The organism is Azospirillum palustre (assembly GCF_002573965.1).
In the GTDB taxonomy this organism is placed as follows: Bacteria; Pseudomonadota; Alphaproteobacteria; order Azospirillales; family Azospirillaceae; genus Azospirillum; species Azospirillum palustre.
On sequence record NZ_PDKW01000043.1, the window covers coordinates 1,932,658 to 1,988,548 of the forward strand.

The 55,891-nt window shown below is 68.1% G+C and carries 55 protein-coding genes and 1 pseudogene (2 of these 56 running past the window's edge); 28 read left to right on the forward strand and 28 right to left on the reverse strand.

The genetic code is table 11. The annotated features are described in order from the left end of the window. The 6 genes in view from nifE to fdxB are tightly spaced (at most 56 nt apart) and all read left to right on the forward strand, a layout consistent with a single transcriptional unit that may run on beyond the window. Positions 1-290, forward strand: partial view of a nitrogenase iron-molybdenum cofactor biosynthesis protein NifE gene (gene nifE, locus CRT60_RS31400; protein ID WP_098740343.1) — the end only. It extends 1,129 nt beyond the left edge of the window; 290 of the gene's 1,419 nt are visible here — the last part of the coding sequence; its start codon lies beyond the left edge, outside the window; it ends in the stop codon at positions 288-290. A 5-nt stretch (positions 291-295) separates the two neighbouring features. Next, positions 296-1,678, forward strand: coding sequence for a nitrogenase iron-molybdenum cofactor biosynthesis protein NifN (nifN, locus tag CRT60_RS31405; RefSeq protein WP_098740344.1), 1,383 nt, complete (start codon positions 296-298; stop codon positions 1,676-1,678). Positions 1,679-1,716: 38 nt separating this feature from the next. Further along, positions 1,717-2,115, forward strand: a complete 399-nt coding sequence (gene nifX / locus CRT60_RS31410) for a nitrogen fixation protein NifX (RefSeq protein ID WP_098740345.1) — start codon at positions 1,717-1,719, stop codon at positions 2,113-2,115. Between the two features lie 2 nt (positions 2,116-2,117). Then, positions 2,118-2,573 carry a NifX-associated nitrogen fixation protein gene (locus CRT60_RS31415; RefSeq protein ID WP_098740346.1) on the forward strand — a complete coding sequence of 152 codons (456 nt, stop codon included), beginning with the start codon at positions 2,118-2,120 and terminating at the stop codon, positions 2,571-2,573. A gap of 33 nt (positions 2,574-2,606) precedes the next feature. Continuing rightward, positions 2,607-2,807, forward strand: a complete 201-nt coding sequence (locus CRT60_RS31420; RefSeq protein ID WP_098740347.1) for a CCE_0567 family metalloprotein — start codon at positions 2,607-2,609, stop codon at positions 2,805-2,807. 56 nt (positions 2,808-2,863) lie between these two features. Next, on the forward strand, positions 2,864-3,157 hold the full coding sequence (gene fdxB / locus CRT60_RS31425; RefSeq protein WP_012973385.1) for a ferredoxin III, nif-specific: 294 nt from the start codon (positions 2,864-2,866) through the stop codon (positions 3,155-3,157). 39 nt (positions 3,158-3,196) lie between these two features. Here fdxB and CRT60_RS31430 read toward each other — a convergent pair whose 3' ends face one another. The 3 genes from CRT60_RS31430 to CRT60_RS31440 all read right to left on the reverse strand — a co-directional run bounded on the left by CRT60_RS31430 (position 3,197) and on the right by CRT60_RS31440 (position 5,950). After that, positions 3,197-4,561, reverse strand: a complete 1,365-nt coding sequence (locus CRT60_RS31430; RefSeq protein WP_098740348.1) for a glutamate--cysteine ligase — start codon at positions 4,559-4,561, stop codon at positions 3,197-3,199. 48 nt (positions 4,562-4,609) lie between these two features. Continuing rightward, the gene (locus tag CRT60_RS31435; protein WP_098740349.1) at positions 4,610-5,389 is read right to left on the reverse strand and encodes a 16S rRNA (uracil(1498)-N(3))-methyltransferase; all 780 of its coding nucleotides are present in this window, start codon (positions 5,387-5,389) and stop codon (positions 4,610-4,612) included. Between the two features lie 177 nt (positions 5,390-5,566). After that, a complete protein-coding gene (locus CRT60_RS31440) occupies positions 5,567-5,950 on the reverse strand; it encodes a response regulator (RefSeq protein WP_244592860.1) in 384 nt (127 codons plus the stop codon). A 220-nt stretch (positions 5,951-6,170) separates the two neighbouring features. On the opposite strand from CRT60_RS31440, the gene ubiA reads away from it, so the two are divergent. Then, positions 6,171-7,118 carry a 4-hydroxybenzoate octaprenyltransferase gene (gene ubiA, locus CRT60_RS31445; protein WP_098740351.1) on the forward strand — a complete coding sequence of 316 codons (948 nt, stop codon included), beginning with the start codon at positions 6,171-6,173 and terminating at the stop codon, positions 7,116-7,118. Between the two features lie 76 nt (positions 7,119-7,194). Here ubiA and CRT60_RS31450 read toward each other — a convergent pair whose 3' ends face one another. Beyond that, positions 7,195-7,974: a CHAP domain-containing protein gene (locus CRT60_RS31450; protein WP_244592861.1), complete on the reverse strand. Its 780-nt coding sequence runs from the start codon at positions 7,972-7,974 to the stop codon at positions 7,195-7,197. A gap of 208 nt (positions 7,975-8,182) precedes the next feature. Between CRT60_RS31450 and CRT60_RS31455 the strand changes: the two genes are divergently transcribed. After that, entirely contained in the window at positions 8,183-8,842 is a 660-nt protein-coding gene (locus tag CRT60_RS31455; RefSeq protein ID WP_098740353.1) for a class I SAM-dependent methyltransferase, read from the forward strand. Positions 8,843-8,852: 10 nt separating this feature from the next. On the opposite strand, the gene CRT60_RS31460 is transcribed toward CRT60_RS31455, so the two are convergent. Then, the gene (locus CRT60_RS31460; protein WP_098740354.1) at positions 8,853-9,458 is read right to left on the reverse strand and encodes a uracil-DNA glycosylase; all 606 of its coding nucleotides are present in this window, start codon (positions 9,456-9,458) and stop codon (positions 8,853-8,855) included. Between the two features lie 156 nt (positions 9,459-9,614). On the opposite strand from CRT60_RS31460, the gene CRT60_RS31465 reads away from it, so the two are divergent. Further along, on the forward strand, positions 9,615-10,025 hold the full coding sequence (locus tag CRT60_RS31465; protein WP_098740355.1) for a 4a-hydroxytetrahydrobiopterin dehydratase: 411 nt from the start codon (positions 9,615-9,617) through the stop codon (positions 10,023-10,025). Positions 10,026-10,053: 28 nt separating this feature from the next. On the opposite strand, the gene dgcA is transcribed toward CRT60_RS31465, so the two are convergent. From dgcA to minC, 8 genes are all read right to left on the reverse strand, one after another. Further along, complete coding sequence (gene dgcA / locus CRT60_RS31470; protein ID WP_193548471.1) at positions 10,054-11,046, reverse strand: N-acetyl-D-Glu racemase DgcA; 993 nt, start codon at positions 11,044-11,046, stop codon at positions 10,054-10,056. A gap of 90 nt (positions 11,047-11,136) precedes the next feature. Continuing rightward, positions 11,137-12,183: a methyl-accepting chemotaxis protein gene (locus CRT60_RS31475; RefSeq protein ID WP_098740357.1), complete on the reverse strand. Its 1,047-nt coding sequence runs from the start codon at positions 12,181-12,183 to the stop codon at positions 11,137-11,139. A 379-nt stretch (positions 12,184-12,562) separates the two neighbouring features. After that, positions 12,563-13,918: a methyl-accepting chemotaxis protein gene (locus tag CRT60_RS31480; protein WP_098740358.1), complete on the reverse strand. Its 1,356-nt coding sequence runs from the start codon at positions 13,916-13,918 to the stop codon at positions 12,563-12,565. Beyond that, the gene (locus tag CRT60_RS31485; protein WP_098740359.1) at positions 13,893-14,417 is read right to left on the reverse strand and encodes a PAS domain-containing protein; all 525 of its coding nucleotides are present in this window, start codon (positions 14,415-14,417) and stop codon (positions 13,893-13,895) included. Before CRT60_RS31485 ends, CRT60_RS31480 begins: the two co-directional genes overlap by 26 nt. Before the next feature lie 230 nt (positions 14,418-14,647). Further along, positions 14,648-16,033 (reverse strand): CRTAC1 family protein, encoded by a 1,386-nt coding sequence (locus CRT60_RS31490; RefSeq protein ID WP_098740360.1) that lies wholly within the window; start codon positions 16,031-16,033, stop codon positions 14,648-14,650. A 277-nt stretch (positions 16,034-16,310) separates the two neighbouring features. Beyond that, entirely contained in the window at positions 16,311-16,682 is a 372-nt protein-coding gene (minE, locus tag CRT60_RS31495) for a cell division topological specificity factor MinE (RefSeq protein ID WP_098740361.1), read from the reverse strand. After that, positions 16,679-17,494 (reverse strand): septum site-determining protein MinD, encoded by an 816-nt coding sequence (gene minD / locus CRT60_RS31500; RefSeq protein WP_014247062.1) that lies wholly within the window; start codon positions 17,492-17,494, stop codon positions 16,679-16,681. The genes minE and minD overlap by 4 nt, the downstream gene beginning before the upstream one ends. Positions 17,495-17,588: 94 nt before the next feature. Further along, a complete protein-coding gene (gene minC, locus CRT60_RS31505; RefSeq protein ID WP_098740362.1) occupies positions 17,589-18,356 on the reverse strand; it encodes a septum site-determining protein MinC in 768 nt (255 codons plus the stop codon). Positions 18,357-19,176: 820 nt separating this feature from the next. On the opposite strand from minC, the gene CRT60_RS31510 reads away from it, so the two are divergent. The 10 genes from CRT60_RS31510 to CRT60_RS31555 all read left to right on the forward strand — a co-directional run bounded on the left by CRT60_RS31510 (position 19,177) and on the right by CRT60_RS31555 (position 29,141). After that, on the forward strand, positions 19,177-19,932 hold the full coding sequence (locus CRT60_RS31510) for a PhoH family protein (protein WP_098740363.1): 756 nt from the start codon (positions 19,177-19,179) through the stop codon (positions 19,930-19,932). 228 nt (positions 19,933-20,160) lie between these two features. After that, positions 20,161-22,383 carry a bacteriohemerythrin gene (locus CRT60_RS31515; protein WP_098741123.1) on the forward strand — a complete coding sequence of 741 codons (2,223 nt, stop codon included), beginning with the start codon at positions 20,161-20,163 and terminating at the stop codon, positions 22,381-22,383. A gap of 75 nt (positions 22,384-22,458) precedes the next feature. After that, a complete protein-coding gene (locus CRT60_RS31520) occupies positions 22,459-23,073 on the forward strand; it encodes an SCO family protein (protein WP_098740364.1) in 615 nt (204 codons plus the stop codon). Positions 23,074-23,325: 252 nt separating this feature from the next. Continuing rightward, positions 23,326-23,694, forward strand: coding sequence for an AtpZ/AtpI family protein (locus CRT60_RS31525; protein ID WP_098740365.1), 369 nt, complete (start codon positions 23,326-23,328; stop codon positions 23,692-23,694). A 12-nt stretch (positions 23,695-23,706) separates the two neighbouring features. After that, positions 23,707-24,450 (forward strand): F0F1 ATP synthase subunit A, encoded by a 744-nt coding sequence (locus CRT60_RS31530; protein ID WP_098740366.1) that lies wholly within the window; start codon positions 23,707-23,709, stop codon positions 24,448-24,450. 78 nt (positions 24,451-24,528) lie between these two features. Further along, entirely contained in the window at positions 24,529-24,753 is a 225-nt protein-coding gene (locus CRT60_RS31535) for an ATP synthase subunit C family protein (RefSeq protein WP_012973363.1), read from the forward strand. 92 nt (positions 24,754-24,845) lie between these two features. Continuing rightward, positions 24,846-25,496: a F0F1 ATP synthase subunit B family protein gene (locus tag CRT60_RS31540; RefSeq protein ID WP_098740367.1), complete on the forward strand. Its 651-nt coding sequence runs from the start codon at positions 24,846-24,848 to the stop codon at positions 25,494-25,496. Continuing rightward, positions 25,493-25,972 (forward strand): F0F1 ATP synthase subunit B family protein, encoded by a 480-nt coding sequence (locus CRT60_RS31545; protein ID WP_098740368.1) that lies wholly within the window; start codon positions 25,493-25,495, stop codon positions 25,970-25,972. Before CRT60_RS31540 ends, CRT60_RS31545 begins: the two co-directional genes overlap by 4 nt. Before the next feature lie 163 nt (positions 25,973-26,135). Continuing rightward, positions 26,136-26,939 carry a DODA-type extradiol aromatic ring-opening family dioxygenase gene (locus CRT60_RS31550; protein WP_098740369.1) on the forward strand — a complete coding sequence of 268 codons (804 nt, stop codon included), beginning with the start codon at positions 26,136-26,138 and terminating at the stop codon, positions 26,937-26,939. A 198-nt stretch (positions 26,940-27,137) separates the two neighbouring features. Further along, a complete protein-coding gene (locus CRT60_RS31555) occupies positions 27,138-29,141 on the forward strand; it encodes a sensor histidine kinase (RefSeq protein WP_244592862.1) in 2,004 nt (667 codons plus the stop codon). Positions 29,142-29,164: 23 nt separating this feature from the next. Here the strand turns inward: CRT60_RS31555 and CRT60_RS31560 are convergent, their stop codons facing one another. From CRT60_RS31560 to fdhD, 11 genes are all read right to left on the reverse strand, one after another. Next, positions 29,165-29,854, reverse strand: a complete 690-nt coding sequence (locus tag CRT60_RS31560; protein WP_098740371.1) for a class II aldolase/adducin family protein — start codon at positions 29,852-29,854, stop codon at positions 29,165-29,167. 104 nt (positions 29,855-29,958) lie between these two features. Then, positions 29,959-31,002: a formate dehydrogenase subunit gamma gene (locus CRT60_RS31565; RefSeq protein WP_167421841.1), complete on the reverse strand. Its 1,044-nt coding sequence runs from the start codon at positions 31,000-31,002 to the stop codon at positions 29,959-29,961. Positions 31,003-31,027: 25 nt separating this feature from the next. Next, on the reverse strand, positions 31,028-31,210 hold the full coding sequence (locus CRT60_RS35940; protein ID WP_143273429.1) for a lipoprotein: 183 nt from the start codon (positions 31,208-31,210) through the stop codon (positions 31,028-31,030). 2 nt (positions 31,211-31,212) lie between these two features. Further along, positions 31,213-31,890, reverse strand: coding sequence for a formate dehydrogenase FDH3 subunit beta (gene fdh3B, locus CRT60_RS31570; protein WP_098740373.1), 678 nt, complete (start codon positions 31,888-31,890; stop codon positions 31,213-31,215). A gap of 18 nt (positions 31,891-31,908) precedes the next feature. Further along, on the reverse strand, positions 31,909-34,809 hold the full coding sequence (locus CRT60_RS31575) for a formate dehydrogenase subunit alpha (protein ID WP_098740374.1): 2,901 nt from the start codon (positions 34,807-34,809) through the stop codon (positions 31,909-31,911). Between the two features lie 13 nt (positions 34,810-34,822). After that, positions 34,823-35,074, reverse strand: a complete 252-nt coding sequence (locus tag CRT60_RS37360) for a formate dehydrogenase (protein WP_244592863.1) — start codon at positions 35,072-35,074, stop codon at positions 34,823-34,825. A 16-nt stretch (positions 35,075-35,090) separates the two neighbouring features. Next, positions 35,091-35,717 (reverse strand): TorD/DmsD family molecular chaperone, encoded by a 627-nt coding sequence (locus CRT60_RS31585; RefSeq protein ID WP_098740375.1) that lies wholly within the window; start codon positions 35,715-35,717, stop codon positions 35,091-35,093. Between the two features lie 452 nt (positions 35,718-36,169). Beyond that, complete coding sequence (locus tag CRT60_RS31590; protein ID WP_098740376.1) at positions 36,170-36,721, reverse strand: DUF3306 domain-containing protein; 552 nt, start codon at positions 36,719-36,721, stop codon at positions 36,170-36,172. Then, a complete protein-coding gene (locus tag CRT60_RS31595; protein ID WP_098740377.1) occupies positions 36,718-37,239 on the reverse strand; it encodes a DUF3305 domain-containing protein in 522 nt (173 codons plus the stop codon). The genes CRT60_RS31590 and CRT60_RS31595 overlap by 4 nt, the downstream gene beginning before the upstream one ends. Further along, a complete protein-coding gene (gene mobA, locus CRT60_RS31600; protein WP_098740378.1) occupies positions 37,236-37,883 on the reverse strand; it encodes a molybdenum cofactor guanylyltransferase MobA in 648 nt (215 codons plus the stop codon). The genes CRT60_RS31595 and mobA overlap by 4 nt, the downstream gene beginning before the upstream one ends. Further along, a complete protein-coding gene (gene fdhD / locus CRT60_RS31605; RefSeq protein WP_098741125.1) occupies positions 37,873-38,754 on the reverse strand; it encodes a formate dehydrogenase accessory sulfurtransferase FdhD in 882 nt (293 codons plus the stop codon). The genes mobA and fdhD overlap by 11 nt, the downstream gene beginning before the upstream one ends. A gap of 86 nt (positions 38,755-38,840) precedes the next feature. Between fdhD and CRT60_RS31610 the strand changes: the two genes are divergently transcribed. The 5 genes from CRT60_RS31610 to CRT60_RS31630 all read left to right on the forward strand — a co-directional run bounded on the left by CRT60_RS31610 (position 38,841) and on the right by CRT60_RS31630 (position 45,073). Beyond that, complete coding sequence (locus CRT60_RS31610) at positions 38,841-39,542, forward strand: ABC transporter permease (RefSeq protein ID WP_098741126.1); 702 nt, start codon at positions 38,841-38,843, stop codon at positions 39,540-39,542. A 104-nt stretch (positions 39,543-39,646) separates the two neighbouring features. Next, positions 39,647-40,498, forward strand: coding sequence for an ABC transporter substrate-binding protein (locus CRT60_RS31615; RefSeq protein WP_098740379.1), 852 nt, complete (start codon positions 39,647-39,649; stop codon positions 40,496-40,498). A 172-nt stretch (positions 40,499-40,670) separates the two neighbouring features. After that, positions 40,671-42,737: a 4Fe-4S dicluster domain-containing protein gene (locus CRT60_RS31620; protein WP_098740380.1), complete on the forward strand. Its 2,067-nt coding sequence runs from the start codon at positions 40,671-40,673 to the stop codon at positions 42,735-42,737. A 133-nt stretch (positions 42,738-42,870) separates the two neighbouring features. Beyond that, the gene (gene moaA / locus CRT60_RS31625) at positions 42,871-43,911 is read left to right on the forward strand and encodes a GTP 3',8-cyclase MoaA (RefSeq protein WP_098740381.1); all 1,041 of its coding nucleotides are present in this window, start codon (positions 42,871-42,873) and stop codon (positions 43,909-43,911) included. A gap of 49 nt (positions 43,912-43,960) precedes the next feature. Then, the gene (locus CRT60_RS31630) at positions 43,961-45,073 is read left to right on the forward strand and encodes a CaiB/BaiF CoA transferase family protein (RefSeq protein WP_098740382.1); all 1,113 of its coding nucleotides are present in this window, start codon (positions 43,961-43,963) and stop codon (positions 45,071-45,073) included. Positions 45,074-45,076: 3 nt separating this feature from the next. Here CRT60_RS31630 and CRT60_RS31635 read toward each other — a convergent pair whose 3' ends face one another. Both CRT60_RS31635 and CRT60_RS31640 read right to left on the reverse strand, forming a co-directional pair. Next, positions 45,077-46,240 carry a GNAT family N-acetyltransferase gene (locus CRT60_RS31635; RefSeq protein WP_098740383.1) on the reverse strand — a complete coding sequence of 388 codons (1,164 nt, stop codon included), beginning with the start codon at positions 46,238-46,240 and terminating at the stop codon, positions 45,077-45,079. Positions 46,241-46,347: 107 nt separating this feature from the next. Beyond that, entirely contained in the window at positions 46,348-46,815 is a 468-nt protein-coding gene (locus CRT60_RS31640; RefSeq protein WP_098740384.1) for a RidA family protein, read from the reverse strand. Positions 46,816-47,182: 367 nt separating this feature from the next. Here CRT60_RS31640 and CRT60_RS31645 point away from each other — a divergent pair. After that, positions 47,183-48,794: pseudogene (locus CRT60_RS31645) on the forward strand (flagellin N-terminal helical domain-containing protein). A gap of 90 nt (positions 48,795-48,884) precedes the next feature. Here the strand turns inward: CRT60_RS31645 and CRT60_RS31650 are convergent. Next, positions 48,885-50,555: a S10 family peptidase gene (locus CRT60_RS31650; protein WP_244592864.1), complete on the reverse strand. Its 1,671-nt coding sequence runs from the start codon at positions 50,553-50,555 to the stop codon at positions 48,885-48,887. Positions 50,556-50,771: 216 nt separating this feature from the next. Here CRT60_RS31650 and CRT60_RS31655 point away from each other — a divergent pair, with 216 nt between their 5' ends. The 3 genes from CRT60_RS31655 to CRT60_RS31665 all read left to right on the forward strand — a co-directional run bounded on the left by CRT60_RS31655 (position 50,772) and on the right by CRT60_RS31665 (position 55,095). After that, positions 50,772-52,478: a methyl-accepting chemotaxis protein gene (locus CRT60_RS31655; RefSeq protein WP_098740385.1), complete on the forward strand. Its 1,707-nt coding sequence runs from the start codon at positions 50,772-50,774 to the stop codon at positions 52,476-52,478. 131 nt (positions 52,479-52,609) lie between these two features. Then, entirely contained in the window at positions 52,610-54,286 is a 1,677-nt protein-coding gene (locus tag CRT60_RS31660) for a methyl-accepting chemotaxis protein (protein WP_098740386.1), read from the forward strand. A 125-nt stretch (positions 54,287-54,411) separates the two neighbouring features. Next, a complete protein-coding gene (locus CRT60_RS31665) occupies positions 54,412-55,095 on the forward strand; it encodes an orotate phosphoribosyltransferase (RefSeq protein ID WP_014247028.1) in 684 nt (227 codons plus the stop codon). Positions 55,096-55,146: 51 nt separating this feature from the next. Here the strand turns inward: CRT60_RS31665 and CRT60_RS31670 are convergent, their stop codons facing one another. Then, positions 55,147-55,891, reverse strand: the 3' portion of a protein-coding gene (locus tag CRT60_RS31670) for a galactosyltransferase-related protein (protein ID WP_098740387.1). It continues 53 nt past the right edge of the window; the window shows 745 of its 798 coding nt (coding positions 54-798); its start codon lies beyond the right edge, outside the window; the stop codon is at positions 55,147-55,149.

Consider the following 55,891-nt stretch of genomic DNA (forward strand, 5'->3'; position numbering starts at 1 on the left):
GGGACGATTTGAAACCGCGCGACATCTACAGGATGCTGGCCGACGATCAGGCCGACATCATGATGTCCGGCGGCCGCTCGCAGTTCATCTCCTTGAAGGCCAAGGTTCCCTGGCTCGACATCAACCAGGAGCGCCACCACGCCTATGCCGGTTATGACGGCATCGTCAATCTCTGCGAGGAGATCGACAAGACGCTGTCGAATCCGATCTGGCGGCAGGTCCGCCAGCCGGCGCCGTGGGAGTCCGGCCCGTCCTCCACCCTTCTGGCGCCTTCGATGGCTGCGGAGTGACGGCGATGTCCCACATCCAGCGCTTCCCCTCCGCCGCCAAGGCCGCCTCCACCAACCCGCTGAAGATGAGCCAGCCGCTGGGGGCGGCTCTGGCCTATCTCGGCGTCGACCGCTGCCTGCCGCTGTTCCATGGCTCGCAGGGCTGCACCGCCTTCGGGCTGGTGCTGCTGGTGCGCCATTTCCGCGAGGCGATCCCGCTGCAAACCACGGCGATGGATCAGGTCGCCACCATCCTCGGCGGTTACGACAATCTGGAACAGGCGATCCGCACCATCGTCGAGCGCAACCAGCCCGCCATGATCGGCGTCGCCACCACCGGCGTCACCGAGACCAAGGGCGAGGACATGGGCGGACAGTACACGCTGTTCCGCCAGCGCAACCCCGATCTGGCCGACACCGCCCTGGTCTTCGCCAACACCCCCGACTTCGCCGGCGGCTTCGAGGACGGCTTCGCCGCCGCGGTCACCGCCATGGTCGAGCGGCTGGTCGAACCGTCGCCGGTGCGCATCCCGACCCAGGTCAATGTGCTGGCCGGCTGCCACCTGTCGCCCGGCGACGTGGAGGAGCTGCGCGACATCATCGAGGGCTTCGGCCTGTCGCCGATCATCCTGCCCGACCTGTCGCTGTCGATGGCGGGCCGCCAGCCGGCCGACTTCACCGCCACCTCGCTGGGCGGCGTGACGGTCGACCAGATCCGCGCCATGGGCGCTTCGGCCCTCACCATCGTGGTCGGCGAGCATATGCGGGTGGCCGGCAACGCGCTGGAGCTGAAGACCGACGTGCCCAGCCATTTCTTCAACCGCCTGACCGGGCTGGAGGCGACCGACAAGCTGGTCCGGCTGCTGATGGAGCTGTCGGGCAAGCCGGCGCCCGCCCGGCTGCGGCGCCAGCGCGAGAGCCTGGTCGACGCCATGCTGGACGGGCATTTCTTCTACAGCCGCAAGCGCATCGCCGTCGCGCTGGAACCCGACCTGCTCTATGCCGTCACCGGCTTCCTTGCCGACATGGGGGCCGAGGTGATCGCCGCGGTGTCCCCGACGCAGAGCCCGGTGCTGGAGCGGCTGAAGGCCGCCACCATCATGGTCGGCGACCATTCCGACGTGGAGACGCTGGCCCGCGATGCCGACCTGATCGTCTCCAACTCGCACGGGCGGCAGGGTGCCGCGCGGATCGGCGTGGCCCTGCACCGCATGGGCCTGCCGCTGTTCGACCGGCTGGGAGCCGGCCTGCGCGTCCAGGTCGGCTACCGCGGCACGCGGGAGCTGCTGTGCGACATCGGCAACCTGTTCCTCGCCCGTGAAATGGACCACGAGCACGGGCCCGAGAGCCACGACCACGGGGAATCCCACGGCTGCGGAGGCGGATCATGCGGATGCAACGCCGTCTGAGCGTGGTGCAGGACCCACGCCCGACCAAAGGAGGATCGATGAAGGTCGCTTTCTGCACCCAGGACATGCAGCACGTCGATGCGCATTTCGGCTGGGCCAAGAACATCGCCGTCTATCGGGTCGACCGCCAGGGCCATGCCTTTCTGGAGACCTTCCAGTTCGGCGGCTCGATGTTCGAGGACGGCAACGAGGACAAGCTGGTGCCGAAGCTGGAGGCGCTGGCCGACGTCGCCATCCTCTATCTGTCGGCCATCGGCGCATCGGCCGCCGCCCGTGTGGTGGCGAAGAAGATCCATCCGGTGAAGGTCGAGGCCACCGACACCATCCCCGCCCTGCTCGACCGGCTGGTCCAGACGCTGAACGGCAATCCGCCGCCCTGGCTGCGCAAGGCGATGGGCGAAACGCCCGAATTCCATTTCGACGAGGAGGAGGTCTGACTATGGCTGACGTGGCCGAGATATCCGTCGCCGACCAGTTCGTGAAGACGCTGGTCCTGCTGTTCCGTGCCGAGGACAGCTATGGCGCCTGGGAGGGCAAGCCGGACGAGGCCCTGCTCGCCCCCTTCGTGCTGGACAAGGAGGCGCGGGCCGCCATCCCGATCATCGGCGATCCCGACCCGGACACGCTGTGGCGGCTGGAGCTGTTCTACAAGGCGGTCGGGCTGATGGTGGAGAAGCAGACCGGCCTGATGGCTTCGCCGATGATGAAGATGAGCCATGAGGGCTTCGGCCGCATGATCCTGACCACCGGCCGGCTGGTGGTGGTGTCGAAGTCGCTGCGCGACGTCCACCGCTTCGGCTTCCCCACCATCGAAAAGCTCGCCGCCGACGGCGCCAAGCTGGTCGAGGACGCCGTGGCGCTGATCCGGGAATATCCCGACGTCGCGAATCTCTGAAGCCCCGGATTTTTGTCACATGGAACCACGACCATGAGCGACATCGACGCCCTGAAGGACGAGATCAGGAAGCTGAACGCCCGCGCCACCCAGAAGAAGATGGATCTGCACGATTTGTCGGAAGAACTTCCGCAGAACTGGCAGACCATCTTGACGGTGGCGCAGGAAACCTATGACGCCTTCAAGACCCTGACCGAGAAGCGGGCGGCGCTGAAGGCGCTGGAGACGGCGTAACCCCTCCATTCCCAACGAAAAGCTTAGGCGCACCCTTTCCCGAGAGGAGCATTCCCATGGCTGAGTTCCTGACCGGCACCACCCGCGGTGGCCAGAGCTGGACCCCGAAATTCGTCCAATCCATCGACCAGAAGCAGTGCATCGGCTGCGGCCGCTGCTTCAAGGTGTGCGGTCGCGGCGTGCTCGACATGATCGGCCTGACCGAGGACGGCGACATCGTCGACGCCTTCGACGACGAGGCCGAGAAGAAGATCATGACGGTCAAGGAAGCGGCCAACTGCATCGGCTGCGAAAGCTGCTCCAAGGTGTGCTCGAAGAGCTGCATCACCCACGCGCCGGTGGCGGCGTAAAGACGGGGGCTGACGCACAGGCGCCGGCCCCCGCCCTTTTCAGTACGCGTATTCCTTGAACACCGGATCGACGCTGCCGCCCCAGGGGCCGTTGAACTTCTCAAGAAGCTCGTCGGCGGGGCTGCGGCCGGTCTCGGCGATGACCTGAAGCGTGTCGAGGAAGTGGGTTTCGTCGTCGCCCCAATTGTCGTTGCGGGCGCGGCGGGCCAAGCCGTCGCGGGCAATCGCCAGCATCTCCAGCGCCACGTTCCGCACCGTCCCAGTGCGGAAGGTCGTGCGCAGGCCGGACCGCGGCACCTCGGCGCGCAGATGCGCCCGCTCCGCCGTCGTCCAGTCCTTCACCAGATCCCAGGCGGCGTCCAATGCCACCTGATCGTAGAGCAGCCCGACCCACAGGGCCGGCAGGGCGCACAGGCTGCGCCACGGGCCGCCGTCGGCGCCGCGCATCTCCAGATACTTCTTCAGGCGCGCTTCCGGGAAGGCCGTGGTGGTGTGGTCGGCCCAGTCGGTGATCAGCGGCAGCTCGCCCGGCAGCGCCGGCAGCTTGCCATCCATGAAAGCGCGGAAGGACTGGCCCGCCGCGTCGATGTAGGTGCCGTCGCGGTAGACGAAGTACATCGGCGTGTCGAGCAGATAGTCGACATAGCGTTCGAAGCCGAAGCCGTCCTCGAACACGAAGGGGATGTCGCCGGTGCGGTCCGCGTCGGTGTCGGTCCAGATGTGGCTGCGGAAGCTCTGGAAGCCGTTCGGCTTGCCCTCGGTGAAGGGGGACATGGCGAACAGGGCGGTGGCGATGGGCTGGAGCGCCAGCGACACGCGGAACTTCTTCACCATGTCGGCTTCGGAGGCGAAGTCGAGGTTGACCTGCACGGTGCAGGTCCGCGTCATCATGTCGAGGCCGAGCGAGCCGACCTTCGGCATGTAGTCGCGCATGATCTTGTAGCGGCCCTTCGGCATCCAGGGGATGTCGTCGCGCGTCCATTTCGGTTGGAAGCCCAGCCCCATCATGGCGATGCCCAGCTCGCCCCCGACCTCCTTCACCTGGCGCAGGTGGCGGTGCACCTCGGCGCAGGTCTGGTGCAGGGTCTCCAGCGGGGCGCCGGACAGTTCGACCTGCCCGCCGGGCTCCAGCGTGATGTTGGCCATGTCCTGGACCAACGCGATGATGTTGCCCTTCTCCTCCACCGGCTGCCAGCCGAAGCGGGTCATGCGGGTCAGCAGTTCGCGGATGCCGTCCGGCCCGTCATAGGGCAGCGGCCGCAGGTCGGAGGTGCGGTAGGCGAATTTCTCGTGCTCGGTCCCGATGCGCCAGTCGGGTGCCGGCTTGCAGCCGGATTCGAGATAGGCCGCAAGCTGGCGGCGGTCGGTGATGGGTTCGCCGCGCGTGGTCGGGGGTGCGGACATGAAGTCTCTCGCGGGAAGTGGACGGAGGATCGGCCGGGTGACGGCCGGTTATGGGATCGGCGCGCGGAAAGGCGGACGCCGGTCGCTTCCCCCGGCAGTCCAATCCCCGGCCAAGGACTGCCAGCAAGCCAACGCCGCCACCACCGCCGTGTCGGCCCGCAGGATGCGCGGACCCAATCCCACCGGAACAACAAAGGGAAGTTTGGTGATTTCGTCAAGTTCCGACTGGTCGAAGCCGCCCTCCGGCCCGACCAGCAAGGCGGCCGGCCCCGGCGGCGCATCGCGCAGCACCTCGGCGACCGGACGGGCGGACCCGGCCTCGGCGCACAGATAGAGCCTGCGGTCGGCCGGCCAGCCGGCCAGCGCGCGGTCCAGCGGCACCGCCTCGCCCATCTCCGGCACGCTGAGGCGTTCGCACTGCTCGGCCGCCTCCACCGCGTTGGCGCGCAGCCGGTCGATGTTGACGCGGTTGGGGTCGGTTCGCCGGGTGAAGACCGGCCACAGGCGGGACACCCCCATCTCCGTCGCCTTTTCGGCGACGAAGTCGATGCGGCCCTTCTTCAGCGGCGCGAACAGCAGCCAGAGATCCGGATCCTGGTCCTGCTCCCGCCGCTGCTCCGCCACGGTCAGCGAGCACCAGCCCTTGCCGAAGCCGTCGATCACCGCCCGCCATTCACCGTCGCGGCCGTTGAACACCGCGACGGAGTCGCCGCGGTCCAGCCGCAGGACGTGACGGAGGAAATGGGCGCGCTCATGGTCGAGCCCGACCGACTGGCCTTCGGCCAGCGGGCTGTCGACATACAGGCGGGTCTTGATCGGGTCGGCCATGGCATTCGTCTCCGCGGGGCGGTGGAGACTATAGAGCGGATCGCGTGAAACCGGACGAGATTTGACGCGCGAGGCAGACCGTCGAATACAGCGCCAAAGGTTCATGCGCGTCACGGCAGACGCACTGAAGCTTCGGACACGGGCCATCACCGGCCGGGCCCGGTCCGGAGGCTGGCGTCAGCCGACGGCGATCAGGGAGTCGATCTGCCGGCGCAGGTCGTTGGGCTGAACCGGCTTGTGCAGGATGCGGATCTGGTCCGCCTTGGCCGCAGCCATCAGTTCCGCCCCGGTGTCGCCGGTCAGGATGATCGCGGGCACGGTGACCCCGCAGGCCTCGCGCACCGCCCGCACGGCGGTGATGCCCGACCAGCCGTCGCGCAGCCGGTAGTCGGACAGGATCACGTTGGGCAGCGGGCAGCCGGGCAGCTTCGCCAGGACGGTTTCCACATCCTCGGCGGCAAGCACCTGATAGCCCCAGGTGTCCAGCATGATCTCCATCCCGGCCAGAATGATCGACTCATCGTCGATGACGACGGCAAAACGGTCCGGTGTTGTGCTCATGTCCATTTACGATTGCAGGCCGCTGAGGTTATGACAAGGAAACAGTATTGGTACGATTTTGACGAGCGCAAGATCACAGGCTGCAATTTTCCATAGCTTGGGCTCGGGTGATTTGCCGCACCGCGCTTGCCGCAGGGATGACGGCCCGATACCTTCGCCTGAATCATGGCCCCGACAGGCTGTTCAGACATTTCCATAGCACAGCGGAACCGCCGCCGTCATGCCCACTGCCTCCACCGGCCCCACTCTGCCCGAGTCCGGCTTCACCGACATCCGCCAGGACGGCTGGATCGCGCGGAAGCTCCCGCCCCGCGTGCGCCCTTATGTCACACTGGCGCGACTCGACCGTCCCATCGGGACATGGTTGCTGCTGTTCCCCTGCTGGTGGAGCGTGGCGCTGGCCATGCCGCAGCCCTTCCGCGACTGGCCGACGCTGCTCTGGCTGATGGCGCTGTTCGGCGTCGGCGCGGTGCTGATGCGGGGCGCCGGCTGCACCGTCAACGACATCCTCGACCGCAAATTCGACGCGATGGTGGAGCGCACCCGCTCCCGCCCGATCCCGTCGGGTCAGGTGACGGTGCGTCAGGCCCTGGCCTTCCTCGCCGCCCAGCTTCTGGTGTCGCTGCTGATCCTGGTCCAGCTGGGGACGACGGCCATCGGGCTGGGGGTGCTGTCGCTGCTGCTGGTCTTCACCTACCCGCTGATGAAGCGCATCACCTGGTGGCCGCAGGCTTTCCTGGGGCTGACCTTCAACTGGGGCGCCCTGATGGGCTGGGCCACGGTTCAGAACGACGTCGGCTGGCCGGCCTTGGCGCTCTATGTGACGGGCGTCGCCTGGACGCTGGGCTATGACACCATCTACGCCCATCAGGACAAGGAGGACGATGCCCGCATCGGCGTGAAGTCCACCGCGCTGCGCCTGGGCGACCAGAGCAAGATCTGGATCTATGGCTTCTACACCCTGACCTATGTCGGCATCGGCATCGCCGGACGGCTGGCGGGCTTGGGCGGGCTGTTCCTGCCGGTGCTGTCGCTGGCGGCCCTGCAACTGGCCTGGCAGGTCGCGACCTGGCGGCCGGACGACCAGGGCGATTGCCTGGACAAGTTCAAGTCCAACCGCTGGTTCGGCTGGCTGGTGCTGGCGGCCATCCTGGCGGGGAAGATTTAGGAACTCGACATCCGCACAAACGAAAAGGGCGGAGCCAAGCCCCGCCCTTCCTGAAAAGCTGAAACTATGCCGCTGCTCAGCGCTCGCTGGTGTCGGCCAATTGGGCGACGGCGTTGCCGGAGCCGGGCTTGCGGCCGGGAGCGATGGTGCGGTGGCTGCCGGGACCGGAAAGCTCGGCGACCGTGACCGGGGCGGACTGCGCGCTGGACGGCTTGCGCGACGGCAGCACGGCGACGTCGATGCGCTGCGGCTTCTGCGGCGTCTGGGTGGCGACGGCGGTCGTGGCCAGGCTCTGCGGCTTGCGGCCGGGCACCGAAACGCTGAGGTTCTTCTGCGGGTGCAGGGAGGCTTCCATCATGCGCGGGCCGTTGGCCTTGGCGCGGCCGCGCGGGCTGCTGGCGAAGCCCTGGTCCATGCCGCGGTCGCCGGCATCCAGCATCCGGCCGCCGCGCTGGTCATCGGACTCGCCTTCCGGCAGGATGAAGCCGTAGGCGGCGTAGACGCGCAGACCCATCTGGTCGGTCGGCTCGTGCCAGACGCGGACGGCGGACCAGTCGTTGTTGCGCGAGACGTCGACCACCCGCATGCCGCGGCGCAGACCGTCGCCATCGATCCAGCTGTGGTCGACCTCGATGGTGCGGCGGTCGATCACCGCGCTGACCAGCGAGACGTGGCCGCGGCGCATGTGGCCGGTGCGCTTGAAGACGAGGACGGAGCCGATGGCAGGGCGGTGTTCGCGGTCATACTGGCCGGCGGCATGATCCCACCAAGTCCAGGCGTCGCCGCGTATGGTGAAGTCGGAGATGGAGCGGACCGTCCGAACGCAATCGCCGTCTTGTGCGGCGGCCGTCGACACGGTAAGGGGGCTCAGCGCGATCAAAGCCGCAAACGAAAGGCCGATGGCGGTTCCCCTCTGCCGCATGACTCCCCCAATCCCTCTGTTTTCCCCTGATGGAAACGGGTAACACGGGTTCGCAGCTGTGTCTACACCGTTTGAATTATGTAACATTGATAAGCCGCCGCCAGCCTTCCTCCCAACAGCGGAGCCCCTTGGGAAACCTCGTATGAACAATGCATCTCCGCCAGATTTCGTCCGCGATAACACGACGCTGACGACCACGCCGCTGTTGCCGGAAATCCAGCTTCATCTTGCCACCGAAGTCACTCCACTCTGGCAGGCGACCGAGGAGACCTTGGCCGCCACCAATTTGCCACCGCCATACTGGGCTTTCGCTTGGCCGGGGGGGCAGGCTGTGGCGCGGCTGGTGCTCGACCGGCCGGAGCTGGTGGCCGGCAGGTCCGTGCTCGATTTTGCCGCAGGCACCGGGCTGGTCGGCATCGCCGCGATGAAGGCGGGGGCGGCGCGGGTCCAGTCCTGCGACATCGACCGTTTCTCGCTGGCCGCCATCGCGCTGAACGCCGAGGCCAATGGGGTGGAGGTCAAGCCGGTCAGCGCCGATCTGGTCGGCCGGCCGCTGCCGGGCATCGACGTGGTCCTGGCCGGCGACGTCTGTTACGAGCGGCCGATGGCGGAGCGGGTCACCGCATGGCTGCGCGGGATCGCCGCCACCGGCACGCTGGTGCTGCTGGGCGATCCCGGCCGCGCCTATTTCCCGGCAAGCGGCGTCGAGAAGCTGGCGGCCTACACCGTCCCGACCTCGCTGGAGCTGGAGGACCGGGAGGCGCGCGAAACCGCCATCTGGCGCCTGTTGCCCGACGCGTGATGCCTGACGCCTAACGGTTAAGGCGCGACACGGCCAGTCGCAGGTCGGCCAGGAAGGTCGGCTGCTCCACCAGCTGGCCGCGCAGCAGATAGCTGGGGTGGAAGGTCGGCACCACCTCCACCCCGTCCAGCAGGCGGCAGGGCAGCACCGTGCCGCGCAGCTGCAGGATGCCGTTCTCCCCGGTCAAGGCCCAGGTGGGCGTCCGGCCGAGCGCCACGATCACCGATGGGCGGTAGTCGGCCAGGGTGGCGCGCAGATGGTCGATCTCGCCGGCGAACTCGGCCAGCAGCCGGTCCGACGTGCCGAAGGCGCCCCAGCTCTCGTCGATCTCCCGCCCCTCCTTGCGGGCGCGGGCGCGCGAGGAGAAAAAGTGCCCCACCTTGTTGCCGGGCGGCTGATAGCGGAAGACATTGGCGACCAGGCATTCCGCCCGCTCGATGCCGACGGCGGCCAGCGATTCGTCCAGCAGCTTGCCGCTGCGCCCGACGAAGGGGGTGCCCTGCCGCGCCTCCTCCGCCCCCGGCGCCTCGCCGACGATGGCGAGCCGCGGCCCGTTCACCGGCTTGGTCGGGTACTGGTAGTCGGCGAAGGGCATGTCGGTGCGCGGGTCTGTCATCGGATCGGTTCCAAAAGTGCAGCTGGCAAAAGTGAATCGCGAGAACTCAAGACAGGGCGCCGGACTTGCCGAAGCACCGCCCCGAACCCAAGCTTCTAGCCGGTACGCTTCTAGCGCAGACCACCAGCCAAGGCCACCAACAGGGGAGAGATCGGGATGACACCACAGGCACCGACGACGCAGGAACTGGCGGCCAAGACCTGCGAACCCTGCCGCGGCGGGATTCCGCCGATGGACCGCGCGATGGCCGACTCCTATCTGGTGCAGGTGCCGGGCTGGGTCCTGAAGGAGGGTCCCGACCGCATCGAGCGCGACTTCCGCTTCCCCGACTTCGTTCAGGCCCAGGCCTTCGCCACTCAGGTGGGCGACCTGTGCGAGGCGGAAGGCCACCATGCGGAGATCCATTACGGCTGGGGCCACTGCTCCGTCGCCTTCTGGACCCACAAGATCAAGGGCTTGCACGAGAACGACTTCGTCATGGCGGCGAAGGTCAACGGGCTGGCCGACGCGCCTTACGTGCCGGCATCGGTGGGAACCCCGCCGCCGCCCTATGTGCAGGGGGCATGAGAAGCAAGGGCGGGGGCAAGGCCTTGCCCTACCCCCACAGCTCCGCCGACGGCGGCTGCACCACCGCGCCGTCATAGAGCAGACCCGGCTCGCGGTCGCGGGCGAGCAGCAGCGGGCCGTCGAGGTCGACATAGCGCGCGCCCTGCCCCACCAGCATGGCAGGCGCCATCGCCAGCGACGTCGCCACCATGCAGCCGACCATCACCTCGAAGCCCATGGCGTGGGCGGCGGCGGTCATCGCCAGTGCCTCGGTCAGGCCGCCGGTCTTGTCCAGCTTGACGTTCACCACCCGATAGAGCCCGCGCAGCCGCTCCAGCGACTCCAGCCCGTGGCAGGATTCGTCGGCGCCGAGCGGCACCGGGCAATCGACCCCGCTGAGCGCCTCGTCCTGGCCGGCGGGCAGCGGCTGCTCGATCATCTCGACGCCCAACCCGGCGAGCACCGGGGCAAAACGGTGCAGCTGGTCCAGCGTCCAGCCCTCGTTGGCGTCGACCACCAGCCGGGCGGCGGGAGCGGCGGCGCGGACGGCGGCGACACGGTCGAGGTCGCCGTCTCCCGTCAGCTTCATCTTCAGCAGCGGATGACGCGGCGCCCGTTCCCGCGCCGCGGCGGCCATCGCGGCGGGCTCGTCGACGCTCAGCGTGTAGCAGGTAACGAGCGGCCCCGGCGGCTGGGCCAACCCGGCGAGCGTCCAGGCCGGCACGCCGCTGCGCTTGGCCTCCAGGTCCCACAGCGCGCAGTCCAGCGCGTTGCGGGCGGCACCCGGCGGCATCAGCCGGCCCAGCGCCACGCGGTCGAGCCCGCCGGCGACCGCACCGGCCATCCCCTCCAGCGCGGCGGCGACGCCATCGACGCTCTCGCCATAGCGGGCGTAGGGCACGCATTCACCGCGGCCGCGGTGGGGACCGTCGGTCACCTCGGCCACCACCACCGCGGCCTCGGTCTTGGCCCCACGCGAGATGCGGAAGGCGCCGCGGATCGGAAAACTCTCGCGACGGACGGTCAGCTGTTGGGCGGACATGCTCTGCAACCCCGAAACGGAACAGGGCCGGGAGTGTATCCCGGCCCCGCTCCATAAGGCGACAGGCTTGAGGCATGAGAGCCGGCGGCGTCAGCGTTCCTGAAGGATGACGCCGTACCAGCCCAGCCCCTTGTAGGTCTCGTAACCCGGCGTCAGGGCGTAGCCGACCAGACGGTTCTTGTCGTCGATGTAGTGGCCCATGGTGCCGGCGGCGCGGCGCAACGGAACCGTCTCGGTCAGCATGCCACGGCCGTCGGAAGACGCGATGACGCGGTGGCGGGCGTCGAGCAGCAGACACCGCGACTTCTCGCGCTCGCCGGCCTCCAGCCGCACGCCCTCGACCACCGCGGCGGCCTGCGGCTCCCAATCGAAGAAGATGCCGAGCACGCCGATGGCGTCGCTGTCCGCCTCGCCGTCGCGGCGGATGGCGGTGGCGTAGGTGGCGACGACGCGGTCGTCCAGGCTGCGGTTGCGGGCGACGTCGCCGACGGTGAACTCGCCGCCGTTGCGGGTGGCCAGCGCCTGGCGGAACCACGGCTCGTCCGACACGTTGGCGCCGCGCGCACCGGGATAGCGGTCGGGCCGGCCGTTGGCGATGACGGTGCCGTTGCGGTCGGCGATCCAGAGGTCGAGATAGACGGTGTAGGATTCCAGGATCACGCCCAGCCGGCGCGAGGCATGGCGGCGCGCCTCCTCCGTCGGATCGGCGGCGCAATCGACCACCGCGCTGTCGGTCGCCCACCAGCGCACATCGCAGGACCGCTCATACAGGTTGCGGTCGATGATCTCGATCATGTTGAGCGACAGGTCGGCCAGCCGCTTGCCGTGCATCTCCTGCACCATGGCGCTGCCGGTGGTGGTCAGGTGATCGACGCGGGCGACGATCTCCGACCGCAGTTCCTTGGTGATGCTGTTGACCTGGGTCGAGATCTCCGACACCTCGTTGGCGACCACGGCGAAGCCGCGCCCGGCGTCACCGGCCCGCGCCGCCTCGATCAGGGCATTCATGGCCAGCATCTTGGTGCGCCGGGTGATGTCCTCGATCAGGGACACCTTCTTCGAGGCAACATCCAGCACGCCACGCGACAGTTCGAACAGATCGGTGCCCGCCATGCTCATCGTCTTGTCCCCCGTCATGACCGTCCCTGCAATCTCCAAATCAAAAGCCGTGCCAACGGTCACCGGCGCTCCGAAAGCGGGCCACCCCTCCCGGTTTCCGCGGCACTTGGCCGCAACCGACAGTCCGCCACCCGTCCCATCAGGGTTAGCATCCGGTTAAGCTGCTGAAACAACAGGCATACTGGCGTGGGGTTGCTCAACAGGTTGCGAACTTGCCATCGGCGCGGCAGTCTTGTTGCGGACACGTAACATGAATTCGCCACGAATTCGCAATAAAAATTCTTATTCGCACCACCAGACGCCAGATCAATTCCGCATTGCAAAAAGCCCATCCACATTCTGTGCACATTCGCCGGGCAGTTGATGCGGCGCGCACCGATGCACCGCAGCATCCCCGTCAGGCGACGCGGTGCATCTCGTCCAGGAAATGCTGGACTTCCCGGGTCAGGCGGTCCGCCTCCGCGGCCATGCGCCCCGATGCCGCGAACACCTCGTGCGCGGTGCCGCTGGTGCGGCCGGCGGCGTCGGTGACGTCGCGGATGTCGTCGGACACCGCGCGGGTGCCGGCGGCGGCCTGCTCCATGTTCACGACGATCTCGCGCACGGCGGAGCCCTGCTGCTCGATCCCGGCACTGATGCCGGCGGCGATCCGGTTGATCGACTGGATGGTGTGGCCGATGCCGACGATGGAAGTCACCGCCTCGTCGGTGGAGGACTGGATGGCGGAGATCTGCGCGGCGATGTCGCCGGTGGCCTTGGCGGTCTGATCGGCCAGCCGCTTCACCTCCTGTGCCACCACGGCGAAGCCCTTGCCCGCCTCGCCGGCACGGGCCGCCTCGATGGTGGCGTTCAGGGCCAGCAGGTTGGTCTGGCTGGCGATGTCGTTGATCAGGGTGACGACGTCGCCGACCGTGCGCGCCGCACCGGACAGGGTGCCGACCAGCGCGTTGGAGCGTTCGGCCTCGCCGACCGCGGACTCGGCGACACGGGCGACATCGCCGATCTGGCGGGAGATGTCGGCGATGGAGGCGGACAGCTCCTCCGTCGCGGCGGCGACGCTGCCGACATTGCTGCCGGTCTGTGCTGCGGAGGCCGCGACCGACGACGCCTTGCCGGTGGCCTGGGTCGCGTCCGTCTCCATGGTCCGGGCGGAGACCTCCAGCCGGTGGGCGGTATCGGCCACCTCGCTGCACACGCTCTGAATCTGGCCTTCGAAACGCTGGGTCACGCCGGCGAAGCCGGCAACCTTCTGCGAGATGCTCTCCGTCGCCGCATTGATGGTGCGGCTGGCGTGCAGGAAGCCGCCCTGCATGCCGCGCAGCACGATGCGGCGGAAATACTTGTGTTCCGACACCGCATGCATCGAGGCGGTCGCCTCGCGCACGAAGGCGTCGGTGCGATCGATGGCGTCGTTGGTGGCGTGCATCAGCTCGCCCAGCGCCCCGCCCTCGCGGATGCCGATCACCCGCGCCTCGAAATCGCCGGCGGCGACGGCGCGGTTCACCCGCGTCAGCAGATCGACCGCCGCGCCGGCACGGCGCAGGAACAGCAGCGCCCCGCCCAGCGCCGCCAGACCGGCCACCGCCAGACCGGCGCGCAGCGCCAGACCGCCCATTTGCAGCAGATCGGCAACCAGCAGCGCCGCCAGCGCCACGCCAGCCAGCACGGCCAGTCCGCCGGCCCGCGTCAGCGACGATGCCCCGGAAGAGGACGGCTTGGAGGACGGCTTAGAGGGAGAAGACGAATTCGTCATACCCGATCCCCTTCTCCGCCAGCAGGGCGAGGACGGCGGCGAAACCCGCCTCCATCCCCTGCTTGCGGTCGGCATGGCTGTTCTCGATGTCCAGAAGCTGGCGGTAGAGCGGGATGACCTTGTCCAGAGCCGCCCGCTCCGGCACCCGGCGGGAGGAATGGTAGCCGATCACCCGCCCTTCGGCGTCGAAGCTGGGCGTGACATGGGCGAAGACCCAGTAATGGTCGCCGTTGCCGGCACGGTTGACCACATAGGCGAAGATCTCCTTCCCCGCCGCCAGCGTGTCCCACAGCAGCTTGAAGACGCAGCGCGGCATGTCGGGATGGCGGACGATGGAATGGGGCGCCCCCATCAGGTCGGCCTCGTCATAGCCGGCGACCCGCTGGAACACCCGGTTCGCGTAGGTGATCCGCCCCTTCAGGTCGGTTTTGGAAACGATGACTTCATCCGGGTCGAAGAAGCGTTCCACCCCCGTCAGGGGGACGTCGCGTCGTGCCATGTGCCTTCCGGTCTCCCGCTTCCCAAACCCGCACGGTCTCAAGCGCCCGATTGCAGCAGGTTTCGGCGGCAGGAACGGAATATGTCCGGATCGGCATGCCGCACGATATCCCGCAATACGGGAGCCGCAATGAAATGCACTCTAATGTGACGGAAGGCGACAGGAAAGACCCTACCCATTGCGAGACCGAAATATTTGGGTGACCATCATCCGGGTGGATGAAATTCCGCTCATTCCGGCGGATAGGGCACAGTCAGCGAACGGTCCGCTGGCGGATTGTCCACCGTCACCACGGTGCCGTCGGGCCAGCGCACCTCGACCTGCTCCACCTCGTGCAGCGGCCCCAGCCCGAAATGGGCGACCGGTTCGCCCTGGCACAGATAGCCGGCCCCGGCGCAGACCGCCCGGCGCTGGCGCCGGCCGCCGGCGGTCAGGATGACGACCGCGCCGCGGGCCGGAGCACCGAAGGGGGTCAGCGGCTGGACACGCAGCCAGCCATTGTTGGAGGCCGCCGGGCGGTAGACGGACAGCGGCTGCCCGGCTCCGTCGTGGAGGCCATGGCTGTTGCCGTGCGCCAGCACCAGCTCCAGGCGGCCGTCGCCGTCGATGTCGGCCGCGACCGCACCGGTGCCCAGCCCCTTCGGCTCGGCCGCGTCGCCAAGCTCCAGCTCCTGCCACTGGTCGTTGCGCCAGCCGAACAGGCGGTTGGGCTCGCCATGGGCGTGGAAGAACAGCTCCTCATAGCCGTCATTGTCGAAATCGGCGGCGACGACGGTGAAGATGCGGCCGGGCATCGACAGGTCGGCCCCGGCCGATTCGACGAAGGCCCCGCCCATGCGCTGGTGGAAATGGCGCTGCGCCCCGTCCCAGGTGCCGACGACCAGATCGAACAGCCCGTCGCCATCGACATCCAGCGCCGCGACCGCACGGCCGGACGGACGCGAATCGGCGATGCCGCGCTCCTCGGCGATCTCCTCGAAATTACCGTCGCCCAGGTTGCGGAACAGCTGGTTGGGGCCGCCGTCGTTGACCGTCACCACATCCATATGGTCGGACACGATGGGCAGAACCGTGACGCCGCGCGCGGCACCGATGGAGTCGAGCCCCGCCTCCTCCGCGCCATCCTCCAGCCGGCCGCGCCGGGTCAGCTCGTACAGGCGCAAGGGACCGCCGTCGGTCGCCACCAGGAAGCCGTAGCGGCCATGGCCCCAGCGGTCGATCGCCGCCACCGCGCCCGCGGCGGTGTGGTTGGCCGCCCCGGCATTCTCCGCCTGCGCGAACAGGTCGAGCCAATGCTTGCCGAAGCAGGCGAACAGCCGGTCGGCCATGTCCTTGGTGCCGGTGGCGCGGTCGGAATTGACGATGTACAGCTCCTCCCGCCCGTCGCCGTCGATGTCGGCGGCGGCCAGCCCCAGCGCCGGGCCGGCGGGATCGGCGAGCAGCGGGTTGGCGATGTCGACCAGGCGGCCGTCGACCCATTTCAGGACGAGGTTGGCGGAGCGGTAGCCGGCCACGACCAGCTCGAAGGCGCCGTCGCCGTCGATGTCCGTGACCGCAATCCCGTTCGATGGCCGCGGCGGGTTCTCGGCGATCAGCGACGAGCAATCGAGGAACATCGGCACCCTCTTGTCCCGTGGTCGGTCCACCCCGTCGCCCAGGAGTCCATTCAAGGCCTTTCAAGACAGACCTTTGGAGCCATTGGGCTTTCGTGCGGTGTATCCCTGTTGATACCCCGTCCCTGCCCGGCCGTAAACCCGGACGGAGGATCAAGGACGGCCTATGTCCGATGCCGCATCCCGAATCCATGGCGGACGGCGGCGGGCCCGGAACGCAAAAACCCCTCCGGCGCTAAGGACGCCGGAGGGGTTCGACCCGTTCGAACGACGGGTTGGCTCAGATGCGCTTCTTCGCGCCGCCATTGCCGACGGCACCGCCGGCCGGGCGTTTTGCCGCGCCAACGTCGTTGCCGGCCGACTTCTCCGCCGGCTTGGCCGCCGCGGCGGCCTTGGCCTGCTCGCGCGCCGGCAGCTCGATGTTGACCTCCAGCGTCGAGCAGTCGCCGCCGCGGTCCAGCTTCACCTCGACCTTGTTCTCGTCGATGTTGACGTATTTGGCGATGACCGCCAGCAGTTCCTGCTGGAGCATCGGCAGATAGTCGGGACCGCTGCGCCCGGCGCGCTCGTGCGCCATGACGATCTGCAGACGCTCCTTGGCCTGGACGGCCGACGCGCGCGGGGCCGCGCGGAAGAAGTTGAAGATGCTCATGCGCTCCTCCGCAGGAGCCGGCTGAACAGGCCCTTCTTCTGGGGGGTGACGAAGCGGTGCTCGATGTCCTCGCCCAGGAAGCGGCCGACCGCGTCAGAATAGGCCAGACCGGCGTTGGAAACCTCGTCCAGGATCACCGGCATGCCGACGTTGGAGGCGCGCAGCACCGCCTGGCTTTCCGGAATGACGCCGAGCAGCGGGATCGCCAGGATCTCCAGCACGTCGTCGACCTTCAGCATCTCGCCCTTCTCGACGCGCTCCGGGTCGTAGCGGGTCAGCAGCAGCTGCTGCGTCACCGGCTCCAGCCCCTGCTCGGCCCGGCGGGAGCGCGAGTTAAGCACACCCAGAATCCGGTCGCTGTCGCGCACCGACGAGACTTCCGGGTTGGTGACGATGATCGCGTGGTCGGCGAAATAGAGCGACATCAGCGCGCCGCGCTCGATACCGGCCGGGCTGTCGCACAGGATGTAGTCGAAGTCCTTCGACAGCTCGTTCAGCACCTTCTCCACGCCTTCGCGGGTCAGCGCGTCCTTGTCGCGCGTCTGCGAGGTCGGGAGGATGTAGAGGTTCTCGATCCGCTTGTCCTTGATCAGCGCCTGGTTCAGCTTCGCTTCGCCGTTGATGACGTTGATGAAGTCGAAGACCACCCGGCGCTCGCAACCCATCACCAGGTCCAGGTTGCGCAGGCCAACGTCGAAATCGATGACGACCGTCTTGAAGCCGCGAAGCGCCAGCCCGGTTGCAAAGGCCGCGGACGAGGTCGTCTTGCCGACACCGCCCTTGCCGGAGGTCATGACGATGATCTTGCTCAACGGAGCCTCTCCCATAATCCCAAAGTTGCCGTCACCGATACCGAACACCGTCCGAAGATTGTCGCCTTCGGACAAGATTCCGCCGCTACTCTCCTCAGGCGGTCTTCAGCAGATCCATGCTGAGGACGCCGTCGCGCAGGAAAACCTGCACGGCTTTCTTATAAAAGTCACTGCCGATGTCTTCGCTGACGCGATAATTGCCTGCGACCGATAGCACCTCGGCCTCCAGGCTGTGGCAGAAGATGCGGGCGTTGGTGTCGCCGGAGAAACCGGCCAGCGCCCGGCCGCGCAGCGCGCCATAGACATGGATGTTGCCGTCGGCCAGCAGCTCCGCTCCCGGAGAGACGGAGCTGGTGACGATCAGGTCGGTCTTCTCGGCATAGACCCGCATGCCGGAGCGCACCGGCTCCGTCACCACCAGCGTCGGACGGTGGACGACCTCGATCAGCACCTGCGGCGCCGGGATCGGGGTCTGCTGATCCGGCTGGCGCGGATCGGGGGCCTTCACCACCTCTTCCAGCTTGGCGGCGCGGCCCGACGGCATCGGCGTCAGCCCGACGGCCATCGCCGCCTCGCGCACCGGTTGCGGCCCGCCCTGGAAGCCGACCGGCAGCAGATGCAGCGCCTGCACCTGCGCCACGAAGGCGCCCAGATCGAAGACGATGCTCTCCGGCAGGTCGTCGAAGTCCAGCACGACCGGCGCGTTGTGGAAGAAGTTGGGCGCCTGGCGCACCTTGACGTTCAGCTGGGTGAAGAAATTCGGCGATGTCGGGGCGAAAACCTTCAGCACCATCATGGTGAAGGAGTTGCCACGCAACTGGAACGGCACATCCCGTTCGGCGACCTGACTGGCGCTGCTCACCGTAGCCTTCCCGTTCGTTCCTGCCGTCCCGTGCCGTGCATCGGGTTCACCGCATCCGGGTCACCCGAGTGCCCGGCCCCGCCCCGGAACCGCCGTTGCGCAGTCCCGGCATCGAGCCAGCCAATCAGCGCCTTCTAGCCGTCCACACCGGTCGGATTCAAGAGATTCCCCGCCGGCACGGGTGACAATCCGAAGCCGTGCCGCCGCCCGCCCTTCGGCAAACGCCCGCCGTCTCCGGCCATCGGCGGCCACGACGTCCGGAGACGCCAGGCACGACGACCTGAGATCGCAGCCCACCCCGGAAGGGGACAGGCCAGGGTTGCAACATGTCTTCCGATTTCCCCCGTTGTCGACCATAGTAATGAAAGCCCGCGGCAGCGGCAAAGCCTTTCGGCCGCCTCAGTCGGAAGGCTAAGCCACCGGCCGGACCGGCTCGGCGGAAAGGGTTACCAAACCCGCTCTGGCGGCTTTCCTGCGGCACCCACACCACATCTGGTATGAATATTTTGCGTCGGCCGCAATTTTGCCTGACGCGCCGCGTTATGACCGGTACAGTCAGGTTGCGTGGCTTCCAACGACGACGAGGTTCTCTTGCACCTTGCTTCGCCCACCGAGCACCCTCCCAGTCGGCCCGCAGCCGTATGTTGGGATCCGGCATGTCCGGATCGGGCACGGCGCCCGGCAGCAGCCCCCGGCGAAGCACCCATCAGCACGCACCCATGCGACCGGTAGAGCCTCCCCCCTGCGGGAGGTTTTTTTGTGCCCAGACGTCTTGCTTGCGGAAATCGGCTCCCCCCACCACCATTCGAGGAGATGCGACATGGCCAAGCGTTCGAGCAAAGGCATCGCTGACGCGGGCGACTCCACCGTCCACCCGCTGTTCCCCGGTATGAGCGCCCCCGCCGCCTTCGGCTGGGACCCGCTCGGTGGGAGCGAGGATCGCCGCGACCAGAGCTATCTCCGCAAGGTGAAGCCGCAGAACCCCAACCAGAAGCTCCTGATGGAGGCCATCAAGACGCACAATCTGGTGGTGGCGCTGGGCCCGGCGGGGACCGGCAAGACCTACATCGCCATCTCGTCGGCGGTGGAGGCCCTGGAATCGGGCAGCGTCGACCGCATCGTCCTGTCCCGCCCGGCCATCGAGGCGGGGGAGAGCATCGGCTACCTGCCCGGCGACATGCATGAGAAGATGGCGCCCTTCCTGCGCCCGCTCTACGACGCGCTGACCGACCGGCTGGGCTCCAAGCGGCTGCGCACCATGATGGCCGACGGCACCATCGAGATCGCCCCGGTCGGCTTCATGCGCGGCCGCACCCTGAACAACGCCTTCGTGGTGATCGACGAGGCGCAGAACTGCACCTATGCCCAGATCAAGATGCTGCTGACCCGGCTGGGCTGGCATTCCACCATGGTGGTGACCGGCGACCCCGACCAGACCGACCTGCTGGACAATCTGTCCGGTCTGGCCGACATCGCCCGCCGGCTGGAGGCGGTGGAGGGCATCGCCGTCGCCCGACTGACAGAGAAGGACATCGTCCGCCATCCGCTGGTCGCCAGCATGCTGACCGTGCTCTGAGCAGAAGCGTTCACCGCCAGGTTGCGCGGGAGGGGCGGCCGCCGCGCCTCCCGCGGACCGCGGCGGTCCCGTTCGCCGGACACACCCTGCTATGGTTGCAATTATGACATTTCGTTGAACAGAACATAGGATATACGAACAATAAGCCTTGACCTTCGGCCGCGGCGCGGCAAAAGTCCCGAAAATTTTGGGGCTATCGCCGTTTCGTTGCCGGAAGGGACCGCCGCCGTGACCGTTGCCTTGTTCGAACGCATCAGCATCAAGGGCAAGATCGCCCTGATCCTGGCCGCAGCCGGCCTTGGGCTGGCCCTGGTCGCCGCGGTCAGCCTGATGAGCCTGCGGGCCGAGATGATGGCCGACCGCCAGGACAAGACCCGCAACGTCGTCGAGGTCGCCCACAGCCTGATCGCCCATTTCGAGGCGCAGGAGCGCGCAGGATCCCTGCCCCGGGTCCAGGCCCAGGCGCAGGCCAAGGCGGCGCTGAAATCCCTGCGGCACGATGGCGAGGAGTATTTCTTCATCACCGACCTCGCGCCGCGCATGATCATGCACCCGATCAAGCCGGAACTGGACGGCACCGACGTGTCGCGCAACGCCGATCCCAACGGCAAGCTGCTGTTCCAGGAGTTCGTCCGGGTGGTGAAGGCCGAGGGCGCCGGATTCGTCGACTATCTCTGGCCGAAGCCGGGGTCGGCGCAGCCGGTGGCGAAGCTGTCCTACGTCAAGGGCTTCGCCCCCTGGGGCTGGCTGATCGGCTCCGGCATCTACATCGACGATGTCGACGTTGCGTTCCGCGAGGCCGCGTTGCGGCTGGCAGGAACCGGGCTGCTGATCGGGCTGGCCGCCGTGCTGCTGGCCCTGCTGGTCAGCCGGGCCATCGTCCGGCCGCTGGACGGGCTGGGCCGCGTCATGGAGGATCTGGCCGGCGGCGACAGCGCGGTCACGGTTCCCGGACTGGGCCGCGGCGACGAGATCGGCGCCATGGCCCGCACCGTCGAGATCTTCCGCGTCCAGCAGATCGACCTCGCCCGCCACTGGGACCGGCAGAAGATCGAGCACCGGGTCACCGAGCAGCGCGCCGGCGCCCTGAAACGGCTGACCGACCGCTTCGACGCCACCATCGCCGAGACGATCCGCACCGTCGGCGCCGCCGTCACCACGCTGGAAACCACCGCCCGCGCCCTGTCCGCCACCGCCGACCGCAACCGGCGCGAGGCGACCTCCGTCGCCAGCGCATCGCAGCAGGCGTCCAGCAGCGTGCAGACCGTCGCCTCGGCGGCGGAGCAGCTGACCGGCTCGATCGCGGTGATCGGCGAGCAGGTGGTGACCTCCTCGACCATCTCCACCCAGGCGGTGGAGGCGTCGCACAAGGCGGGCGAGCGGATCGACGGGCTGGGTCAGGCCGCCCAGAAGATCGGCGAGGTGGCCGACCTGATCGCCGGCATCGCCGGGCAGACCAACCTGCTGGCCCTCAATGCCACCATCGAGGCCGCCCGCGCCGGCGAGATGGGCAAGGGATTCGCCGTGGTGGCGGGCGAGGTGAAGACCCTGGCCAACCAGACCGCCAAGGCGACCGAGGAGATCGCCCGCCATATCTCGGACGTGCAGGAGGCGACGCGCGCCGCGGTGACGGCGATCCGCGAGATCGGCTCCATCGTCGCCCGCAGCGACGAGATCGGCACCTCCATCGCCGCGGCGGTCCAGCAGCAGGGTGCGGCCACCGGCGAGATCGCCCGCAGCGCCGGCGAGGCGGCGGAGGGCACCCGCCAGGTCTCCACCAGCATCGACGCCGTGTCCGACGCCGCCCGCGAGACCGAACGGTCGGCCGACGCCCTGCTCGATGCCGCGGGCGGCTTGTCGCGGCAGGCGCAGGGGCTGCGCGGCATGGTCGATTCCTTCCTGGTCAATGTCGGGGCGATCAACGCCGCCCCGCTCGCCGATCTGCACAACGCGCCGGCCGGAGTAGATTCGGCCGGAAACTCCGAAGTGTCCGCGATCTTCATGCCCTGGACCGATGCCCTGGCGGTGGGCGAGGAGGGCATCGACACCGACCACATGATTCTGATCGCCTTGATGAACGAGGCGGCATCGCTGGCCGGACAGGCCGGCCGGAGCGGCGGCGACCGCCGGGCGTCGGCCCAGGCGCTGGGCGAGGCCGTCGGCCGGCTGCTCGCCTACACCGCCCTGCATTTCGAGCAGGAAGAGCGGCTGATGGACCGGTGCGGCTATCCCGATGCCAGGGCCCACAAGGCGCAGCACGAGGCGCTGCGGGCCCGTGCCGATGAGTTGCGCCGCCGCCTGGACGCCGGCGACTCCGTGGCGGACGAGCTGCTGGCGCTGGTGCGCGAATGGCTGTTCGAGCACATCCAGCGCGCCGACAAACGCATCGGCGAGCATCTGGCGGCACAGGGTGGAGCACGGGGCGGAACTGTCGCGGCACGTGCGGCCTGACCGGCACGGGCGGTGCGCGACGATGTGACCTCACCTCTTGACCTGGGCGGCGGGCAGCCCCATTCCTGACGGACCATGAAGACACGACTCCTGCGCATCGCCGCCGCCTCCGTCCTCGCCATCGCCGTGTCCGCCGGTATCGCCTGGTGGCAGGTGCGCAGCGCCACCACCACGGTGGAGAGCGGCACGAAGTCCGCCGTTCCCATCGGCGGTCCCTTCACCCTGACCGACCATCAGGGCAAGACGGTCACGGACGCCGACTTCCGTGGCAAGTATATGCTGATCTATTTCGGCTATACCTATTGCCCCGACGTCTGCCCGACCGAACTGGGGGTGATGACCCAGGCGCTCGACCAGCTGGGGCCGAAAGCGGAGCAGGTCCGGCCGGTTTTCATCACAATCGACCCGGACCGCGACACTGTGGCGCACATGAAGGACTATGTGGCGCTGTTCCACCCGCGGATGGTCGGGCTGACCGGCACGCCGGAGCAGGTCCGCGACGCCGCGCGCGCCTACCGCGTCTATTATGCCAAGGCCCCGCAAAAGGACGGAAAACCGGACGAGTACCTGATGGATCACTCCAGCTTTATTTACCTGATGGGCCCGGACGGGAAATTCGTCGGGGTGTATCCGGGCGGCACCGGCGCCGACAAGATCGTGCAGGATCTGTCGGGGCGCATCGCGGGCTGATCGGGGCGGACCGGCCGCGGACCGGGTGAAAAGCGGCGGAAAAACCCTGAAAAGCGGTCATACCACCGGGTTTTTTCGCATGCTGGAGCGGGACAACGCGCCGCAGCGCGGCAAAAACGATGTCTTTTCCGCTCTTTTCTATTCTTTTCAATGACTTACACCACAGGTTTTGCGACTTGACAGGGTAACGCCCCGACCGTATGGTCTCGCCGCTTTCGCATGGCTGCGAGCCAAGCGTGATTGAGAGGCGGAATGACCGACAAATCGCCCCCCGATCCCTTGGATGACCTCGAAGCCCGGCTGCGGAAGGCGCGTGAGGGACAACGCGGCTGGTCGGGCGGACCCGGTAGTAAATACCACCGTCCGCCGCAGGGCGCTCTCGGCACCGCCTGGCGCATCGGGACGGAGTTGGTCGCCGCCATGATCGTCGGCGTCGGCGGCGGGCTTCTGCTCGATCGCTGGCTCGGCACCGCGCCCTGGGGACTGATCGTCATGTTCTTCCTGGGGGCTGCGGCGGGAGTGCTGAACGTCTACCGGGCCGTCACCGGCTTCGGCATCGCCGCCGGCTACCGCCGGCCCCCTGGGGACGACAACGAGCGCCAAGACGGCGACGCACACTGAGCGAGGACGACCTTGGATCCGCTGCACCAGTTCCAAATCAACCCGTTGTTCCAGATCGTGCTCGGCGGCTACGACGTGTCCTTCACGAACTCGGCCTTCTTCATGGTCGTGGCCGTGGCGGCGATCTACGCCCTGCTGGTCATGGGCGTGGCGAACAAGTCGATGGTTCCGGGCCGCCTGCAGTCGCTGGCCGAGATGTTCTACGAGTTCGTCGCGAACCTGGTGCGCGACAACGCCGGCCACGACGCCAAGCCCTATTTCCCGTTCGTGTTCTCGATCTTCATGTTCGTGCTGATCGGCAACATGATCGGCATGATCCCGTACACCTTCACCTTCACCAGCCACATCATCGTGACGTTCGCGCTGGCAGCGACGGTGTTCGTGTTCGTGACCATCCTCGCCCTGCTGAAGCACGGCCTGCACTTCTTCTCCTTCTTCATGCCGCATGGCGCTCCGATCGCGCTCGCCCCGATCCTCATCCCGATCGAGGTGATCTCCTACGTGATGCGCCCCGTCAGCCTCTCGATCCGACTGTTCGCCAACATGATGGCCGGTCACACGATGCTGAAGGTCTTTGCCGGCTTCACGGTCATGATGATCAGCGGTCTCGGCGCGCTGGGCTTCGTCACCGGCCTCATCCCGCTGGCGATCAACGTCGCCCTGACCGGTTTCGAGTTCCTGGTGGCTTTCCTGCAAGCCTACGTCTTCTCGATCCTGACCTGCCTGTACATCCGCGACGCCCTGGAACTGCACTGAGCAGCGCCTGACAGTCGTCGGACCTAAGTCCACCAACAGTTCCAACAAGTTCACCCTTACCTAGAGGAAGAGAGTACTATGGATCCTCAAGCCGCCAAGTTCATCGGTGCCGGTCTTGCCGTTATCGCCCTCGCCGGTGTCGGCCTGGGTATCGGCAACATCTTCTCGACTCTGATCGGCTCGATCGCCCGCAACCCGGCCGTCCAGCCGAAGGTCTTCCCGATCGGCATTCTGGGCTTCGCGCTGACGGAAGCCGTCGCGCTGTTCGCCCTGCTGATCGCCTTCCTGATCCTGTTCGCCTAAGGCCAGAGCGGCTTTCAAAAAACAGCTCTGACGCGGCGCCGGGCTTCTTGATCGAAGTTTCGGCGCCGCTCCTTTGCCTAGGGGGACCGATCATGCCGAACCTGTTGGCCAAAGGCCGGCTGGCCCGCTGGTCGGGCGTGGCGGGCGCTTCGCTCGCTACCCTCACCACGATGGCCGGCACCGTCCTGGCGGCCGCGGCGGAGCACGCTCCGAACGCGGCGCACGGCGGCGAGCACGCTTCCGGCGGCCTGCCGCAGCTCAATCCCGCCAATTTCCCGACCCAGATCTTCTGGCTGGCTCTGACCTTCGGCGTTCTCTACTACCTCATGTCCAAGAAGGCGCTCCCGCGCGTGGCCGAGGTTCTGGAAGCGCGTCAGGAGCGCATCTCGCGCGATCTGGCGAAGGCCGCCCAGCTGAAGGAAGAGGCCGAGGCCATCCTGGCCCAGGTCGAGAAGTCCCTCGCCGGCGCCCGCGCCGAGGCCCAGGGCGTCATCGCCCAGGCCGCCGCCGGGATCGAGGCGAACAGCCAGGCCCGTCAGGCCCAGCTGAACGCCGACATCGCCGAACGACTGAGCACCGCCGAGGCCTCCATCGCCGCGGCGAAGGAACAGGCCCTGGCCAACATCCGCGCCGAGTCGGCCGGCATCGTCCGCGACATCACCGGCCGTCTGGCCGGCGTCGACGTCGATCAGGCCCAGGCGGATGCCGCCGTCGCGGCCGTGCTTGAGGAGCGCCGGGGATGAACGCACCTGAATTTTGGGTCTTCGTCGCCTTCGTCATCTTCATGGCCCTGGTCTGGAAGAAGGCGTCCGCCACCATCGGCACCGCGCTGGACGGCCGCGCCGAGCGTATCCGCTCCGAACTGGACGAGGCCGAGCGTCTTCACAAGGACGCCCAGGCCCTGCTGAACGGCTACCAGAGCCGTCTGGCCGACGCCAAGAAGGAAGCGGAGGCCGTTCTGGCCCACGCCCGTGAGGAAGCCGCCCGTCTGCAGGCCCAGGCCGGTTCCGACCTGGAAGCGTCGCTGAAGCGTCGCGAGGCCCAGGCCATGGACCGCATCGCCCAGGCGGAAGCCTCGGCGCTGGCCGAGGTCCGCAACCTGACGGTCGACGTCGCCATCGGCGCCAGCCGGCGCGTCCTGGCCGGCGGCCTGCCCCCGGCTCAGGCCGACAAGCTGATCGAGCAGTCGATCGGCGAGCTGCCGAAGCACCTGCACTGATCGGTACGCTTGGCCCAGCTCCGTCGCGACGATTGTTGCGGTGCGAGCAACGGACTTTAGAAAAACCCCGGCCTTGGCGCCGGGGTTTTTCTTTGGTCGAATGGAACGGTCCCGTCCTTCTCCACCGCCCTCCCCCTTCGCCCGGCCGGAGTTCCGTTCACCGATGTCCGACACCGCCCCCTTCCCCTCCGTCTTCGTTTCGCACGGCGCCCCCACGCTGATCCTGGAGACCAGCGCCGGCCGCGACTTCCTTGCCGGGCTGGGCCGCAAGCTCGGCCGGCCGAGCGCCATTCTGGCGGTGTCGGCCCATTGGACCACCCGGGTGCCGGCGGTCAGCGGGGCGACGGCGCCCGAGACGGTTCACGATTTCTACGGTTTCCCGGACGAACTCTACCGCATGCGCTATGCCGCTCCCGGCGCTCCGGCGCTGGCCGGCCGGGTGGCGGCGATGACCGGCGCCGTGGTCGATCCGTCGCAGGGGCTCGACCATGGTGCGTGGGTGCCGCTGATGCTGATGTATCCGGAGGCCGACATCCCGGTGGCGCAGCTGTCGGTGATGCCCTACCGCAGCGCCGCCGACCACATCGCGCTCGGCCGCCTGCTGGAGCCGCTGCGGCGCGACGGCGTCCTGATCCTCGCCAGCGGCGGCGCCGTTCACAATCTGCGGGAGTTCCGCTTCGGCGGGAACAGCGCCGCCCCCTGGGCCACCGGCTTCGCCGGCTGGCTGGATAAAACGCTTGAGGCCGGCGACACGCAAGCCGTTGGCAATTGGCTGGACGCCAGCCCCGACGCCCGCCGCGCCCACCCGACCGACGAGCATTTCCTGCCGCTGCCGGTGGCGCTGGGTGCCGCCGGTCCGCGGCCGAAGACCGAACGGCTGCATGCCGGCTTCGAACATGGCAGCCTGGGGATGCACGCCTACGCCTTCACCAGCGCGCAAGCTGACGCAGAGGCCGATGCCGCCTGACCTTTGGCGGTACTCCGTCGCACACTTGTCTGTTTGCCTGGGGGGATAGCCAAGCTACAATCCGCGCGCGCGGCGACCGGCCGTTCAATGGTTGTGGCCGGTCGGATGCGGGAATCCTCAGGCACAGCGCGAGCGGGAGTCGGTGTGAAGCGGAACGGCATTCTGTCCCGGAGCGGCCGCCGGACCCGATTCCGCGACATGACCGTGTCGGCGCGGGTGGGCGCCGGCTTCGGCATCGCCCTCGGGCTGGTGGTCCTGCTGGCCCTGGTCGGGCTCGGCTGGTTCTACGCGGTGTCGCGCGACATCGGCGCCTTCTCCGGCCGCGCCGACCTGTCGCAGGTGGCGGCCGACGCCGACGTCAGCCTGCGCGACATGGAGGTCGCGGTGCGCGACCATCTGACCTACGGCGACGACCAGAGTCTTCTCGACGCCTCCTGGCGGCACGACACGCTGCGCGACCGGCTCGACGCCCTGTCCAAGACCGTGGTGGAAACCGCAGATCGCCAGGGCATCGACAAGGCCCGCGCCGCGCTGGAGGATTACTGGGCGGCGGTGCAGAAGCTGATCGCGCTGCGCAGCGACCGCAACGGCCAGATGACCGGCGTTCTGGAACCGCTGGTCGCGGAAACCCGCCGCAAGCTCGACCAGCTCAAGAATGCCGGCGGCGTCGATTCGACCGCACTCGCCAGCGATGCCGCCATCGCCACCCTGCTGATGCAGGAACATCTGACCCGCTACGTCGACCGCCGCGATCCGCAGGATGCGGAGGCGATGCGCACCCAGCTTGCCGCCGCCCGCGACCGGCTGGCGGAAATGAACCGCTATCTGTGGGTTCCCGGCACCAAGCAGTCCATCGACGAGGTCACCGCCCTGCTGGCGAAGGCGGGCGGGGTTCTGTCCGCCATCGAAGGCTCGGTGGTCGAGGAGGACAATCTGCGCGCCGAGGCGATGGCGGCCAACGCCGCCGGCATCGCCGCCAATCTGGGTGAGATCCGTCGCCGGGCGGAGGCCGGAACCCAGGCGCTGCGTGTGTCTCTCACCGATGGTCTGTCCGGCTATACCAGCGTCGCGCTGTGGATCGGCGGGTTGGTCCTGCTGGCCGGGCTCGTCGCGCTGTGGCTTGTCCAGCGCAGCGTCGCCGGTCCGGTGAGGACGATGGCGACCGCTGTGACGGCGCTGGCCGCCGGCCGCACCGACCTGACGCTGCCGGCGCTGACCGGACAGGACGAGATCGCCGCCATGGCCCGCGCGGTGGAGGCCCTGCGCGGCACCGCCGAGGATACCGAACGCGAGCGCCGCGAGGCGGAGGTCGAGCACACCCGCCTGCTGCGCGAGAAGGCGATGGCCGATGCCGCCAGCCGGGCCAAGAGCGATTTCCTCGTCAACATGGGCCATGAACTGCACGGTCCGCTGACCGAGATCGTCAATGCCAGCCAGGCGCTGATGACCGACCTGCACCGGCTGGGCGTCGACGAGCTGGCGACCGACGTCGAGCACATCCAGTGGACGGGCGAGCAGCTGACCGGTCTGGTCGACGCCATCCTGGACTATGCCAAGGTCGAAGCCGGGGCGATGGATGTCTGCCTGCAGGATTTCGATGTCAACCGGCTGCTGACCGAGGCGCGCGAGCGATCGATGCCGGCCGCCGACCTCTATGGCAATGCGCTCGAGTTGTCGGCGCCGGCCGCGCTCGGCCAGATGCATTCGGATTTCACCAAGGTGCGGCAGACGCTGCTGAACCTGCTGGACAATGCCTGCAAGTTCACCCAGGACGGCACCGTCAGCCTGTCGGCCGAGCGAATGGAGCGCGACGGCGCCCGCTGGTACCGCTTCACCGTCGCTGACACCGGCCGCGGCTTTGCCACCGCGCAGACCGGCCGGCTGTTCCAGCCCTTCGTCCAGGGCGCCGGCAACGGCGCCGTGGCGACCCGCGGCCAGGGCAAGCCGCGCGGCGCCGGGCTGGGGCTGACGCTGGTCGGCCATTACACCGCCATGCTGGGCGGCGACATCGAGGTGGCGAGCGAGCCCGGCCAGGGCACCCGCATCGCCATCGCCCTGCCCGCCGTCTATGAACCGCCGGCGGAGGAGCGCCCGCTTCAGGTCGAGGCGGTCGGCAACGCCAAGCCGCTGCTGCGGGTCGCCGCCCTCAAGCCGGCCGGGCATCTCGCCACCACCACCTCGATGACGCAGATCGGCCCGTAAGGCCGACGGATCGGATCAGCCGGTCAGAGACGCGGGCGCGCCGTATCCTCGGGCGCGTCATTGTCGTCGATGGGCTGGCCGTACTTCATCCGCCGCATCTTCTCCGCCACCCGCGCGATCTCGTCGGGGGGCAGGATCGCCGGCTCGCCGAACTGCTGCGCATAGAGATACTGGCGGGCAAGCGTCTCCACCTCGACCGCAAGCGCCAGGGCGCCCGCCACGCTGCTCCCCAGCACGATCATGCCGTGGTTGGCGAGCAGGCAGGCGAGCCGCCCGTCCAGCGCCGTCAGGGCGTGATCCGACAGGTCCTGTGTGCCGAAGGTGGCATAGGGGGCGCAGCGGATCGAATCGCCGCCGGCCAGCGCCACCATGTAATGGAAGGACGGGATGCCGCGGCCATGCACCGCAAGCGCGGTGGCGAAGGGCGGATGGGCATGGAGGACGGCGGTCACGTCCGGCCGCGCCCGCAGGATGTCGCGATGGATGCGCCATTCCGACGAGGGCCGGCGGTCACCGAGATAGGTGCCGTCGAACCCCATCTCGACGATGTCGGCCGGGGTCAGCGCGTCATAGGGCATGCTGGTCGGCGTGACCAGGAAGCCGCCGTCGATCCGGTGCGACAGGTTCCCCGACATGCCCTGGTTGATGCCCAGCCGGTTCATGGCGAGGCAACCGTCGATGACGGCCTGACGTTCGGAAAGGTTGGTGGTCATGGCGGGCGCATCCGGAATGGCGGGAGCGCCCAAGGGGCCATGGAGTGCCGACAGGGTCAAGGGAAGAGCGGAGGGAAAGCTGGACGCATCGCCCCGCCCCTGCCCTACTCCGCCGGTGTCCCGTGGCGATGGCCGTGGCGCACCTTCTCGCCGGTCACGTCCTCGACCCACAGGGAATGGTGCTCGCGCGCCCATTGCAGTTCGACCTGCCCGTCACCCATGGCGTCGAAGGCGCCCTCCATGCCGATGGAGCCGATGTAGATGTGCGCCAGGATGATGGCGATCATGATCACGGCAATCGCCGCATGGGCCAGCTGGAAGAGTTGCATCTCCTCCAGCGTGGCGAAGCTGAAGGGGAAGATCAGCTGCACGCCGGTGAAGCCCAAGGCCGCACCGCCGACGACGGTGGACCAGAAGATCACCTTCTGGCCGCCGTTGAACTTGTGCGCCGGCGGGTGGACGCCCTTGGAGAACAGGCCGCCCGCCTTCAGGAACCAGGTCAGGTCATGGCGCGACGGGATGTTGTGGTGCACCCACAGGACGAAGATCAGCGCCACGCCCAGGATGAAGGCGAATCCTAAGAAGTTGTGCGCCAGCTTGCCGTAATGGGTCAGCGCGGCGAAGGGTTCCGGCCCGATCAGCGGTAGCAGCGTGTGCCGGCCGTACAGGACATTCAGGCCGGAAATGGCGAGCACGACGAAGCTGCCGGCGGTCATCCAATGCACGCCGCGCTCGAAGGCGTTGAAGCGCTGGATGGTGCGGCCGGTCTTCTCGCCGTCGATGCGGATGCGGCCGCGGACCAGGAAGAACAGGGCCAGCAGGGCCAGGATGCCGCCCAATACCCAGGACCCGTACTGGCTGAGCGGACCGTTGCGCACCGCGCGCCACGCCTCGCCTTCCGACTGGATCAGCACGCCGGCCTGCTTGTTGGGAATCGAGACGCTGCCCTGCTCGCCCAGGCGGATGGCGTGCCAGCTGTCGCCGCGGCTCTGGCCGGGGATCTGGGTCGGCACCATCGGACCGTCGCGGTCGACCTGCTGCTGCTCCGCCGGTCCGCCGATGCGGACGCTGGACTGGGCGGCGGCCGGCAGCGCCAGACCGCCGGCAAGCCCGATCCCGAGCAGCAGAGCGGCGGCAGCCGTCTTCATGCGATGACCTTCCATCGGACGCTCCCTATCGCACACCCTGATAGGCGGTGCGCTGTTGCAGCGCACGCACCTGTTCGGCGCTCAACGGCGTGTCGGCCGCGCCCTGGTAGACGCCCTTGTCCAGATGAACCGGGCGCGGCGCCCCGTCCTCCTGGCAGCCGGCCAGCAGGACGACGGCGCCGAACGCCAGCAGCATCGAGCGTGTCACCGTCACAGCCCCTGCTTCTGCACAGGGATTCCGCCGGCCGGACCGCCGGTGCCCTGGAACAGCGAGCCGCCGGGCTGGCCGCGCTCCTGGCCCGATTTGGTCTGGTAGGCGGTGCCCCAGCCCCAGGCGCCGGAGCCGAAGCCGCGGGCGGCGACGCGCTCGCGGTAGATGTCCGACACCTTGTCGGCGTCGCCAGCCAGCAGCGCCTTGGTCGAGCACATCTCGGCGCAGAGCGGCAGCTTGCCTTCGGCCAGACGGTTGCGGCCGTACTTCTTGAACTCGGCTTCCGAATTGTCGGGCTCGGGACCGCCGGAGCAGAAGGTGCACTTGTCCATCTTGCCGCGGGTGCCGAAGTTGCCGGCCTGCGGATATTGCGGGGCGCCGAACGGGCAGGCGTAGAAGCAATAGCCGCAGCCGATGCACAGATCCTTGTTGTGCAGGACCACGCCTTCGTCGGTCTGGTAGAAGCAGTCGACCGGGCAGACCGCCTTGCAGGGCGCGTCGGAGCAATGCATGCAGGCGACCGAGATCGTCCGCTCCCCCGGCTTGCCGTCGTTGATGGTCACGACACGGCGGCGGTTGATGCCCCAGGGGATCTCATGCTCGTTCTTGCAGGCGGTGACGCAGGCGTTGCACTCGATGCAGCGCTCGGCGTCGCACAGGAATTTCATCCGGGCCATGGTTCAAACTCCCGTGCGTCAGGCCGCCTGGATGCGGCAAAGGGTGGTCTTGGTTTCCTGCATCTGGGTCACCGAATCGTAGCCGTAGGTGGTCGCCGTGTTGGCGGCCTCGCCCAGCACGATCGGGTCGGCCCCGGCCGGGTATTTGGAGCGCAGATCCTGCCCCTGATACACGCCGCCGAAATGGAAGGGCATGAAGGCGACGCCGCGGCCGACACGCTCGGTCACCATGGCCTTGACCTTCACCTTGCCCTTCTCCGGGCCTTCGACCCAGACCAGCTGGCCGTCCTTGACGCCGGCATTGTTGGCGTCGAACGGGTTGATCTCGACGAACATGTCCTGCTGCAGCTCGGCCAGCCAGGGGTTGGACCGCGTCTCGTCGCCGCCGCCCTCATACTCGACCAGACGGCCGGAGGTGAGGATGATCGGATACTCCTTCGACACGTCGCGGTCCTGGATGGACTTGTAGAGCGTCGGCACGCGCCAGGACTTGGTGTCCTTGTAGGTCGGATAGCTGGCGACCAGATCGCGGCGCGGGGTGTAGAGCGGCTCGCGGTGGATCGGAACCGGGTCCGGGAAGTTCCAGGCGACGCAGCGGGCCTTGGCGTTGCCCGGCGGGTTCAGGCCGTGCTTGATCGCCACGCGCTGGATGCCGCCGGACAGGTCGGTGGTCCAGGACACCGCGCCGATCTTGTCGCCGCCGATCTTCTGGATGACCGCCAGTTCCTCCGGCGTCAGGTCCGCGTCGAAGCCCAGCTTCTGGAGCATCGCCATGGTGACTTCCGGATAGCCGTCCTTGATCTCCGACCCTTCCGGATAGGAGCCCTCGGCCAGCAGCGTCATGCCGTTGCGCTCGACGCCGAAGCGGGCGCGGAAGGCGCCGCCGCCCTCTGCCACCGGCAGCGAGGTGTCGTAGAGGTTGGCGGAGCCCGGATGCTTCATCTCCGGCGTGCCCCAGCACGGCCAGGGCAGGCCGAAATAATCGCCGTCGCACGGGCCGCCGACGGCGCGCAGCGTCGCCTTGTCGAAGGTGGCCTGATGCTGCATGTGCAGCTTGAGGCGCTCCGGCGACTGGCCGGTGTAGCCGACCGACCACATGCCGCGGTTCCATTCGCGGGTGATGTCCTCGATCGACGGCTCGTTCCCGTTGACCTTCACGTTCTTGACCAGATCCGCCGCGAAGCCGAACTTCTTGGCGAAGAGATACATGATCTCGTGGTCGGTCTTCGATTCGAACAGCGGCTCCATGATCTTGTCGCGCCATTGGACCGAGCGGTTGGACGCGGTGGCGGAGCCGGAGGTCTCGAACTGGGTCGCGGCCGGCAGCAGGTAGAAGTTGTCCTTGCGGTCGGGCAGCACCGCCGTCATCGTCGGGTACGGATCGACGACGACCAGCAGCTCCAGCTTCTCCATCGCCTTCTTCATGTCGGGCAGACGGACCTGGCTGTTCGGCGCGTGGCCCCAGAAGACCATGCCCTTGACCGGGTTCGGCTGGTCCAGATTCTCCTTGGCTTCCAGCACGCCGTCGAACCAGCGCGACACCGGGATGCCGGTGCTCTCCATCAGCGCCTTGGAGCCGAAGCGCTTCAGGATGCCGTCATAGGGGAGATCCCAGACGCGCGCCCAGTGGCGCCACGCGCCCTCGGCCAGGCCGTAATAGCCGGGCAGGCTGTCGGAGGTGACGCCGAAGTCGGTGGCACCCTGGACGTTGTCGTGGCCGCGGAAGATGTTGGTGCCGCCGCCCGACACGCCGACATTGCCCAGCGCCAGTTGAAGCACGCAATAGGCGCGGGTGTTGTTGTTGCCGATGTGGTGCTGGGTGCCGCCCATGCACCAGACCAGCGTGCCCGGACGGTTGGAGGCCAGCGTGCGGGCGACGCGGTGCAGCTGCGAGCCCGGAACGCCGGTGACGCGCTCCACCTCTTCCGGCGTCCATTTGGCGACCTCGGCGCGGATGTCGTCGAAGCCGTAGACGCGCTTGGCGATATAGTCCTTGTCCTCCCAGCCGTTCTGCAGAACGTGCCAGAGGATGCCCCAGACCAGCGCCACGTCGGTGCCGGGACGGAAGCGGATATATTCGTTGGCGTGGGCGGCGGTGCGGGTGAAGCGCGGATCGGCGACGATCAGGGGAGCGGCGTTCTGCTCCTTCGCCTTCAGCACATGCATCATGGCGACGGGATGCGCCTCGGCGGCGTTGGAGCCGATGAAGAACAGCGCCTTCGACTTCTGGATGTCGTTGTAGCTGTTCGTCATGGCGCCGTAGCCCCAGACGTTCGCCACGCCGGCCACGGTGGTGGAGTGGCAGATGCGCGCCTGATGGTCGACGTTGTTGGTGCCCCAGAGTGCCGCGAACTTGCGGAACAGATAGGCCTGCTCGTTGCTGTGCTTGGCCGAGCCGAGCCAGAACACCGAATCCGGGCCGGACTGCTCGCGGATCGCCAGCAGCTTGGAGCCGACCTCCTCGATGGCCTGGTCCCAGGAAATCCGGGTCCACTTGCCGTCGACCATCTTCATCGGGTAGCGCAGGCGGCGCTCGCCATGGGCGTGCTCGCGCACCGAAGCGCCCTTGGCGCAGTGCGAGCCGAGGTTGATCGGGCTGTCGAAGCCGGGCTCCTGCCCGATCCAGACGCCGTTCTGCACCTCGGCCACCACGGTGCAGCCGACAGAGCAGTGGGTGCAGACCGACTTGACCTGCTTGACAGGCGCGCCGGCGACGGCGGCCGCGGTGGCGGCGTCGGCCTTCTTCACCATGCCGAAGGGGATGGCGGAGGCCAGCGCGGCGCCGCCTGCGGCGATGCCGGAGGTGCGCAGGAAGGCGCGGCGGTCCACCGTGACGCCGGTGGCGGTCGCCAGCGTCTGGGTGAGCGTACGGGCGAGGTGGCGGCCGCCGGAGGTGGCCGAGCTTTTCTTGATGAGCATCGGGGCGTTCCTCTTAGAAGCGGCTGACTTCGTAGACCTTCCGGACATGGTCGGTCTCGCGGTAGCCCGTGGAGGTCGTCTCTGCCGGCGCGGCCTCGGCCGGTCCGCCGGTGGCGGTCACGCCGGCGGCAACGGCACCCAGCGCGCCGACGCCGAGGCCGGCGGCGCGGAACAGGTCGCGACGGGCGAGCCCCTTGTCCGTGCTCTGCGTATCCTTGCCCTGTTTGACAGCTTCATCCGTGGCTTTGACCGCGTTCCGCGTCATGGCTTCGCTCCTCACTTCAGGCCGCAAGGTCGAAGGCGCGCGCCTCGACCGCCAGAAAACTCCGTCCGACCGCACCGACCGCCCGATAGAAGCGGGCCGACGGCGAGGTCTCCAAATCCGCAAAGAACCGCCCGGCCCAGGAACCGACGTGGCGGTCGAAGAAGGCCCGCTGCCCGTCGAGACCGACGGTGTCGCCGTCCTCCGGCGCGAACTCGCCGCCGATCAGGCCGGCCATCATCTCGCACAGGGCGGCGATGTGGTCCTCCGGCTCCGTCACGCCGTCGGCGCGGGCGATGCCCAGCCGCGCCATGGCGACGCGCAGCTCCGCCAGCGGCTTCTCGTTCAGGAAACCGGTCAGGTAGAAGGATCCGTAGGGGGTGCGCTCGCTGCCGCCGACGCCGATGAAGAGGGTGGTGAACTCGTCCTCCACCGCCGCCGGGTCGCTGTCGCGTGCCGCGTCGGCCAGCCGGTCGAGAGCCGCGCCGAACTCGCCGCCCTCCCCCGCGAGATCTCCCAGCGCAGTCAGGAACGCCGCATCGGGCGGGCGCGCGAACAGGCGCGCCAGCAGGGCATAGACCTGCGCACGGAACAGTTCTTCCTCCGCCACCGCGGGGGGGACGATGTGATCGACGGCGCTGGACACGTGCCGCAAACTCCTCCCGGAAACGCAAGACAGGGGCGTCGGCGTCCGCGGCCCCGCCGCGCGCCGTACTTGGAACCGACCCCTGCACCCCTTTTGATGCACCTGCGAAAAGCTGTTGCCTTACAGTGACTTAGCAATCCACAGACTGACAATAGAAGGACTGAACCTATCCTTTTGTCAACTAAGGACGCACCCGGAAGTGGGGGCAAATGAAACTTTATCGCGGCGCTATGCTCGCGCCGTCAGAGCGCCCCTTTGTTTTGAGGGAGTCTGTGCCGGCGCGACGATCCGTCGCATTTCGGGAGTGAATTTGCGAGGGAGGACTTGCTTTGGGGGCAAGCCCCCTCTCCCCCCGGGAGAGGGTCGGGGTGAGGGGGATGCGTTGCATGGAGAGATGGGGAGGTGAGGACTGCGCGCGGGTCGAATGGGTTCCGCTGTGCGTCCCCCTCACCCTAACCCTCTCCCCGGGGGGGAGAGGGGATCGGTGGTTGGGGAGTGGGAGTGTCGTCCGCCGTAATGACGTCGATATCCGCCACGGGGAGAGCCGGGGACTCCGCCCCCTCTGCCTCCTCGTCAAGCATGTCGAGGAAGCCCTTGCCGACGCGGTAGAGGGTCTTCACCGGCACCTCGCCGGTGAACAGGCTGGCATAATCGTCGGCGTAGTCCTTCAGCCCGTCGTCGTTGGCGTAGATCGGGTCGGACGTCCACAGCTTGCGCAGGGCCTGACGATGCAGATCCTCCGGCACCTCGGCGCGCAGGAAGGGTGTGAAGTCGGACTCGCCGGTCAGCTCCTCGATCGGCGGCAGGTCCTTCAGCGGATCGTCGGCCTCGGCCTCCGGCTGGGCGGTGCCGGCCGGGCCGTCTTCCGCCACAACGACGGGAAGCTCCGCAGCCTCCTCCACCTGCGGCGCAACGGCCGGCGGCAGCTCCGGCGGGGCCGGCTCCGGCTTGACCGCCGTGCGTTTCAGGCGCGACCAGCGCGACAGGAAGGCTTCGCCGCTCACCGCCGCCCCTCCTCCTTGTCGAAGTGGCGCTTGCGCTCGCGCTTGTGGAAGGGGACGTCGACATGGTGCTGCTCGACGAAGTCGCGAACCAGCGCGATCACCTCCGCCGGCATCGGCACCGTCTCCACCACGTCGGCCCCGATCTGATAGCCTTCGCCTTCATGGGCCGACGCGGTGACCGTGAAGGGCACCAGCTCGTCTCCGTCGGCACCAGAACCCGCACCGGGACGCATCACGACCCACAGCCGCGGCGGGTCCTGCGACAGGTTCAGGCGGTAGCCCTCGGTGTCGGTGCGGAACAGCTCCAGCGTCAGCGTGGCGGCGTGGCTGTGGCTCCAGCCGTCGCCCTCCATCAGCAGGCGGCCGGGCGGCTCGACCGGGCCGGCGCCGGGGATGACCGAAACCGGGCGCCAGCTCCAGTCGGCCCAGGCGGTGACGCCGCGGCGGCGCTCCACCACGATGCCCAGCGGCATGGTCTCGATGCGCTCAAGGGCTTGGGGAACGGGCTTGTCCGTCATGACGCATGTCCCGACGCCAGCAGGCGTTCCGCCTCGGCCAGATCCTCCGGCCGGTTGGTGTTGAAGAAGGGATCGACAGGATTGGCCGGATCGAGGGCGAAGTCGGCGATGGCCAGCCGGTGGCGGGCGGTCCAGGCATCGACCTTGCGGACGCCCTCCTCCACCATGGCGCGGCGCAGGTCGCCGGCCAGACGGATCGGCCACAGCCCGAAAACGGGATGCTCCTGCCCGCCCGACCGGGCGCAGGCGAGGTCGGCGCCCTCATGCTCCAGCGCCGCCACCATGCGGGTGACGAGGTCGCGCGGGATGAAGGGCGCGTCGGTGGCGAAGCTGGCGACCCAGGCGATGCCGGGGGCGGTGCCGCGCATCCACTCCATGCCGGTCAGCACGCCGGCGAGCGGCCCGGCATAGCCCTCCACCACATCGGCGGCGACCGGCAAATGGAGATGGGCGAAGCGCGCCGGGTCGCCGTTGGCGTTCAGCACCAGCGGTCCGACCTGCGGCCGGACGGTGGCGACGATGCGCTCCAGAATGCTGCGGTCGCCCAGCGGGCGCAGGCACTTGTCGCCGCCGCCCATCCGGCGCGACAGGCCGCCGGCCAGCAGGACGCCGCCGATATCCGGGTGAGCTGAATTAGTCGTCATCGCGGCTTCCCTTGCGTCCATGCCGGCGATCTTCGTCGTCGGCTCCCGCGGCGTCGGTGTCGAAGACCAGACGGTCGGTGCCGGCCAGCGCGATGAAGCGCCTGCCCTTGGCCCGGCCGACCAGCGTCAGGTTGGCCTGCCGCGCCAGTTGCACGCCCCAGGCGGTGAAGCCGGAGCGCGAAACCAGGATCGGAATGCCCATCTGCACCGTCTTGATGACCATCTCAGAGGTCAGGCGGCCGGTGGTGTAGAAAATCTTGTCCGACGCGGAAATGCCGTTCAGGTGCATGTAGCCGGCGACCTTGTCCACCGCATTGTGGCGGCCGACATCCTCCATATAGACCAGCGGCCGGTCTTCCTGGCACAGCACGCTGCCATGGATGGCCCCGGCCTCCAGATACAGGCTGGGCTGCAGGTTGATCTGCTTCGACAGCGCGTAGATCCACGAGGTGCGCAGCCGCACATCGGCCGGCAGGCTGACGGACTCGAAGGTTTCCATCACGTCGCCGAAGGCGGTGCCCTGGGCGCAGCCCGAGGTCAGCGTCTTCTTCTTCAGCTTGGCCTCGAAATCGGTCGCGCGCTCGGTGCGGACGACAACGGTCTCGGTCTCCTCGTCCACGTCGATGCCGGTGATGCGGTCGTCGCGCCGCAGCATGTTCTGGTTCAGCAGATAGCCGACGGCCAGACAGTCGGGATAGTCGCCGATCGTCATCATGGTGACGATCTCCTGCCCGTTCAGGTACAGGGTCAGCGGCCGCTCCACCGTCACGGCGGTCTCGATCTCGCGGCCGTCCTGGTCCAGGCCGCGGACGCGCTCGGTCAGCTTGGGATTCGCCGGGTCCGGCGCTATGGTGAATGTCTTCAGGCTCATGGTCGGGCTCATGCGCGCGAGTGTGGGCGAGCGGCGTCCGTCGGACAAGCCCTCGCCGAAGTGATTCGAACAGTGATTTGGACTTCATGCAGGATTTTTCCCAAGCCCTGGCCGTGGCTTTTTCCATGATCCTGTCGATGGACGACGCGCTGATGCGGATCGTCGGTCTGTCGCTGCGGGTCAGCCTGTCCGCCGTCGCCGTCGCCACGCTGATCGGCCTGCCGCTGGGCGCTGCCGTCGCGGCGCTCAGCTTTCCCGGCCGGCGGGCGGTCGCTGTCGCGCTGAACACCATGATGGGGCTGCCGCCGGTGGTGGTCGGGCTGGTGGTCTATCTGCTGCTGTCGCGCTCCGGCCCGTTCGGGGTGCTGGGCCTGCTGTTCACCCCGACGGCGATGATCGTCGCCCAGACGGTGATGATCGTGCCCATCGTCGCGTCGCTCTCCCGCCAGACGGTAGAGGATCTGCTGGTCGAATATGACGACCTGCTGCGCGTCACCGGAGCAAGTCCCATAAGGCGCCTGACCACCCTGCTGGCGGAGGCGCGCTGGAGCCTCGTCACCACCGTGCTGGCCGGTTTCGGCCGCGCCTCGGCGGAGGTTGGGGCGGTGATGATCGTCGGCGGCAACATCGAGCACGTCACCCGCGTCATGACCACCGCCATCGCGCTGGAGACCAGCAAGGGCGACCTGCCGATGGCGCTGGGGCTGGGGCTGGTGCTGATGACCCTGTCGCTGGCGGTGAACCTCGCGGCATCGCTGCTGAAGGAGACGGCGGCCAGACCGGCCTGATGGCGGGGGCCGGCACGAACCGGAAAAAGCAGGCCGAACCTTTGCACCCGCGGCCCGACTGCGCTATGTCAGCAAGACAACAACGATGTGGGAGGAATTGAGGGATGCTGCGCCGTTCATTCGTGCTGGGCTTTGCCGCCGCCGTAGCCGTGGCCGGTCTGGTCCAGGTCGCCGCCCCGTCGGCAGCATCGGCCGCCGACCGTTTCATCACGGTGGCCTCCACCACCTCGACCGAGGATTCGGGCCTGTTCGGCTCGCTGCTGCCGAAATTCACCGCCAAGACCGGCATCGAGGTGCGGGTCGTCGCCAAGGGAACCGGCCAGGCCATCGACCTCGCCAAGCGCGGCGACGCCGACGTGCTGTTCGTCCACCACAAGCCGTCGGAGGACAAGTTCGTCGCCGAGGGCTTCGCCACCGTGCGCAAGCCGGTGATGTACAACGACTTCGTCATCGTCGGCCCGTCCAGCGACCCGGCCGGCGTCAAGGGCAGCAAGGATGTCGCCCAGTCCCTGTCGAAGATCGCCGGGGCCAAGGCGCCCTTCGTGTCGCGCGGCGACGACAGCGGCACGCACAAGGCCGAACTGTCCTTGTGGAAGACCGCCAACCTCGACCCGGCCAAGTCGGAAGGTGGCTGGTACCGTTCCATCGGCCAGGGCATGGGCCCGACGCTGAACACCGCCGCCGCGATGAACGGCTATGCCCTGACCGACCGCGGCACCTGGCTGAACTTCAAGAACCGCGGCCCGCTGACGGTGCTGGTCGAGGGCGACAAGCGCCTGTTCAACCAGTATGGCGTGATGCTGGTCAACCCAGCCAAGTTCGCCCATGTCAAGGCGGCCGACGGCCAGACCTTCGTCGACTGGCTGGTCTCCGCCGAAGGGCAGAAGGCCATCGCCGACTACCAGATCAACGGCGAGCAGCTGTTCTTCCCGAACGCCAACGAACCGGGGGCGTAAGAAGCGGCGGCTTCCCGCGATCCTGCCGTCCGGAAGGGTCGCGGGAACCGTCCAGCCGGCGTTTGTCCGGATCGCCCCTGACAAGATTCCCATTCCCATCGCCCTGCATTCCCCCATATGAGTGTCCTCAGGCCAGGGGCGTCAGCCCCAAGCGACAGGAGTTTTGGGGACGATGAAGATCGGCGAACGGACGGTGCTCGTCTGCGACTGCGCGCACAGCATCGCGCTGGACGGGACGGCCCTGGGCAAGGCTTGCGGCGAGGGCGCCGCCGCCACCGTGCACACCCAGCTCTGCCGGGCGCAGCTCGACCGTTTCGAGGCGGCGGTCGCCGCCGGCCAGCCTCTGCTGGTCGCCTGCACCCAGGAAGCACCGCTGTTTGCCGAGATCGCGGCGGAAGTAGCACCCGACACCGACCTGACCTTCACCAACATCCGCGAGCGCGCCGGCTGGTCGGACGAGGGCGCCCAGGCGCTGCCGAAAATCGCGGCGCTGCTGGCCGAGGCCGCCCTGCCGATCCCGCCCACCGGTGCGCTGACCCTGACCTCCCAGGGCACCTGTCTGGTCTATGGCAACGACGAGCGCGCCATCGAGGCGGGCCGGGAACTGGCCAAGCGGCTGGACGTCACCGTCCTGCTGACCAGCGCCAGGGACATCCCGCCACCGCCGGTGATGGACGCGGCGATCTTCCGCGGCCGAATCCGCAGCGCCCGCGGCTGGGTCGGCGCCTTCGAGATCGTGGTGGACGACTACGCCCCGGCCCTGCCCTCCTCCCGCGGCGCTCTGGGCTTCGAGCCGGTGCGGCAGGGGGCGTCGGCCCGCTGCGACCTGATCCTCGATTTGACCGGCGGCACGCCGCTGTTCCCCGACCACAAGCGCCGCGACGGTTATCTGCGGCCCGATCCCAACAGCCCGGCGCAGGTCGCCAAGGCGCTGCTGGACATCGCCGATCTGGTCGGCGAGTTCGAGAGGCCGCGCTTCGTCGACTTCAAGGCCGATCTCTGCGCCCATTCGCGCAGCCGCAAGACCGGCTGCACCCGCTGCCTGGACGTCTGCCCGACCGGGGCGATCACGCCGAACGGCGACCATGTCGCCATCGACCCGCATGTCTGCGCCGGCTGCGGATCCTGCGCCGCGGTCTGCCCGACCGGTGCCGCGACCTACGCCCTGCCGCCGGCCGCCACCGTCTATGAGCGGCTGCGGACTCTGCTGGCCACCTACCGCAAGGCCGGTGGTGCTGCACCGGCGCTGCTGATCCACGATCCGCGCCATGGCGACGCGCTGGTCGGCATGATGGCGCGGCATGGCCGTGGCCTGCCGGCCCGCGTGCTGCCTTTCGCGCTGAACGAGGTGACGCAGGTCGGATTCGACCTGTTCGCCCTGGCGCTGGCCTATGGCTGCACCCATGTCCGGTTGCTGACCGGGCCGGAGAACGAAGGCGAGACCGCCGGCCTCGCCTCGCAGATCGGGTTGGCGGAGGCCGCCTTCAGCGGGCTCGGCTACGGCTCCGGCCGGGTGGCGGTGATCGACGCCGCCGATCCCGACGCGGTGGCGGACGAGCTGTGGGCCCTGCCCGCCGCCCTGCCCGCCGACGCGGTCGAGGCGGGAATGTTCCTGCCGATGGGGCCGAAGCGCACGGTCACCATGCTGGCGCTGCGCCATCTGCACAAGGCCGCCCCGGCTCCGGTGGAGGTTCTGCCCCTGCCGCCGGGCGCGCCCTTCGGCCGGGTGTCGGTGGATGTCGAAGGCTGCACGCTGTGCCTGTCCTGCGTCGGCGCCTGCCCGACCGGCGCGCTGCTCGACAATGCCGACAAGCCGATGCTGTCCTTCGCCCAGGACGCCTGCGTGCAGTGCGGCCTGTGCAAGACCACCTGCCCGGAGAAGGTCATCTCCCTGGTGCCCGAGATCGACTTCCGCGACCAGGCCCGCGGTGCCGCGGTGGTGAAGGAGGAGGAGCCCTTCTGCTGCGTGTCCTGCGGCAAGCCCTTCGCCACCAAATCCTCCATCGAGAAGATCGTGACGACGCTGGCGGGCAAGCACTGGATGTTCGCCACGCCGGAGGCCGCCAACCGCATCCGCATGTGCGAGGACTGCCGGGTCCGCGACCAGTTCGAACGCGGCAACGAGCCCTTCGCCCTGGGCCAGCGGCCGGTGCCGCGCACCACCGACGACGACCTGCGCGAACGCGAGGAGGCCGAACGGAACGCACAACCGGCGGCGGTGCGGCAAAAGCTGATGTGACGCCGAGACCCCTTGATCGTCGTCAAAGTCGGCATACCGTGATGTGGAATACGCTCCCGTCACCGTTGCACATGGTGCGTGTGGCGAACATATACTGTGGCTGCCCGTCAGTGGCCGCCCCTGGAGTCCAGCGATGACCAACCCTGTGTCCGAAGCCTTGCCGTCAGCCGCCATCGCTCCGCTGGTCGACCCGTTCGGCCGCAAGGTGGAGTATCTGCGCGTGTCGGTGACCGACCGCTGCGACCTTCGCTGCGTCTACTGCATGGCCGAGGACATGAGCTTCCTGCCGAAGGCGGAGGTGCTGACGCTGGAGGAGCTGGACCGGCTGTGCAGCGCCTTCGTCAAGCTGGGCACGCGCAAGCTGCGGCTGACCGGCGGCGAGCCGCTGGTGCGGCGCGACGTGATGCGGCTGATCCATTCGCTGGGCCGCCACATCAAGTCGGGCGACCTCGACGAGCTGACGCTGACCACCAACGGCACCATGCTGTTCAAGCATGCCGCCGGGCTGTATGAGGCCGGGGTGCGGCGGATCAACGTGTCGCTCGACACGCTCGATCCGCACAAGTTCCAGGCCATCACCCGCTGGGGCAAGCTGGACAAGATCCTGGGCGGCATCCAGGCGGCCAAGGACGCCGGGCTGAAGATCAAGATCAACACGGTGGCGCTGAAGGGCGTCAACGACGACGAGATCCACCGCATGGTGGCCTGGTGCGGCGAGCAGGGCTTCGACCTGACCTTCATCGAGGTGATGCCGATGGGCGACATCGGCGAGGGTGCCCGGCTCGACCAGTATTGGCCGCTGACCATGCTGAAGGCCGAGTTGCAGACGCGCTGGACCCTGACCGAGAGCGACCACCGCACCGGCGGCCCCGCCCGCTATGTCCGGGTGGAGGAGACCGGCCAGCGCGTCGGCTTCATCACGCCGCTGACCCATAATTTCTGCGAAAGCTGCAACCGCGTGCGGCTGACCTGCACCGGCACGCTCTACATGTGCCTGGGCCAGGAGGACGCCGCCGACCTGCGCACGCCGCTGCGCGTCAGCGACGAGGACGGCCCGCTGATCGATGCGGTGCGCGAGGCGATCACCCGCAAGCCCAAGGGCCACGACTTCATCATCGACCGCCGCCACCAGGGTCCGGCCGTCGGGCGGCACATGAGCGTCACCGGGGGGTGAGGGACTGAAATCCCGCAGGTCCGATCAGCAACCAAGAGCGAGCACCGCCATGCCCCTGCCCTTCCTGACCGGACTGCGCGTCATCGACCTTGGGCAATATCTGCCCGGCCCCTATGCGGCACAGCTTCTCGGCGACCTGGGCGCCACGGTGGTCAAGGTGGAGCCGCCGGGGGGCGATCCGCTGCGCCGGCTCGGACCCGCCGACAGCGACGGCACCACCGCCGCCTACAAGCTGCTGAACGCCGGCAAGACCGTCATCCGCATCGACCTGAAATCGGCCGAGGGACGCGCGGCGCTTGAAGGGCTGCTGGCGAAGGCCGACGCGCTGATCGAGAGCTACCGGCCGGGCGTGATGGACAAGCTGGGGCTGGGCCGCGGGCGGCTGCGGGAGATCAACCCGCGGCTGGTCCATGCCAGCCTGTCGGGCTGGGGCTATGACGGCCCCTATGCGGCGCGGGCCGGGCACGACCTGAACTATATGGCGGTCGGTGGCGGGCTGGATGCCTCCGGGCTGCCGGACCGGCCGGTGATCAGTTACCTGCCGGTCGCCGATTTCGCCTCGGCCCAACAGACGGCGCTGGCGGTGGCGGGCGCGCTGCTGGGGCGGGAACGGACGGGAGAGGGCTGTTTCCTCGACCTGTCGATCATGGAATCGGTGCTGGGCTGGCAGGGCATGACCCTCACCGCGGCGGCGCGCGGCACCCTGCCGAAGCGCGGCGAGGCTCTGCTGTCGGGCGGGGCCGCCTGCTACCGCATCTACCGCACCGCCGACGGCCGCTTCATCACCCTGTCGGCACTGGAGGCCAAGTTCTGGGCCGGCTTCTGCGAGGCGGTCGGCCGCCCCGACTGGATCGCCCGGCAGGAGGATCCCCTGCCCCAGACCGCCCTGACAGCGGAGCTGGAAGCGCTGTTCGCCGGCCGGACGCTGGCGGAGTGGAAGGCGCTGCTCGATCCGGTCGACTGCTGTTTCGAGGCCGTGCCGGAGCTGGCGGAGGTCCACGACCATCCGCACGTCGCCGCCCGCGGGCAGGTCCGCGTCTCGGCCGGCCCGGAGCCTCTGGTGGAGACATTGATGGGCCTGCGGGTCGACGGCGCTCCGCCGCCATCCCGCGCACCGGTGCAGGAGAGCGACGCCGCGGCGGTGTTGGCCGGCTGGGAATAGGCCTCAGCCCTCCCGCCGGTAGGGCGACAGTTCCTCGTCCAGCGCGTCGATCTCCGCCTCCACCGCCGGACGTTCCTGCTTGAGATAGCGGTCCACCGCCCGGCGGAAGCCGGGGTCTGCGATCCAGTGCGCGCTGTAGGTCGGCACCGGCAGGTAGCCGCGCTGGATCTTGTGCTCGCCCTGCGCACCGGCCTCGACCCGCGCCAGCCCGCGCTCGATGGCGAAATCCAGCGCGCGGTAATAGCACGCCTCGAAATGCAGGAAGCGGTAGCTCCCGTCGGAGCCCCAGTTGCGGCCGTACAGCGCATCGTCGCCCAGCAGGTTGAGCGCGCCGGCCACCCACTCCCCGCCATCCTCGCACATCACCAGAACCACCCGGTCGGCCATGGTCCGGCCCAGCAGGTCGAAGAAGCGGCGGTTGAGATAGCCGCCGCCCCATTTGCGGTCGGCGGTCTCCAGATAGAAGCGGTGGAAGGCATCCCAATGCTCCGGCTTCAGGTCGTCGCCGGTCAGGGTGTGCAGCCGCACGCTGCTTTCGGCCACCTCGCGCCGCTCCTTGCGGATCGCCTTGCGCTTGCGGGAGTTCAGCGCCTCCAGGAACTCGTCGAAACTGCCATAGCCGCGGTTGTGCCAGTGATACTGCACGCCAAGCCGTTGCAGCCACCCCGCCTGACCCAGCCGGTCCCAGTCGGCCCGCTCCGGGAAGGTGACGTGGGCGGAGGAGACGCCATAGCGCTCCGTCACCTGCTCCAGCGCCGCGACCAGCGCATCGGCGACCGCCTCGGACTGCGGTCCGGGCGCCACCAGCAGCCGCGGACCCGGCACCGGGGTGAAGGGCACCGCCACCTGAAGCTTGGGGTAATAGCCGCCGCCCGCCCGCTCGAAGGCGTTGGCCCAGGCGTGATCGAACACATACTCGCCGTAGGAATGGCTTTTCAGATAGGCCGGCACCGCGCCGACCATGCGGCCGGAACCGTCGAAGGCGGCAAGATGGCTGGGCTGCCAGCCGGACTTCCCGCACGCCGATCCCGAATCCTCCAACGCCAGAAGGAAGGCGTGGGAGAGGAACGGGTTGCCGGGACCGGCGCAGGCGTCCCAGCCCTGCTGGTCCGCCTCGTCGATCCCGGTCAGAACCTTGACGGTGATGGCATCGTTGCCGTCGGGCATGCATGCGTCTCCTTGAACGATGGCAAGGAGGTAGGCTTCATGCCGCAAGACAGCAAGGCACCGCCGCCGCCCTGGCCGCCGCCCCGGCGCCCATCGGGCCGCTGCCGTCAGGCCACCTCGATGATCGCATCGACCTCGACCGCGACGTTGCCGGGCAGCGACGGGGCGCCGACCGCGGCGCGGGCATGCTGACCGGCCTCGCCGAAGACGTCGCGCATCAGCTCTGACGCGCCGTTGATGACCAGCGGGTGGTCGTGGAAGTCGGGGCCGGAGTTGACGAAGCCGCCCAGCCGCAGCACGCGGGTGACGCGGTCGAGGTCGCCGCCCAGCGCGGCCTTGGCCTGGGCCAGGATGTTCAGCGCGCACAGGCGCGCGGCGTCCTTGCCCTGCTCCACCGTAAAGTCCTGGCCGACCTTGCCGACGAACTTGCGCTCGCCGTTCCAGACCGTCACCTGGCCCGAGATGTAAAGGGTGTTGCCCGAACGGGTGTAGGGCACATAGGCGGCCACCGGGGCGGCGGCCTGCGGCAACTCGATGCCCAGCTCCGCCAGGCGTGCGTCGATCCGACCGGTCATGATGCTTCTCCCTTCCCTGCTTTGGCCCGTGAAAGGGCCATGCGTTCGATGATTGGGACGTGGTTTGGAGCCCGACCATAGCCCTTGCCGATGGGGCAGTGGGAAGATTCTTGCCGCCCGGCATCCCGGCAGAACCGTCCGTGAGCGGCAAAAGATTCCGGGAAAGTTTTTCGGACACCCGGCCCGAACCTTTGGGCCCAACCCTGCCCTTTTTGCCGACCTATTTTTATTTCATAGTGAAATCAACAACTTATGGCATGACCGGACAGTTGGCACGGCGCTTGAAAGAGTGGTGTCAGGAAAACGCACGTTGCCTCGCCGGTCAAATGACCAGGGGCGGGGACAGCCTCAGAAGGAGACTAGGACCATGGCCGGAAATGTGACGCTGACCGCTTCGATGCGCACCAACCTGCTGCAGCTGCAGAGCACGCAGTCGCAGATCGACAAGAAGCAGAACATCCTGTCGACGGGTAACAAGATCAATTCGGCTCTCGATGGTCCCACCTCCTTCTTCGCTTCCAAGGGCCTGAACCAGCGTGCCGGCGACCTGTCCTCGCTGAAGGACGCGATGGGCCAGTCGATCAGCACCATCCAGGCCGCCGACAAGGGCCTGACCTCGATCGACTCGCTGGTCGACCAGGCCAAGGGCCTGACCACCGCCGCCTACGCGGCGCTCGGCAACGACGCCGCCTCCGTCGCCACCCGCAAGTCGCTCGCCGGCCAGTTCAACACGCTGAAGGACCAGATCGACAAGCTGGCCGCCGACAGCGGCTATCAGGGCAAGAACCTGATCAACGGCAACGGCATGAGCATGGACAGCACCAGCGCGTCCCGTGCCGCCGTCAACAGCATGACCGGCGTCGACAACGCCCGCGTCACCAACGTCATCTCGGCCGACACCTACTCGATCCGCGTCAAGGGCGACGGCTCGATCGAAGGCAAGACCGCCGACATCTCCAAGACCGAGAACGCGCACGGCTTCATCGGCCTGAAGCTGTCGGGCACGATGTCCGGCTCGACGGGCAGCTTCTCCGACGTCCAGATCGAGGTGCGCGGCGCCAACGGCCGTTCCCGCGACTTCATCGTGTCGGACGGCGACGAGAGCCGCACGATCTCCTACTTCGACAACACCCAGACCATCGAAGCGAAGCTGACGACGGCCGCGAAGACCGGTTCGGCGCAGGTGTCGACGGTGAATGTCGGCGGGACGATCGAAGAAGGCGACATCTTCACCATCACGGTGGAAGGCCAGTCCTTGCTTCGCGTCGGGCACCATCGTGTCCTTCACGGTCGACCGCCGCCTGCTGGAAGCGGCCAACAACCAGGGCAACGGCGTCTCGGTCATCGAGAAGAAGGTCGACCTGCAAATCCAGGTCACCAACTCCAACGGCGCCCAGGTCACCCGCGACGGCATGAACGAGAAGGGCGACGGCAAGCTGACGGGCGGCGAGCAGTCCTTCAACTTCGACAGCGGCACCGTCCGCATGGAAATCGACGCCAAGACGATCAAGCAGGCGGCTTCGGCCAACTGCTCGGCCAACATCGTCACCAAGCAGATTTCCGACGCCAACACGTCGAACGACATCACGGTCCAGCTGAACGAGCGCAACACGAACGCGATCACGGTGACCGCGGTCAACCTGTCGACCAGCGGCCAGGGCCTGCAGCTGGACGGCGCGCAGAACAGCTGGATGGACCGCTCCGACATCGACAAGGCGGTCGCCGGCCTGGATCACGCCAAGGCGACGATCCGCTCGGCCTCGCAGCAGCTGTCGACCAACCTGAACATCATCACGACCCGCGAGAGCTTCACCAAGGAGTTCAGCGACGTGCTGACGGAAGGCGCCAGCAAGCTGACGCTGGCCGACCAGAACGAGGAAGGCGCCAGCCTGCTGATGCTGCAGACCCGCCAGCAGCTGGGCACCATCGCCCTCTCGCTCGCCAACCAGTCGCAGCAGTCGATCCTGCGTCTGTTCTGATCCGGGACAGCGATCCGAAACATGGAAAGGGGCGCCCCCACCAGGGCGCCCCTTTCCGATTCCGGGCTTCCCAACTCCGGCAGGCGCGGGTCACCGCGGGCGCAGGCTCTCCGCGATCAGCGCACGGGCGTCGGCCGCCAGCGCAGCGCGGCCCTGGCCCCGCGTGTACATCATGTGACCGCCGGGATGCACCGTCACCGCGACCCGGCCACGTTCGCCCTCCGGCAGTTCCAGCCTCGACGCCACCCAGCGCGAGGCCATGTAGGGCGTGATCAGGTCGGTGCGGCCATGGACGATCAGCACCCGCAGCGCCGGCTGAAGGGTCAGTGCCGTTTGCAGCGCATCCACCGCGCTCGGCACCGACATGCGCGGCCACTCCCAGTTCCGGTTCACCCGGTCGCTGAGCAGCCGGTAGGGAGATTCGGTGCGCACCGCCAGCGCGTCGTGGGCATAGGCGGCGAAGGCCGTGCTGTAGGTCGGCACCGTCCCCTTCAGGAAGGGATCGAACGGCACGCGCGGCGCACCCGGATCGGGGTCGGGAGCGGTGAAGGTGCCGTCATAGATGCTGAGAATGCGGCCGCGGTCGCGCAGCAGCTCGCGGGTGAAGACACCCATCGGCACGCGCCCGCGCTGGCGCCGCACCGTCTCCACCGGCAGGCCGGTGATGCGCGCCACCTCGGCGAAGACGTCCCGAGCGTCATCGAGCCGCCCATAGTCGAGACCGGCCAGCCCGGTGAGATAGGGACCGAGGGCAAAGCGCTCCGCCGCCTCCGCCGCCTGTTCGGGCGTGCCGGAGGTGCGGCCGAGCGCGGCGGCGGACGCTGCCATCGACGGCAGCTTCCAGGCCGGGCCGAGGATGCCGTCCTCGTCGATGGCGGCGAAATCGACGACGGGGGAAACCAGGATCAGCCCGTTCACCGCAAGCCCGACCTGGTCGATCAGCTCGTCCGCCATCTTCGCGATGCGGAAACCGCCGTAGCTCTCCCCCGCCAGGAAGGCCGGCGACGACCAGCGGCCATTCCGGGTCAGCCAGAGCCGGACGATCTCGGCCATCGACCGCGCATCGCCGTCCACCGACCAGAAGCGCTTTTCCGTCTCGTCGGGCTTCACCGCGCGGCTGTATCCGGTGCCGACCGGATCGATGAAGACCAGATCGGTGAAGGCCAGCCAGCTGTCGGGATTGTCGACCAGCCGGGCCGGCGGCGGCGGCAGGGCCCCGTCGGGACCGAAGGCGACGACCTTCGGTCCGGCAGCGCCCAGATGCATGTAGGCCGACGCCGCCCCAGGGCCGCCGTTGAAGACGAAGGTGACCGGGCGCGGACCGGCGGCCGGCGTCTTGGGGTCGGCCGTGTAGGTCACCGTGAAGATGCGCGCCGCCAGCTCCTCCTTGGCGCCGTCGCGCAGCGGCAGGAACTCCGCCGTCGCGGTGTAGGCCAACGCACCGTCCGGCAGCGGCAGGCTGTGGCTGGTCACGCTGCGTTGCGAATCGAACCCCCGGAGGTCGTCCGTTTTCGAAGCATCGACCTTTGCGGTTTCGGATTTGGCCCCTTCCGGCTTGGCCCCTTCCGGCTTGGCTGCCGCCGATCCGGCGTGCTCCGGCCGATCCTGCTGGGCGCCGCCATCCGCATCGGCGGCGGACGCTGGCGCCAGCGGCGCAAGCAGCAGGGCCGGGAGCAAGGCTGTCGCCAGCAGACGTGACAGGCTGCTGCGGCGGCGGGACATGGGCAGGGGCAGGGGCAGGGGCAGGGGCAGGGGCTGCATCGGCAAATCCAAGGCGGTTTCCGGATCGGTTTCCGGGCTTCGCATATTGCGGTGGCGGCTTCGATCCGCAACCCGCACATTTTTGCGCAAGGCTTGCCCCGGCCGCCTTGCCGGGCTGACGGAAAAGCACATCTTGAGTAACCCAAAAAGGTAACATCTTTTAGGATAAAGTCCGATTATTGCCCATGCGGGCCAACTTCGACGGGATGCGCCGACATGTTCACTCCACGGCACGCCACGATCCGCACACGTTTGTTTCTCGGCTTCGGCGTGGTTCTTGTCCTTCTGATCAGCCTGACCGTCATCGGGGTCCGCGAGGTGCGGAAAATCGACGCCGACCTCACCCGGATCAACGAGGTCAACAGCGTCAAGCAGCGCTATGCCATCAACTTCCGCGGCAGCGTCCATGACCGGGCCATCGCCCTGCGCGACGTGGTGCTGACCACCGACCCGGCGACGCTGTCGCTGGTGCTGGCCGACATCGACCGGCTGGCGGCCTTCTACGAGGACTCCGCCAAGCCGCTCGACGCCATGTTCGCCGGCATGACCGACATCGAACCGGAGGAACGGCAGCTGCTGGCCGGCATCAAGGAGATCGAGGCGAAGAGCCTGCCGGCGATCAAGACGGTCATCGCCGCCCGCAAGGCGAACGACATGGCCGCGGCGCAGAAGGGGCTGATGCAGGACGCCCGCCCGGCCTTCACCGAATGGCTGAAGCGCATCAACGCCTTCATCGACCTGCAGGAGCGCAAGAACCAGACCATCGCCGCGCGGGCGCGCGACGTCGCCAAGGGCTTCCAGACGCTGATGCTGTCGCTGTGCGGTGCCGCCCTGCTGATGGCCGGCGCCTTCGGCCTGTGGACGGTGGCCGCCCTGCGTCCGCTGCGCCGCCTGACCAACGCCATGCTGACGCTGGCGCGCGGCGATCTGACCGTCACCGTCCCGGCATCGGATTCGAAGGACGAGATCGGGCAGATCACCGGTGCGGTCGAGGTGTTCAAGGCCAACGCGGTGGAAGCCGATGCCTTCCGCCGCCGTCAGGCCGAGGCGGAACATGCCGCCGAGGAGCGCAAGCGGGCCGAGATGGCCGCGCTGGCCGACCGGTTCGAGAACGAGGTGAAGGGCGTGGTCGACAGCGTCGCCTCCTCCTCCACCGAGGTGCGGGCGCTGGCGAAGTCGCTGGCGACCACCGCCGACCATACCGAGACCCAGGCGACCACCGTCGCCGCCGCGTCGGAGCAGGCATCGGTCAACGTCCAGACCGTGGCCGCCGCCGCGGAGGAACTGGCCGCCTCCATCTCGGAAATCGGCCGCCAGATCGGCGAAAGCAGCCGCAAGGCCAAGCAGGCCGCCGATCAGGCCGACGGCACCAACCGCATCGTCGACGGCCTGTCGTCCAAGGCCAACCAGATCGGCGACGTGGTGAACCTCATCAACTCCATCGCCGGGCAGACGAACCTGCTGGCGCTGAACGCCACCATCGAGGCGGCCCGCGCCGGCGAGGCAGGCAAGGGCTTCGCCGTCGTCGCCAGCGAGGTGAAGAGCCTCGCCAACCAGACCGCCAAGGCGACCGGCGACATTTCGCAGCAGATCGCCGAAATCCAGACGGCCACCGCCGACGCGGTGGAGGCGATCCAGAGCATCGCCGCCACCATCGGCGAGGTGAACATCATCGTCGGCACCATCGCCCAGGCGGTCGACGGACAGAACGCCGCCACCATGGAGATCGCCCGCAACGTCCAGCAGGCGGCAGCCGGAACCAACGAGGTCTCGTCCTCCATCGGCGGCGTGCTCCAGGCGGCGTCGGAAACCGGCAGCGGCGCATCGCGCCTGCTCTCCTCGTCCGGGGAACTGTCGAAGCAGGCGGAACTGCTGCACACCCAGGTGGACCGTTTCCTGGGCAGCGTGCGGGGCAAGGTCTGACGAAGCGCGCGAACGGCCGGGCGTTCGCGCAACATCCCGAAAAACCCCTATAGGACTCAGCGTATAAAATTGCCTATCCTGCACGGATGATGCGTCAATCCCATTTTGTGTACCAATGAAGGGTTGTGCAGATGTCCGTCCTGACCCTGTCCCGGAAATTGTCCCTGCTGCCTTTGTCCTTCGCTTTGGCCTTGCTGGTCGTGGGGGGCGTCGCCGTCTCGGCGCTCTCCGTCGTCGATGGTGCGAACCATCAGGTTCTGATCACGGGAGAAGCCCTGTCGAATCATCAGGCGGGCGACATGATGCACGACGCCCTGCGTGCCGACGTGCTTGCCGCTCTTCTCACCGGTCCGGACGGAGCGGACGCGGAGCGGGACGAGGTCCGCAAGGATCTCAAGGAACATGCCGACACGTTTCGCGAGGCGTTGCGCGCCAACCGGCTCCTTGCCCTGAGTCCCGCCATCGGCAAGGGGCTGGATGACCTGCTGCCCGAGATGGAGGAGTATATCCGGGCGGCGGAAGGGCTGATCGAAGTGGCCCTGCGCGACAGGGCGAAGGCGAAGGACGGGCTTGCCGGCTTTCTGGAGCGTTTCCATCGGCTGGAGGAGCGCAACGAAGCCCTGTCCACCTTGATCCGGGCGGAAAACCAGGCGAGCAACGGCAATTCGGCCAGCATCACGACCTACGCCTATGTGCTGATCGGCGTGGTGACCGCACTGGCCATCGGCGGATCGGCCCTGATGGCGCTGGGGATCGGCCGTTCGATCACCCGGCCGCTCGACCGCGCCGCGGACGGAATCGCCGAGATCGGACGCGGACGACGCGATGTTGCATTGAGGTATCCGGTGGACGATGCCATCGGCCGGGTGACCGCGGCCGTGATGCTGATGCAAAGCCAGGCGAGCGATCTCGACCGCCGCCGGAACGAGGAGGAGACGCGGCGGGACGGGGAGCAGCGCAAACTTGGCGCCCTGAACGACGCCACGGACCGCTTCACCCATCAGACCGAGATCATCCTGAGCGGGCTGGGCACCACCAGCGAGCAGCTTCAGTCCACCGCCGGCACGATGTCCGAGGACGCAGGCCGGGCGGCGGACGAGGTCGGTCATGTGCGCGGACATGCGGACACCGCGAGCCGCATCGTGAGCGACGCCGCCGCCGGCGCCGATGGGTTGGGAGCCCTTATCGACGAGGTGGGCCGCCACAGCAGGACGGCCACCCGGATGACCGCCGACGCCGTCCAGCGGACCGATGAAGCCGCGGGCCGCATCCGCGAACTGGCCGAGGCGTCGCGGCGGATCGGCGAAGTGGTCGGCCTGATCAATTCGATTGCCAGCCAGACCAACCTGCTGGCGTTGAACGCCACCATCGAGGCGGCGCGGGCCGGGGAGGCCGGCAAGGGCTTCGCCGTGGTCGCCGGCGAGGTCAAGAGCCTGGCGGGCCAGACCGCGCGTGCGACCGATGACATCCAAAGCCAGATCGCCGGCATCCAGACCATCGTGGACGAAGCGGTCCATGCCATGGACGGGGTTTCCCGGACGGTCGATGCGGCCCGCGACAGCGGGGCGGCCATCGCCGATGCGGTGTCGCGCCAATCGGACGCGGCGGAGGGCATCCTGCGGGCGATGAAGGACGGGGCGGACGCGGTGACGGCGATGTCCGGCATGCTGGGCGGCGTCCACGACGTCATTGTGCGGACCGACCGCACCGCCGGCGAATTGGCGGGGGCCGCGGCCAAGCTGCGCCGGGAGATGCAGCAGTTGCGGGCGGATGTCGACAGCTACACCCGCACCGTGCAGGCAGCCTGACGGCGGATGCCCGCCTGCTGCCGGGATGAGCGGGCAAGGATGGTCAGGAATTGCGAATCGCGCCCTCCCCCGCTACACAATGGGCATCCGCGCGATGCCATCCCGTTTTCCGGAGCCCTTCTTCCATGTCGACCCTGCCCGATCAGGCCACCATCGCCGCCACCGCGGCCAAGATCCTGCTGGAGATCAAGGCGCTGCACTTCAACGCCGAGACGCCCTTCATCTTCACCTCGGGTTGGGCCAGCCCGGTCTACACCGACTGCCGCCGCATCGTCTCCTTCCCGCGCGCCCGCAAGGCGCTGATGGATTTCGCCGTCGCCACCATCGAGCGCGAGATCGGCTATGAGGCCATCGACGCGGTGGCGGGCGGCGAGACCGCCGGCATCCCGTTCGCCGCCTGGATCGCCGACCGGCTGGAACTGCCGATGCAGTATGTGCGCAAGAAGCCCAAGGGCTTCGGCCGCAACGCCCAGATCGAGGGCCTGCTGACCGAGGGGCAGCGCGTCCTGCTGGTCGAGGATCTGGCGACCGACGGCAAGAGCAAGGAGAACTTCGTCACCGCGCTGCGCAACGGCGGCGCCCAGGTGACCGACACCTTCGTGATCTTCCACTACGGCATCTTCCCGCAGTCGAAGGTCAACATGGACGCCATCGGCGTGCGCCTGCACGCGCTGTGCACCTGGTGGGACGTGCTGAAGGTTGCCCGCGACAACCGCTATTTCGACGAGAACACCCTGTCGGAAGTCGAGAAGTTCCTGAACGACCCGGTCGGCTGGTCGTCGGCCCACGGCGGCAAGTCGAGCATGTGACGCAGACGGGGGGCGGTGGAGCAGCCGCCCCCCATGGATTTCAGGCGGATGTCAGGCCTGGGTACCGTCCGCCGCCGCCTGTTCCGGCGTCGGGGCATGGGCGAAGCGAACCCGGACGATCTCCCAACGGTCCTGCGCACCCTCGACACACCCATCGCAAGGCCTGCGGTCCAGCACCTCGAAGGACAGCGAGGACAAACCGTCGCCGGCCGGGATTTTGCCGGAAGACCAAAGCTCCTGAAACACGCGGCGGTTCACCAAGGAAATGGGGGATGGCGCCGCGTCCGGCGTGAAGCCGTCGTTGACATGGTCGAGCGGCTGGAAACGCCCCTTGCGCCGGCCGGTGGGGATGCGGCGCGCCCGGATGCGCAGCGAAAAGTCGAAATCCTCGTATCCCCAGCCCCAAAAGAGGTTGGAATAGCCGTCGACCTGCCGCATCGCCGCGTTCGGCATCAACAACGCGCCGCCCATCGTGCTTTCGAGGTTGGTCGTCACCGTGCGGTCCGAGCGTCCCGGCGCCACCGGGCGCAGCTCCGCCCCGTACCATAGGATCGGGGTGGGACAGTCGGCCCAGGAATAATCGGCATCGGCCGGCAGATAATCGATGTCGTGCAGGCAGACATAGTCGCTCTGCCCTTCGCCCAGCAGGAAGCCGGCATTCTTCAGCGCCCCACGGTTGAAGGGAAGCCCGGCCTCCTGCTCCACGAAGGTGACGCGATAATCGATCGGCTGCGCCAGACGGTCGAAATAAGCGCTCACCCACGGAACGAACTGCCGGAGATGGTCTTCGCGATCC

Bases quoted from the DNA above. Each gene is read 5' to 3' on its own strand.
- nifN (WP_098740344.1), top strand. From the start codon at position 296: ATGTCCCACATCCAGCGCTTCCCCTCCGCCGCCAAGGCCGCCTCCACC.
- nifX (WP_098740345.1), top strand. From the start codon at position 1,717: ATGAAGGTCGCTTTCTGCACCCAGGACATGCAGCACGTCGATGCGCAT.
- CRT60_RS31415 (WP_098740346.1), top strand. From the start codon at position 2,118: ATGGCTGACGTGGCCGAGATATCCGTCGCCGACCAGTTCGTGAAGACG.
- CRT60_RS31420 (WP_098740347.1), top strand. From the start codon at position 2,607: ATGAGCGACATCGACGCCCTGAAGGACGAGATCAGGAAGCTGAACGCC.
- fdxB (WP_012973385.1), top strand. From the start codon at position 2,864: ATGGCTGAGTTCCTGACCGGCACCACCCGCGGTGGCCAGAGCTGGACC.
- CRT60_RS31430 (WP_098740348.1), bottom strand. From the start codon at position 4,561: ATGTCCGCACCCCCGACCACGCGCGGCGAACCCATCACCGACCGCCGC.
- CRT60_RS31435 (WP_098740349.1), bottom strand. From the start codon at position 5,389: ATGGCCGACCCGATCAAGACCCGCCTGTATGTCGACAGCCCGCTGGCC.
- CRT60_RS31440 (WP_244592860.1), bottom strand. From the start codon at position 5,950: ATGAGCACAACACCGGACCGTTTTGCCGTCGTCATCGACGATGAGTCG.
- ubiA (WP_098740351.1), top strand. From the start codon at position 6,171: ATGCCCACTGCCTCCACCGGCCCCACTCTGCCCGAGTCCGGCTTCACC.
- CRT60_RS31455 (WP_098740353.1), top strand. From the start codon at position 8,183: ATGAACAATGCATCTCCGCCAGATTTCGTCCGCGATAACACGACGCTG.
- CRT60_RS31460 (WP_098740354.1), bottom strand. From the start codon at position 9,458: ATGACAGACCCGCGCACCGACATGCCCTTCGCCGACTACCAGTACCCG.
- CRT60_RS31465 (WP_098740355.1), top strand. From the start codon at position 9,615: ATGACACCACAGGCACCGACGACGCAGGAACTGGCGGCCAAGACCTGC.
- dgcA (WP_193548471.1), bottom strand. From the start codon at position 11,046: ATGTCCGCCCAACAGCTGACCGTCCGTCGCGAGAGTTTTCCGATCCGC.
- CRT60_RS31475 (WP_098740357.1), bottom strand. From the start codon at position 12,183: ATGACGGGGGACAAGACGATGAGCATGGCGGGCACCGATCTGTTCGAA.
- CRT60_RS31480 (WP_098740358.1), bottom strand. From the start codon at position 13,918: ATGACGAATTCGTCTTCTCCCTCTAAGCCGTCCTCCAAGCCGTCCTCT.
- CRT60_RS31485 (WP_098740359.1), bottom strand. From the start codon at position 14,417: ATGGCACGACGCGACGTCCCCCTGACGGGGGTGGAACGCTTCTTCGAC.
- CRT60_RS31490 (WP_098740360.1), bottom strand. From the start codon at position 16,033: ATGTTCCTCGATTGCTCGTCGCTGATCGCCGAGAACCCGCCGCGGCCA.
- minE (WP_098740361.1), bottom strand. From the start codon at position 16,682: ATGAGCATCTTCAACTTCTTCCGCGCGGCCCCGCGCGCGTCGGCCGTC.
- CRT60_RS31510 (WP_098740363.1), top strand. From the start codon at position 19,177: ATGGCCAAGCGTTCGAGCAAAGGCATCGCTGACGCGGGCGACTCCACC.
- CRT60_RS31520 (WP_098740364.1), top strand. From the start codon at position 22,459: ATGAAGACACGACTCCTGCGCATCGCCGCCGCCTCCGTCCTCGCCATC.
- CRT60_RS31525 (WP_098740365.1), top strand. From the start codon at position 23,326: ATGACCGACAAATCGCCCCCCGATCCCTTGGATGACCTCGAAGCCCGG.
- CRT60_RS31535 (WP_012973363.1), top strand. From the start codon at position 24,529: ATGGATCCTCAAGCCGCCAAGTTCATCGGTGCCGGTCTTGCCGTTATC.
- CRT60_RS31540 (WP_098740367.1), top strand. From the start codon at position 24,846: ATGCCGAACCTGTTGGCCAAAGGCCGGCTGGCCCGCTGGTCGGGCGTG.
- CRT60_RS31545 (WP_098740368.1), top strand. From the start codon at position 25,493: ATGAACGCACCTGAATTTTGGGTCTTCGTCGCCTTCGTCATCTTCATG.
- CRT60_RS31550 (WP_098740369.1), top strand. From the start codon at position 26,136: ATGTCCGACACCGCCCCCTTCCCCTCCGTCTTCGTTTCGCACGGCGCC.
- CRT60_RS31555 (WP_244592862.1), top strand. From the start codon at position 27,138: ATGACCGTGTCGGCGCGGGTGGGCGCCGGCTTCGGCATCGCCCTCGGG.
- CRT60_RS31560 (WP_098740371.1), bottom strand. From the start codon at position 29,854: ATGACCACCAACCTTTCCGAACGTCAGGCCGTCATCGACGGTTGCCTC.
- CRT60_RS31565 (WP_167421841.1), bottom strand. From the start codon at position 31,002: ATGAAGACGGCTGCCGCCGCTCTGCTGCTCGGGATCGGGCTTGCCGGC.
- fdh3B (WP_098740373.1), bottom strand. From the start codon at position 31,890: ATGGCCCGGATGAAATTCCTGTGCGACGCCGAGCGCTGCATCGAGTGC.
- CRT60_RS31575 (WP_098740374.1), bottom strand. From the start codon at position 34,809: ATGCTCATCAAGAAAAGCTCGGCCACCTCCGGCGGCCGCCACCTCGCC.
- CRT60_RS37360 (WP_244592863.1), bottom strand. From the start codon at position 35,074: ATGACGCGGAACGCGGTCAAAGCCACGGATGAAGCTGTCAAACAGGGC.
- CRT60_RS31595 (WP_098740377.1), bottom strand. From the start codon at position 37,239: ATGACGGACAAGCCCGTTCCCCAAGCCCTTGAGCGCATCGAGACCATG.
- mobA (WP_098740378.1), bottom strand. From the start codon at position 37,883: ATGACGACTAATTCAGCTCACCCGGATATCGGCGGCGTCCTGCTGGCC.
- fdhD (WP_098741125.1), bottom strand. From the start codon at position 38,754: ATGAGCCTGAAGACATTCACCATAGCGCCGGACCCGGCGAATCCCAAG.
- CRT60_RS31610 (WP_098741126.1), top strand. From the start codon at position 38,841: ATGCAGGATTTTTCCCAAGCCCTGGCCGTGGCTTTTTCCATGATCCTG.
- CRT60_RS31615 (WP_098740379.1), top strand. From the start codon at position 39,647: ATGCTGCGCCGTTCATTCGTGCTGGGCTTTGCCGCCGCCGTAGCCGTG.
- CRT60_RS31620 (WP_098740380.1), top strand. From the start codon at position 40,671: ATGAAGATCGGCGAACGGACGGTGCTCGTCTGCGACTGCGCGCACAGC.
- moaA (WP_098740381.1), top strand. From the start codon at position 42,871: ATGACCAACCCTGTGTCCGAAGCCTTGCCGTCAGCCGCCATCGCTCCG.
- CRT60_RS31630 (WP_098740382.1), top strand. From the start codon at position 43,961: ATGCCCCTGCCCTTCCTGACCGGACTGCGCGTCATCGACCTTGGGCAA.
- CRT60_RS31635 (WP_098740383.1), bottom strand. From the start codon at position 46,240: ATGCCCGACGGCAACGATGCCATCACCGTCAAGGTTCTGACCGGGATC.
- CRT60_RS31640 (WP_098740384.1), bottom strand. From the start codon at position 46,815: ATGACCGGTCGGATCGACGCACGCCTGGCGGAGCTGGGCATCGAGTTG.
- CRT60_RS31650 (WP_244592864.1), bottom strand. From the start codon at position 50,555: ATGCAGCCCCTGCCCCTGCCCCTGCCCCTGCCCCTGCCCATGTCCCGC.
- CRT60_RS31655 (WP_098740385.1), top strand. From the start codon at position 50,772: ATGTTCACTCCACGGCACGCCACGATCCGCACACGTTTGTTTCTCGGC.
- CRT60_RS31660 (WP_098740386.1), top strand. From the start codon at position 52,610: ATGTCCGTCCTGACCCTGTCCCGGAAATTGTCCCTGCTGCCTTTGTCC.
- CRT60_RS31665 (WP_014247028.1), top strand. From the start codon at position 54,412: ATGTCGACCCTGCCCGATCAGGCCACCATCGCCGCCACCGCGGCCAAG.